The 46,424-nt window shown below is 70.0% G+C and carries 59 protein-coding genes (1 of these 59 only partly in view); 35 read left to right on the top strand and 24 right to left on the bottom strand.

Features of this window, described 5'->3' with window-relative positions; genetic code table 11:
- Nucleotides 1-1,514, bottom strand: a 1,514-nt coding sequence (locus tag ACWEOO_RS36210) for a DUF222 domain-containing protein (protein WP_452146890.1), incomplete at its 3' end; no start/stop codon positions are given.
- A 516-nt stretch (nt 1,515-2,030) separates the two neighbouring features.
- Here ACWEOO_RS36210 and ACWEOO_RS36205 point away from each other — a divergent pair.
- Complete coding sequence (locus ACWEOO_RS36205) at nt 2,031-2,855, top strand: acyltransferase domain-containing protein (RefSeq protein WP_452146889.1); 825 nt, start codon at nt 2,031-2,033, stop codon at nt 2,853-2,855.
- Here ACWEOO_RS36205 and ACWEOO_RS36200 read toward each other — a convergent pair.
- The 3 genes from ACWEOO_RS36200 to ACWEOO_RS36190 form a co-directional block, all read right to left on the bottom strand.
- A complete protein-coding gene (locus tag ACWEOO_RS36200) occupies nt 2,850-4,088 on the bottom strand; it encodes a hypothetical protein (RefSeq protein WP_452146888.1) in 1,239 nt (412 codons plus the stop codon). The genes ACWEOO_RS36205 and ACWEOO_RS36200 overlap by 6 nt on opposite strands.
- 78 nt (nt 4,089-4,166) lie before the next feature.
- Entirely contained in the window at nt 4,167-4,796 is a 630-nt protein-coding gene (locus ACWEOO_RS36195; RefSeq protein WP_359926194.1) for a DedA family protein, read from the bottom strand.
- Between the two features lie 97 nt (nt 4,797-4,893).
- On the bottom strand, nt 4,894-6,075 hold the full coding sequence (locus ACWEOO_RS36190) for a cytochrome P450 family protein (protein ID WP_452146887.1): 1,182 nt from the start codon (nt 6,073-6,075) through the stop codon (nt 4,894-4,896).
- A gap of 81 nt (nt 6,076-6,156) precedes the next feature.
- Here ACWEOO_RS36190 and ACWEOO_RS36185 point away from each other — a divergent pair, with 81 nt between their 5' ends.
- From ACWEOO_RS36185 to ACWEOO_RS36175, 3 genes are read left to right on the top strand one after another with little or no spacing between them, the layout of a single operon-like run.
- Complete coding sequence (locus tag ACWEOO_RS36185; protein WP_452146886.1) at nt 6,157-6,915, top strand: class I SAM-dependent methyltransferase; 759 nt, start codon at nt 6,157-6,159, stop codon at nt 6,913-6,915.
- A 32-nt stretch (nt 6,916-6,947) separates the two neighbouring features.
- On the top strand, nt 6,948-7,265 hold the full coding sequence (locus tag ACWEOO_RS36180) for an ArsR/SmtB family transcription factor (protein WP_363717349.1): 318 nt from the start codon (nt 6,948-6,950) through the stop codon (nt 7,263-7,265).
- Nucleotides 7,255-7,671: an SRPBCC family protein gene (locus tag ACWEOO_RS36175; protein ID WP_452146885.1), complete on the top strand. Its 417-nt coding sequence runs from the start codon at nt 7,255-7,257 to the stop codon at nt 7,669-7,671. The genes ACWEOO_RS36180 and ACWEOO_RS36175 overlap by 11 nt, the downstream gene beginning before the upstream one ends.
- A 64-nt stretch (nt 7,672-7,735) precedes the next feature.
- Here the strand turns inward: ACWEOO_RS36175 and ACWEOO_RS36170 are convergent, their stop codons facing one another.
- Nucleotides 7,736-7,912 carry a DUF5302 domain-containing protein gene (locus ACWEOO_RS36170; RefSeq protein ID WP_359926208.1) on the bottom strand — a complete coding sequence of 59 codons (177 nt, stop codon included), beginning with the start codon at nt 7,910-7,912 and terminating at the stop codon, nt 7,736-7,738.
- 145 nt (nt 7,913-8,057) lie between these two features.
- Between ACWEOO_RS36170 and ACWEOO_RS36165 the strand changes: the two genes are divergently transcribed.
- The 3 genes from ACWEOO_RS36165 to ACWEOO_RS36155 are packed head-to-tail and all read left to right on the top strand — an operon-like array spanning nt 8,058 to nt 10,339.
- The gene (locus ACWEOO_RS36165; protein ID WP_452146884.1) at nt 8,058-8,708 is read left to right on the top strand and encodes a LysE family translocator; all 651 of its coding nucleotides are present in this window, start codon (nt 8,058-8,060) and stop codon (nt 8,706-8,708) included.
- Between the two features lie 33 nt (nt 8,709-8,741).
- Nucleotides 8,742-9,407: a hypothetical protein gene (locus ACWEOO_RS36160; RefSeq protein ID WP_452146883.1), complete on the top strand. Its 666-nt coding sequence runs from the start codon at nt 8,742-8,744 to the stop codon at nt 9,405-9,407.
- Between the two features lie 44 nt (nt 9,408-9,451).
- Nucleotides 9,452-10,339, top strand: coding sequence for an aminoglycoside phosphotransferase family protein (locus ACWEOO_RS36155; RefSeq protein ID WP_452146891.1), 888 nt, complete (start codon nt 9,452-9,454; stop codon nt 10,337-10,339).
- Between the two features lie 106 nt (nt 10,340-10,445).
- On the opposite strand, the gene ACWEOO_RS36150 is transcribed toward ACWEOO_RS36155, so the two are convergent.
- The 3 genes from ACWEOO_RS36150 to ACWEOO_RS36140 are packed head-to-tail and all read right to left on the bottom strand — an operon-like array spanning nt 10,446 to nt 12,948.
- Nucleotides 10,446-11,231: an ABC transporter permease gene (locus tag ACWEOO_RS36150; RefSeq protein ID WP_452146882.1), complete on the bottom strand. Its 786-nt coding sequence runs from the start codon at nt 11,229-11,231 to the stop codon at nt 10,446-10,448.
- On the bottom strand, nt 11,228-11,983 hold the full coding sequence (locus ACWEOO_RS36145; protein WP_452146881.1) for an ABC-2 family transporter protein: 756 nt from the start codon (nt 11,981-11,983) through the stop codon (nt 11,228-11,230). The genes ACWEOO_RS36150 and ACWEOO_RS36145 overlap by 4 nt, the downstream gene beginning before the upstream one ends.
- Nucleotides 11,980-12,948, bottom strand: a complete 969-nt coding sequence (locus ACWEOO_RS36140; protein ID WP_452146880.1) for an ABC transporter ATP-binding protein — start codon at nt 12,946-12,948, stop codon at nt 11,980-11,982. The genes ACWEOO_RS36145 and ACWEOO_RS36140 overlap by 4 nt, the downstream gene beginning before the upstream one ends.
- A 62-nt stretch (nt 12,949-13,010) precedes the next feature.
- On the opposite strand from ACWEOO_RS36140, the gene ACWEOO_RS36135 reads away from it, so the two are divergent.
- Complete coding sequence (locus tag ACWEOO_RS36135) at nt 13,011-13,982, top strand: helix-turn-helix transcriptional regulator (protein WP_452146879.1); 972 nt, start codon at nt 13,011-13,013, stop codon at nt 13,980-13,982.
- Here ACWEOO_RS36135 and ACWEOO_RS36130 read toward each other — a convergent pair.
- Nucleotides 13,979-14,338 carry a hypothetical protein gene (locus ACWEOO_RS36130; protein ID WP_452146878.1) on the bottom strand — a complete coding sequence of 120 codons (360 nt, stop codon included), beginning with the start codon at nt 14,336-14,338 and terminating at the stop codon, nt 13,979-13,981. The genes ACWEOO_RS36135 and ACWEOO_RS36130 overlap by 4 nt on opposite strands.
- Entirely contained in the window at nt 14,338-15,111 is a 774-nt protein-coding gene (map, locus tag ACWEOO_RS36125; RefSeq protein WP_452146877.1) for a type I methionyl aminopeptidase, read from the bottom strand. The genes ACWEOO_RS36130 and map overlap by 1 nt, the downstream gene beginning before the upstream one ends.
- A 45-nt stretch (nt 15,112-15,156) precedes the next feature.
- On the opposite strand from map, the gene ACWEOO_RS36120 reads away from it, so the two are divergent.
- Nucleotides 15,157-15,423: a helix-turn-helix domain-containing protein gene (locus ACWEOO_RS36120; RefSeq protein WP_452146876.1), complete on the top strand. Its 267-nt coding sequence runs from the start codon at nt 15,157-15,159 to the stop codon at nt 15,421-15,423.
- 38 nt (nt 15,424-15,461) lie between these two features.
- Here the strand turns inward: ACWEOO_RS36120 and ychF are convergent, their stop codons facing one another.
- Together ychF and ACWEOO_RS36110 are read right to left on the bottom strand one after the other, a co-directional pair.
- Nucleotides 15,462-16,538, bottom strand: coding sequence for a redox-regulated ATPase YchF (gene ychF, locus ACWEOO_RS36115; protein ID WP_452146875.1), 1,077 nt, complete (start codon nt 16,536-16,538; stop codon nt 15,462-15,464).
- A 44-nt stretch (nt 16,539-16,582) separates the two neighbouring features.
- Complete coding sequence (locus ACWEOO_RS36110) at nt 16,583-17,104, bottom strand: GNAT family N-acetyltransferase (RefSeq protein ID WP_452146874.1); 522 nt, start codon at nt 17,102-17,104, stop codon at nt 16,583-16,585.
- A 67-nt stretch (nt 17,105-17,171) separates the two neighbouring features.
- Between ACWEOO_RS36110 and ACWEOO_RS36105 the strand changes: the two genes are divergently transcribed.
- The 10 genes from ACWEOO_RS36105 to ACWEOO_RS36060 all read left to right on the top strand — a co-directional run bounded on the left by ACWEOO_RS36105 (nt 17,172) and on the right by ACWEOO_RS36060 (nt 25,561).
- The gene (locus tag ACWEOO_RS36105) at nt 17,172-18,038 is read left to right on the top strand and encodes a DUF817 domain-containing protein (protein ID WP_452146873.1); all 867 of its coding nucleotides are present in this window, start codon (nt 17,172-17,174) and stop codon (nt 18,036-18,038) included.
- 75 nt (nt 18,039-18,113) lie between these two features.
- Nucleotides 18,114-18,881: a polysaccharide deacetylase family protein gene (locus ACWEOO_RS36100; RefSeq protein ID WP_359926240.1), complete on the top strand. Its 768-nt coding sequence runs from the start codon at nt 18,114-18,116 to the stop codon at nt 18,879-18,881.
- Nucleotides 18,882-18,912: 31 nt separating this feature from the next.
- Entirely contained in the window at nt 18,913-19,884 is a 972-nt protein-coding gene (locus ACWEOO_RS36095) for a methyltransferase (protein WP_452146872.1), read from the top strand.
- Nucleotides 19,885-19,977: 93 nt separating this feature from the next.
- Nucleotides 19,978-21,147 (top strand): DNA recombination protein RmuC, encoded by a 1,170-nt coding sequence (locus ACWEOO_RS36090; protein ID WP_452146871.1) that lies wholly within the window; start codon nt 19,978-19,980, stop codon nt 21,145-21,147.
- Between the two features lie 47 nt (nt 21,148-21,194).
- Nucleotides 21,195-21,752 carry a DinB family protein gene (locus ACWEOO_RS36085; RefSeq protein WP_452146870.1) on the top strand — a complete coding sequence of 186 codons (558 nt, stop codon included), beginning with the start codon at nt 21,195-21,197 and terminating at the stop codon, nt 21,750-21,752.
- Between the two features lie 195 nt (nt 21,753-21,947).
- Nucleotides 21,948-23,141, top strand: coding sequence for a glycoside hydrolase family 64 protein (locus ACWEOO_RS36080; RefSeq protein WP_452146869.1), 1,194 nt, complete (start codon nt 21,948-21,950; stop codon nt 23,139-23,141).
- A 40-nt stretch (nt 23,142-23,181) separates the two neighbouring features.
- Nucleotides 23,182-23,532 (top strand): ArsR/SmtB family transcription factor, encoded by a 351-nt coding sequence (locus ACWEOO_RS36075; RefSeq protein ID WP_359926252.1) that lies wholly within the window; start codon nt 23,182-23,184, stop codon nt 23,530-23,532.
- On the top strand, nt 23,529-23,978 hold the full coding sequence (locus tag ACWEOO_RS36070; protein ID WP_359926253.1) for an SRPBCC domain-containing protein: 450 nt from the start codon (nt 23,529-23,531) through the stop codon (nt 23,976-23,978). Before ACWEOO_RS36075 ends, ACWEOO_RS36070 begins: the two co-directional genes overlap by 4 nt.
- 14 nt (nt 23,979-23,992) lie before the next feature.
- Complete coding sequence (locus ACWEOO_RS36065) at nt 23,993-24,403, top strand: PPOX class F420-dependent oxidoreductase (RefSeq protein WP_452146868.1); 411 nt, start codon at nt 23,993-23,995, stop codon at nt 24,401-24,403.
- 36 nt (nt 24,404-24,439) lie between these two features.
- Entirely contained in the window at nt 24,440-25,561 is a 1,122-nt protein-coding gene (locus tag ACWEOO_RS36060) for an aromatic ring-hydroxylating oxygenase subunit alpha (protein ID WP_452146867.1), read from the top strand.
- An 82-nt stretch (nt 25,562-25,643) separates the two neighbouring features.
- On the opposite strand, the gene ACWEOO_RS36055 is transcribed toward ACWEOO_RS36060, so the two are convergent.
- Nucleotides 25,644-26,252: an NAD(P)-dependent oxidoreductase gene (locus ACWEOO_RS36055; protein WP_452146866.1), complete on the bottom strand. Its 609-nt coding sequence runs from the start codon at nt 26,250-26,252 to the stop codon at nt 25,644-25,646.
- A gap of 77 nt (nt 26,253-26,329) precedes the next feature.
- On the opposite strand from ACWEOO_RS36055, the gene ACWEOO_RS36050 reads away from it, so the two are divergent.
- The 3 genes from ACWEOO_RS36050 (at nt 26,330) to ACWEOO_RS36040 (ending at nt 28,123) form a co-directional block, all read left to right on the top strand.
- Nucleotides 26,330-26,692: a winged helix-turn-helix transcriptional regulator gene (locus tag ACWEOO_RS36050; RefSeq protein WP_452146865.1), complete on the top strand. Its 363-nt coding sequence runs from the start codon at nt 26,330-26,332 to the stop codon at nt 26,690-26,692.
- 81 nt (nt 26,693-26,773) lie between these two features.
- Nucleotides 26,774-27,292, top strand: a complete 519-nt coding sequence (locus ACWEOO_RS36045; RefSeq protein WP_452146864.1) for a SigE family RNA polymerase sigma factor — start codon at nt 26,774-26,776, stop codon at nt 27,290-27,292.
- Between the two features lie 3 nt (nt 27,293-27,295).
- On the top strand, nt 27,296-28,123 hold the full coding sequence (locus ACWEOO_RS36040) for a hypothetical protein (protein WP_452146863.1): 828 nt from the start codon (nt 27,296-27,298) through the stop codon (nt 28,121-28,123).
- 1 nt (nt 28,124) lies between these two features.
- Here ACWEOO_RS36040 and ACWEOO_RS36035 read toward each other — a convergent pair whose 3' ends face one another.
- Together ACWEOO_RS36035 and ACWEOO_RS36030 are read right to left on the bottom strand one after the other, a co-directional pair.
- A complete protein-coding gene (locus ACWEOO_RS36035; protein WP_363717375.1) occupies nt 28,125-29,165 on the bottom strand; it encodes a 4-hydroxy-3-methylbut-2-enyl diphosphate reductase in 1,041 nt (346 codons plus the stop codon).
- Between the two features lie 102 nt (nt 29,166-29,267).
- Complete coding sequence (locus tag ACWEOO_RS36030) at nt 29,268-29,777, bottom strand: HAD domain-containing protein (protein WP_452146862.1); 510 nt, start codon at nt 29,775-29,777, stop codon at nt 29,268-29,270.
- Nucleotides 29,778-29,822: 45 nt separating this feature from the next.
- Between ACWEOO_RS36030 and xseA the strand changes: the two genes are divergently transcribed.
- From xseA to ACWEOO_RS36015, 3 genes are all read left to right on the top strand, one after another.
- Nucleotides 29,823-31,037 carry an exodeoxyribonuclease VII large subunit gene (gene xseA / locus ACWEOO_RS36025; RefSeq protein WP_355700482.1) on the top strand — a complete coding sequence of 405 codons (1,215 nt, stop codon included), beginning with the start codon at nt 29,823-29,825 and terminating at the stop codon, nt 31,035-31,037.
- 17 nt (nt 31,038-31,054) lie between these two features.
- Nucleotides 31,055-31,249: an exodeoxyribonuclease VII small subunit gene (locus ACWEOO_RS36020; protein ID WP_363717445.1), complete on the top strand. Its 195-nt coding sequence runs from the start codon at nt 31,055-31,057 to the stop codon at nt 31,247-31,249.
- Between the two features lie 62 nt (nt 31,250-31,311).
- A complete protein-coding gene (locus ACWEOO_RS36015; RefSeq protein WP_452146861.1) occupies nt 31,312-31,755 on the top strand; it encodes an N-acetyltransferase family protein in 444 nt (147 codons plus the stop codon).
- Here the strand turns inward: ACWEOO_RS36015 and ACWEOO_RS36010 are convergent.
- Nucleotides 31,733-32,308 (bottom strand): TetR/AcrR family transcriptional regulator, encoded by a 576-nt coding sequence (locus ACWEOO_RS36010; protein WP_452146860.1) that lies wholly within the window; start codon nt 32,306-32,308, stop codon nt 31,733-31,735. The two genes, ACWEOO_RS36015 and ACWEOO_RS36010, sit on opposite strands and share 23 nt — an antisense overlap.
- 93 nt (nt 32,309-32,401) lie before the next feature.
- On the opposite strand from ACWEOO_RS36010, the gene ACWEOO_RS36005 reads away from it, so the two are divergent.
- Nucleotides 32,402-33,001, top strand: a complete 600-nt coding sequence (locus ACWEOO_RS36005; RefSeq protein ID WP_363717378.1) for a flavodoxin family protein — start codon at nt 32,402-32,404, stop codon at nt 32,999-33,001.
- Nucleotides 33,001-33,321, top strand: a complete 321-nt coding sequence (locus ACWEOO_RS36000; protein WP_359926282.1) for a DMT family transporter — start codon at nt 33,001-33,003, stop codon at nt 33,319-33,321. Before ACWEOO_RS36005 ends, ACWEOO_RS36000 begins: the two co-directional genes overlap by 1 nt.
- Nucleotides 33,322-33,432: 111 nt before the next feature.
- On the opposite strand, the gene ACWEOO_RS35995 is transcribed toward ACWEOO_RS36000, so the two are convergent.
- Together ACWEOO_RS35995 and ACWEOO_RS35990 are read right to left on the bottom strand one after the other, a co-directional pair.
- Nucleotides 33,433-34,089, bottom strand: coding sequence for a nucleotidyltransferase family protein (locus tag ACWEOO_RS35995; RefSeq protein ID WP_452146859.1), 657 nt, complete (start codon nt 34,087-34,089; stop codon nt 33,433-33,435).
- A 185-nt stretch (nt 34,090-34,274) separates the two neighbouring features.
- Nucleotides 34,275-34,901: a DUF4245 domain-containing protein gene (locus tag ACWEOO_RS35990; RefSeq protein WP_452146858.1), complete on the bottom strand. Its 627-nt coding sequence runs from the start codon at nt 34,899-34,901 to the stop codon at nt 34,275-34,277.
- A 69-nt stretch (nt 34,902-34,970) separates the two neighbouring features.
- On the opposite strand from ACWEOO_RS35990, the gene glpX reads away from it, so the two are divergent.
- From glpX to ACWEOO_RS35975, 3 genes are read left to right on the top strand one after another with little or no spacing between them, the layout of a single operon-like run.
- Nucleotides 34,971-36,005 carry a class II fructose-bisphosphatase gene (glpX, locus tag ACWEOO_RS35985; RefSeq protein WP_363717381.1) on the top strand — a complete coding sequence of 345 codons (1,035 nt, stop codon included), beginning with the start codon at nt 34,971-34,973 and terminating at the stop codon, nt 36,003-36,005.
- Nucleotides 36,002-36,946 (top strand): carbohydrate kinase family protein, encoded by a 945-nt coding sequence (locus tag ACWEOO_RS35980; protein WP_452146857.1) that lies wholly within the window; start codon nt 36,002-36,004, stop codon nt 36,944-36,946. The genes glpX and ACWEOO_RS35980 overlap by 4 nt, the downstream gene beginning before the upstream one ends.
- A gap of 2 nt (nt 36,947-36,948) precedes the next feature.
- A complete protein-coding gene (locus tag ACWEOO_RS35975; protein WP_452146856.1) occupies nt 36,949-37,419 on the top strand; it encodes a hypothetical protein in 471 nt (156 codons plus the stop codon).
- Here the strand turns inward: ACWEOO_RS35975 and ACWEOO_RS35970 are convergent.
- Nucleotides 37,416-38,084, bottom strand: coding sequence for a FadR/GntR family transcriptional regulator (locus ACWEOO_RS35970; RefSeq protein WP_452146855.1), 669 nt, complete (start codon nt 38,082-38,084; stop codon nt 37,416-37,418). The genes ACWEOO_RS35975 and ACWEOO_RS35970 overlap by 4 nt on opposite strands.
- Before the next feature lie 188 nt (nt 38,085-38,272).
- On the opposite strand from ACWEOO_RS35970, the gene ACWEOO_RS35965 reads away from it, so the two are divergent.
- Nucleotides 38,273-39,601 (top strand): 2-isopropylmalate synthase, encoded by a 1,329-nt coding sequence (locus ACWEOO_RS35965; RefSeq protein ID WP_452146854.1) that lies wholly within the window; start codon nt 38,273-38,275, stop codon nt 39,599-39,601.
- On the top strand, nt 39,589-40,377 hold the full coding sequence (locus ACWEOO_RS35960; protein WP_452146853.1) for an ABC transporter ATP-binding protein: 789 nt from the start codon (nt 39,589-39,591) through the stop codon (nt 40,375-40,377). Before ACWEOO_RS35965 ends, ACWEOO_RS35960 begins: the two co-directional genes overlap by 13 nt.
- Here ACWEOO_RS35960 and ACWEOO_RS35955 read toward each other — a convergent pair.
- Nucleotides 40,319-41,128 (bottom strand): hypothetical protein, encoded by an 810-nt coding sequence (locus ACWEOO_RS35955; protein WP_452146852.1) that lies wholly within the window; start codon nt 41,126-41,128, stop codon nt 40,319-40,321. The two genes, ACWEOO_RS35960 and ACWEOO_RS35955, sit on opposite strands and share 59 nt — an antisense overlap.
- Nucleotides 41,129-41,203: 75 nt before the next feature.
- Between ACWEOO_RS35955 and ACWEOO_RS35950 the strand changes: the two genes are divergently transcribed.
- Nucleotides 41,204-41,686, top strand: a complete 483-nt coding sequence (locus ACWEOO_RS35950; protein WP_452146851.1) for a hypothetical protein — start codon at nt 41,204-41,206, stop codon at nt 41,684-41,686.
- Nucleotides 41,687-41,696: 10 nt separating this feature from the next.
- Here ACWEOO_RS35950 and ACWEOO_RS35945 read toward each other — a convergent pair whose 3' ends face one another.
- A complete protein-coding gene (locus tag ACWEOO_RS35945) occupies nt 41,697-42,386 on the bottom strand; it encodes a DUF1707 SHOCT-like domain-containing protein (RefSeq protein WP_452146850.1) in 690 nt (229 codons plus the stop codon).
- A gap of 74 nt (nt 42,387-42,460) precedes the next feature.
- On the opposite strand from ACWEOO_RS35945, the gene ACWEOO_RS35940 reads away from it, so the two are divergent.
- Together ACWEOO_RS35940 and ACWEOO_RS35935 are read left to right on the top strand one after the other, a co-directional pair.
- Complete coding sequence (locus ACWEOO_RS35940; RefSeq protein WP_452146849.1) at nt 42,461-44,179, top strand: fumarate hydratase; 1,719 nt, start codon at nt 42,461-42,463, stop codon at nt 44,177-44,179.
- 52 nt (nt 44,180-44,231) lie between these two features.
- Nucleotides 44,232-44,660 carry a nitroreductase/quinone reductase family protein gene (locus ACWEOO_RS35935; RefSeq protein WP_452146848.1) on the top strand — a complete coding sequence of 143 codons (429 nt, stop codon included), beginning with the start codon at nt 44,232-44,234 and terminating at the stop codon, nt 44,658-44,660.
- Between the two features lie 7 nt (nt 44,661-44,667).
- On the opposite strand, the gene ACWEOO_RS35930 is transcribed toward ACWEOO_RS35935, so the two are convergent.
- The 3 genes in view from ACWEOO_RS35930 to ACWEOO_RS35920 are tightly spaced (at most 55 nt apart) and all read right to left on the bottom strand, a layout consistent with a single transcriptional unit that may run on beyond the window.
- Nucleotides 44,668-44,826: a hypothetical protein gene (locus ACWEOO_RS35930; RefSeq protein ID WP_355476938.1), complete on the bottom strand. Its 159-nt coding sequence runs from the start codon at nt 44,824-44,826 to the stop codon at nt 44,668-44,670.
- 55 nt (nt 44,827-44,881) lie between these two features.
- Nucleotides 44,882-45,547 carry a DUF402 domain-containing protein gene (locus ACWEOO_RS35925; RefSeq protein ID WP_452146847.1) on the bottom strand — a complete coding sequence of 222 codons (666 nt, stop codon included), beginning with the start codon at nt 45,545-45,547 and terminating at the stop codon, nt 44,882-44,884.
- Nucleotides 45,544-46,424, bottom strand: partial view of a class II fumarate hydratase gene (locus tag ACWEOO_RS35920; protein WP_452146846.1) — the 3' portion only. Its footprint extends 523 nt past the window's final position; 881 of the gene's 1,404 nt are visible here — the last part of the coding sequence; the start codon falls outside the window, past its right edge; its stop codon occupies nt 45,544-45,546. The genes ACWEOO_RS35925 and ACWEOO_RS35920 overlap by 4 nt, the downstream gene beginning before the upstream one ends.

Here is a 46,424-nt window from a genome sequence, read left to right as displayed (position 1 = left end):
GTCGCCGTACGGCGTGGCTGAGTGTCCGGTGGCGCCGTACGACGCGGCTCAGCACCCGGCCCCGCCGTACCACCCGGCACACCGCCCGGCCCTGCCGTCCCGCGTGGCTGAGCGTCCGGTGGCGCCGTACTGAGTGGCTGGGCGTCCGGCGGTCCCGATCGTCGTGCTGCGGCGGCGGCCGGTGGGGCCGTGGCCCAGGTCGGGCGGGTGACGTGGACGATGCCGTTGGCGATGCGGATCTGCCAGCGGCCTTTGTGGAGGTCGACGTGGTGACGACGGCAGAGCAACGCCAGGTTCGAGACTTTGGTGTCGCCGCCGTCGATCCAGGAGATCAGATGGTGAGCGTCGCACATGATCGGCGGCGCCCCACAGACCACACAGCCGCGATCGCGGGCGTCCAGGGCGCGGCGCATCGCCCCGGTGACGAGCCGCACGCGGCGCCCGACGTCGAGCGGTTCGGAGTTCGAGCCGAGCGCCAGCGGGATGATGTTCGCGTCGCAGGCCAGCCGCCGGATCGTGGCCGCAGAGAGCCCGCCGCTGTAGACGGTGCGCCCGATCGCGTCCGCGGTGGCGGCCTTCAGGTCGTCCAGGTCGATCGTTACGGTGATGTTCGCCTTCGCGCCATACCCGGCCACCCGACGATCCTTCCCCACGCTCCCAGCATTGCCCGCGGCGGCCGTGGGCGTCGCTGCGGGTCCGGTGGGTCCCGCGGTGTCCCATGCGGCGGCCGCGATGCCCAGGGCCCCGGACAGGGCGTCGGCCTGGCGCTTGTCGCGGGGGCGGGGGTCGTGTTCGCCGTCGACGGTCTTGTGCGGGCGGGCGCCGGCGTGCACGACCGCGCGCAGGAGTTCGGCGTTCTCGTTGGCCAAGAACCCCTTGAACTTCACCCCGTTGTCCGCAGCCGACAACGTCAGCGACTCCCGTTCATACGCCTTCAGCTCCTCGGGCTCGGGGCCGTCAGAGTCCAGCAGGTCGGCGATCTCCTTGGCCGCGGTGCGCAGCTCGCCGGGCGACAGGTGACCGGCCAGCCCGACCAACTGCTCCGCGGCCGCGTCCAAGTGCTCCACCGGCACCCGCGACCGCACCCGCTCGAGCGGGGACACGATCGCGGCCGCCTGCGCCGGCCGCAGCAGCCAGCCACCACCAGCATCGCCGCCAGCACCGTCGCCGTCCTCGGATCCGCTGTTGTCGGATCGGTTGTCGTCGGGTGCGTCGGTGGGTGCGGAGGAGGCGGTGCGTTCGAGTGCGGTCGCCACGGCCGGGTAGTGCGGGGCGGTCTGGGCGAGGCGGAGGGTGCGGCGGGCGGCCGGTGCGTCCAGGCGGTACCGGAAGCGCAGGAGTTCTGCGGTGTCGCGGGCGCCGAGCTCGGTGGCGTAGCCGGTGGACTCGATCGCGGCGACCACGCTCAGACGGTAGGCCTCCAGGCGGGCGAGCTCGGCTTCCAGCGTGTCGAGGGTGGACAGCAGTTCGCCGCCACTCATCGACCACGCCGGCCGCTCGCCCAGAAGTTCCATGGCACCGACTCTAGACGGCGCCACCGACAGTTTCCGAGCCGGAATCCCCTTATTTTGTGGGCAATTCGGGGGCCCACACCAGCAAACACCCCCCGCCGCGTAGGAGCACCCGCTCGGTCGAAAGCACGATCCACACATCGACCCAGTTCCACACCTGCGCCCAACTCTGGTCGGAGCTCGCACGGACGCCATCGAACGGACGCGCGCGCCCGACCACCCACTGCCTCGCAGCAGTCACCAACGAGGCCGGAGCTACAGGAGACTCGCTGTTCCTGTGGCAGCTGCCCGACGGCCCCGAACAGCAACCTCTGCCGACAGCCGAAGGCGGCGCCTGCAGACCCGCCCCTCCCTACTCCCCCAAACCTCACTGCCCTTGTCTTGTGTCTTTCTTCCCTGCCTTCCCCCGGCACCTCCCCACACCCTTTTGTCCTCTTCCATTCGTCCCCACCTGACCGCAGGTCGTCCGGGGGTCAGGTGGTAAGTCTCTGGCTCGGCTGGATCGGTTACCGTTGACGAGTGACGAGTGCTGAGGTGTATCGGCTGCTTGGGTTCGCCGACGTGGATCGGGAGGCGGCTGAGGCGTTCTCGCCGGATCAGGTGGCGGTGAAGGAGCTCGCGGACCAGATCCGGGGGGCGATCGGGAAGCTCGGCACTGAGCCGGAGTTCCGGATGCCCGAGGACCCGCGGAACTCGATCCAGGCGTTCCTCGAGACCGTCCCGGACATCCGCCGGTACCACGCCGAGCGCGGCATCCCGGACGACATCAGCTGGGCGACGCTCGCCGACCTCGGGCAGCAGATCAAGGTGAACCGGCGGACCCACGGCGACTACGGCCTGGAGACGCACTGGTGGATGACGATCCACTGGACCGGTCAGATCTACGCGCTCGGCCGGCTGCAGTACCTGCTGCACCAGGTCCCCGCCGACAAGCCGGTCCCCGGCACCGAGCCCGGCGAGTGGATCATCGGCGTGCACATTCCCGAGACCGGTCCGCTCACGCCCGAGCTCGTCGACGACAGCCTCCAGCAGGCGCGCGAGTTCTTCCCGCGCTACTTCCCGGAGTACCCGGTGCGGACCGCGAACCTGTGGTCCTGGCTGATCGACCCGTACCTGCTGGACCATCTCCCGCAGGACTCGAACACGGTGAAGTTCGGCCGCCGCTTCACGCCGTACGGCACCCCGAACGACAGCCAGGACAGCGCGATCTTCTTCACCTTCCGCACCCACGGCACCGACCACCTGGACGACCTCCCCCAGGACACCCGCCTACAGCGCCTCGTCGTCGAACGCATCAAGAACGGCGGCACTTGGCAAAGCGGCTACGGCTACCTCCGCCTATGACGGCAGGCGAGGGCCGCGGGGTACGCCGTACTTCGTGAGCCAGCTCGCCAGCTCGATGTTCGACACGCACCGTACGTCGGGTTGCTTGCACGTCTCCAGGACGAACGTGGTCAGCGCGTCGGAGTAGACGCTGTTGTTCCAGCGGTTGAAGTGGTTGCCGAGGAACAGGGGCGGGTTGCCGCTCGCGCGTGACTTCGCCAGCGCCTGCCGGTACGTCGCGAGCACCTGGGCCTTCAACGCCGGCGCCTGGGCGAGCGGGGCCTTGCGGGCCTGCGTCTGGGCGAACCACAGGTTGTAGTCCATCGTCAGGGTCTTCTTGCTGGTGCCGGCCAGTGTCACGGACTGCAGCGGGAAGTTCCACAGCCCGTTCGCCTTCTTCGGCCAGGCGATGTACCCGGGCGCGGACGCGTCGTACAGCATGCCGCGCTGCGCCATCGCGAGCCGGTACGCGGGCCGGTCGCCCTCCAGGCACGGTGTCCGCATGCCCTTCACCGTGGCCGGGTCGAACGGCGGCGCGACGGTCTTGCCGGCTGCCAGTGACGGCCCGGTCCGCACCATCCGGTCGAACGCGCCCAGCTCGGCGATCCACTGCGCGGTGGTCCAGCGGCCGATGCCGTTCGTGCCGCAGAAGTGCCCGTTCGCGTGAGTGCCGATCTCGTGGCCCTCGGCGATCGCCTCGCGCAGCACCTTGGTCCGCCCGAGGATGCCGGCCGTGTCACCCCAGCCGATGTCCGAGGCGCCCGGCTTCTTGTACGGCGGCATGTAGTCGCTCCGCCGATCGCCCGGGTACAGGTACGGGCCGGAGAGGAAGAAAGTCATCCGCGCGTCGACCTGCTTCGCGACGGCGCGCCAGCGCGACCAGAGCATCAGGTCGCCCGCGCCGTCGAACGAGACGACCACGAACAGTGGCGGCTTGCCGTCCGGCAGCCGGCCCGGGAAGGAACGCGTCACCGGCGCGGCGGCGAGCAGGTTCCCGGCCGGAGGCGGCGTCGACGCTGTGGCCGCCGGCGTCGACGGCTTCGGCGATGAGGGCGGCAAGCTGGGCCCAGGCGACGGCTTGCCCGTCGGCTCGGAGGACGGCTTGCCCGTCGGCTTCGACGTCGGCTTGCCAGTGGGCTCCGCGGAGCTCGGCGCACCGAGAATGGGGGCGCCTTCCAGCGGTACGTCGGCACATCCGGCCAGGACCGCCGCGACGACCACCGCAGCGGCCGCGAGGTTCGCCCCAGGCCTCACCACTGCTCTACTGACGCACGAGAGCCTTCAGAGGTTGGAGTTGAACACGCGGCCGCAGGGAAACCGGGGCCGGGATCGTTAAGCGGCCGTGATCTTCGCAGCGCGGCGCCGGACCGCGATCCGGCGCGAGGTCTCGACGACCAGACCGATCACCGCGGCGAGGCTCAGGCTGAACACGAGCCCCTTCAGCTGGTCGTGCGCGAACGCGTCACCGCCGAGATACCCGAGCAGGGCGACGTACGTGTACGCGACCGTCACGCCCGCGAACGTGAAGACGATGAACTTCTTGAACGAGTACCGCGTCGCGCCTGCCGTCAGCGTCGCGACCATCCGGGCGCCGGGGATGTAGCGCACCGTCATCAGGATCAGGCCGCCGCGCGAGTGCAGCGCGGCCGAGACCTTCTCGTAGAGCTGCTGGCGGCGCTCCTGGCGTTTCATCCACCGGTGCAGCGCCGGGCCGGAACCGCGGCCGAGGAAGTAGCAGACCGATTCGCCGATCACGGACCCGACCATCGCGACCGTGATCACGAGCAGCAGGTTCTGGTGACCGGCGGCCGCGGCCATGCCGGCCGTGATCACCATGCCTTCGCTGGGGACCACCGGGAACACCGCGTCGATCGCCGCGGCGGCGAACAGGATGAGCAGCAGCCAATGCGAGGCCATAGCGATCCCGAGCAGGTGCCGGGCGACCTCCATGAACTCTGTCACCCCGGCAGTGTGCCATCCATCGGCAAAAGAGCCGCAATCCCATCGGTGTGATTCAGCTGCGCTTCATCCGATGTTCAGGCTGCGCCACCCACTGCGGTCAGAGCAGCACGGGGAGTTCGCTGATCGCGTTCATCAGCAGACTCGGGTGCCGCGGCGGATCCTGCGCGGGTACGGCGAGCCGCAGCCGCGGGAATCGCTCGAACAGCATGCCGAGCGCGATCCGGCCCTCCAAACGAGCCAGCGGGGCGCCGAGGCAGTGGTGGATACCGTGCCCGAACGCGAGGTGTGCGGTGTCCGCCCGGGTGATGTCCAGCTCGTCCGGCCGCTCCACCTTGCGGACGTCGCGGTTGGCCGGGAGGAGCGCGAACACGATCACCTCGCCGGCCTCGATCCGGGTCCCGGCGATGTCGATCGGAGCGCTGGCGATGTACGGGATCGCGGCCTGCAGCGGGCCGTCGTACCGCAGCAGTTCCTCGACGGCCGCGGGCAGCCGCTCCGGCTCGGCCCTGAGTAGCTCGAGCTGGTCGGGGTGCCGGAGCAGAGCGTGGACTCCGTTCGTGATCAGGCTGACCGTCGTCTCGTGGCCGGCGGCGAGCAGCAGGAACACCATCGAGGTCAGCTCGTCCTCGCTGAGCCTGTCGCCGCCGTCGCGGACCGCGATCAGGCCGGACAGCAGGTCGCCGGTCGGTGCCTGCTGCTTCTGGACGATCAGCTCGTGGACGAATCCGAGCATCGACGTGATCGCGTCGACGTACTCCTCCGCGGTGTACACGGCCGCGTTCACGAACACCGACGACCAGCGGCGGAAGTCGTCGCGCCGGACCGCGGGGATGCCGATCAGCTCGCAGATCACAGTGATCGGCAGCGGGTAGCTGTACGCGTTCACCAGGTCGACCGGCCCGGTCGCCGCGGCCATCTCGTCGAGCAGACCGGCCGCGATCTCGCGGATCCGCGGCTCGAGGGCCTCGATCCGGCGCCGGGTGAACGCGGCGGTGACGAGTTTGCGCAGCCGGGTGTGGTCGGGCGGGTTGGCGCCGAGCATGTGCTGCTCGGTGCGCGCGATCAGGTCGTCCATGACGGTGTCGCGGTGCGGGCCGTCCATCGGCGAGCGCACCACGTCCGGATGCGCGAGCAGCTCGCGTGTCTCGGCGTACCCGGTGACGAGCTGGACCGGTACGCCGGTGAACAGCGTCATGCGCTGCACGGGTCCCGTGGCCGCCAGGTCCTCGAAGCCCCAGTGCCGGGCGATTCCGCTGGTTTCCGTGAACGGCTGCCGCATGCGGCCAGCCTACGGTCGGCCGAGGTGCTCGGTCAGTTCGGTGCGGGAGTGGATACCGAGCTTCGCGTAGACCTTGCGCAGGTGAACCTGCCCGGCTTCTTCCAGATCGCGCTCGGCACCGTGCAGCACACCACGGAGACGATCGAGGCGGCCCGGAGCGGCGCCGGCGTGGGCTGGCACGAGCACACCTCCGACGTACATGTCGGGTGCGAGCGGTTCTTCAGGCCGTCGTACAACGCGAACCTGCTACCCAGTTGGCTGCCCGCGCTCGACGGCGTGGTGGACAAGCTGCAGCGCGGCGCGAAGGTGGCCGACATCGGCTGCGGGCACGGCGCGTCCACGATCCTGACGGCCGAGGCGTTCCCGCGGTCCACGTTCGCCGGCTCGGACTACCACCAGGAGTCGATCGAGACGGCCAAGCAGCGCGCAGCCGAGGCCGGAGTGTCCGACCGGGCGACCTTCGAGGTCGCGGCCGCGGACCGGTTCAGCGGATCGGGGTTCGACCTGGTGACCACGTTCGACGCCCTGCACGACATGGGCGACCCGGTCGGCGCGGCCCGGCACGTTCGTGAGGCCCTCGCACCGGACGGCACCTGGATGCTGGTCGAGCCGATGGCCGGCGACCGCGTCGAGGACAACCTCAACCCGGTCGGCCGGGCGTACTACGGCTTCTCCACGCTGCTGTGCACGCCGGCCTCGCTGTCGCAGCCGGTGGGTCTGGCACTGAGTACCCAGGCCGGCCCGGCCCGGATCCAGGACGTCACCAAGGCGGCCGGGTTCAGCCGGTTCCGCACCGTCGCGCAGACGCCGTTCAACCTGGTCTTCGAGGTCCGCCCTTGACAGAACAGTTCACCAGTTGGTGAAGTAATGCGGTGCTGAGCAGAACCTTCGGAGCGCTCGCGGACCCGACCCGGCTGGCCGTCGTCGGCCGGCTGAGCCAGGGCGACGCCACGATGGGCGAGCTCGCCGAGCCGCACCGGCTCACCGCGCCGGCGATGACCAAGCACGTGGGGGTGCTGGTCGACGCGGGCCTGGTGAGCCGGCGGCGGGTCGGCCGGACCGTGGTGTGCTCGCTGCGGCCGGAGGCGTTCGCGGAGGTCGAGCAGTGGCTCGGCGACCTCACGACGTACTGGAACAGCACCGTTGACCGGCTGGAAGAGCTTCTGCGAGGGGATGGCGATGGACACTGAGATCCGGATCGAAAGAGTGCTCCCGGCAACGATCGGCAAGGTCTACGACGCCTGGACGCGGCCCGATCTGCTGGCTCGGTGGTACTGCCCGAACCCGAAGCTCGAGCTGAAGGTCGACGCCGACGTCCGGGCCGGCGGCTCGTACGTCGTGGAGATGGGCCCGCACGTGGTGCGGGGCACGTACCTCGAGGTGGATCCGCCACGCCGGCTGGTCTTCAGCTGGAAGTGGGACGGCACCGACGACGAGCCGACCCGGGTCGAGGTCGAGCTCGCTGAGGTCGCCGACGGCACCCGGATGGTGCTCAGCCACACCGGTTTCGCGACGGCCGAGGACGCCGCGAACCACCGGATGGGCTGGGACCCGGAGATCGAGCGCCTGGCCGCGGTCCTCGGCGTCCGGGTCTGACAAAGGTCGAGCCCCGGGCGGCAACCCGGGGCTCATGCGGATGGATGGACAGTTTGGCGGTTACTCAGCTGCCGGACTTGCGCCGGAACTGGCGCTTCTGCTTGTCGTTGTGCGCTTCGCCGACGCCCGAGCCCCGGACCCCGCTGCCGGGGTGCGAGTGGTTCCCGGCGTTCTTCTTCTCGAGCGCTTCCCGAAACTTCTTCTGCAGATCGTCCGCCGGCTCGCTGGACTTATCGCTCATACCGTCTCCTTCAAACCGTAGGCGTACGCACCCACGCTAACCGAGGGTGAGCGTGGGTGCGAGTGGAATACCAGTTCGCGGAAACCGACCGGGGCGGCCCGGGCGGCGCTGTTAGGTTCGGAGGACGCCGAGGGAGGGACACGAAATGCTGGTCAGTAGTGAGGCACTGCTCGGGATCGCCCTGGTCGAGCTGGGCCTGGTGATCGTGCCCGGACCGAACATGATCTACCTGATCTCCCGCTCGATCGCGCAGGGCCGCCGCGCCGGGCTGATCTCGCTGGCCGGTGTCGGGCTCGGCTTCCTCACGTACTTGCTGGCGGCAAGCGCCGGCCTCGCCACGCTGTTCGCGCTGGTTCCCGAGATCTACGTGGCGCTGAAGCTGGCCGGCGCGGCGTACCTGCTGTGGCTCGCCTGGCAGGCCTTCCGCCCGGGCGGTACGTCGGTGTTCGCGACCCAGGAGCTCGAGCCGGACCGCCCGCGCAAGCTGTTCGGCATGGGACTGCTCACCTGCCTGCTGAACCCGAAGATCGCGATCCTCTACATCTCGCTGCTGCCCCAGTTCCTCGACCCGTCCCGCGGGCACCTCGGCCTGCAGAGCCTGATCCTCGGCCTCGGCCAGCTCACCGTCGGCGTCGTGATGAACGCCGTCTTCGTGATCACCGCCGGATCGGTCGCCGTCTTCCTGTCCCGCCGTCCGACCTGGATGCGCATCCACCGCTACGTGACCGGGACCGCTCTCGCGGTCTTCGCGGTCCGGCTGGCCACCGACCGAGCTCGCCCGCTGCCGACGCACTGAAAGTGTCCGGGCCGCTCGCTAGCGTGGCCCGGGATGAACGATTTCGTTGCCTCGTCACTCGATCGCCTCGTCGCGGCCTGGAACGCGCCGCCGGTCGCCGCCCTCGTGCGCGACCGCGGCCTGCCCGCGATCACCCGCGAGTACCTGCTCGACACGTTCTCCTGGCAACGCGCCGCGGACGCGACTCGTGCGCTGACCGAGCACTTCGCCGCGGCGCGCTTCGCCGACGAGGTCGAGTACGGCGTACTGCTCGTCCCGGACCCGTCGAGGCTCGACACCCGGCGGCCGCTGCCGCGCGAACTGACCGCGCCCGACGTGTTCGACAAGCGCCTGCCCGCAGGCGTCGCGCTGCCAGATGACGGGCCGTGGCAGCTGGTCGTGAGCGTGACCGGTTCGTACGGACCGTCGCTGGGCAGCTACAACGACGTGATCGCGTCGGACGACTTCGTCGTGGACGGCCAGGACACGCGGCAATGGATGACCCGTCAGCTCTGGGGCGCGCGGGTGCTGCAGTGCGGCGCGACGCCGCCGGACTGGGAGCAGAACGAGCGGTGGACGTTCACGCTGTTCCCCGGTGAGCAGCTCGTCGACGGCCAGGCCGAGTCCGGGACCGTGCTGAAGGGAAAGGTCCGGTTCCGGCTCGGCAAACCGGACCGGGGCATCGGCTCGGCCCGGGTTGCCCCTGCAGTCCTGGTCTAAATCGTGTGCGGGCCTCGAGGGGCTCCCGGATACTTCTGGGCGTGATGCACGAGGGACAACTGGATGTGACGGTCGAGCTGGTCGAAGGGCTCGTCAAGGAGCAGTTCCCGGACTGGAGCGGCCTCGCGGTGCGCGCCGTTGTTTCGCACGGGACGGTCAACGCGGTGTTCCGGATCGGCGACGGCCTGGCGGCGCGGTTGCCGATCCAGCCCGGTGACGCGGCAGACGTCCGGCGAGAGCTCGAGGGCGAGGCCGAGGCCGCGCGGCGACTGCACGCGATGTCGCCGTACCCGACGCCCGAGCCGGTCGCGATCGGCGAACCCACCGCCGGGTACCCGCTGCCCTGGGCCGTGCAGACCTGGGTCGACGGCACCATCGCGTACGACGCCGACGTCGCCGGGTCGTCCGCCTTCGCCGAGGATCTCGCGCGGTTCGTGCTCGCGTTGCGGGCGCAGCCGACCGAGGGGCGGGTGTTCACGGGGCCGTGGCGGGGCGGGCTGCTGACGTCACAGGACGAGTGGGTCGCGGACTGCCTGGAGCGCAGTCGCGGGATGATCGACGTGGACGCGCTCACCAAGCTGTGGGCCGACCTGCGGACGACGCCCCGCACCGAACCGGACGCCTGGACGCACCGCGACCTGATGCCCGGCAACCTGCTCGCCGAGAACGGCCGGCTGGCCGGAGTCATCGACGTCGGCATGTTCACGGTCTCGGATCCGGCGATGGATCTGCAGCCCGCGTGGAACCTCTTCGATCCCACCGCCCGCGCGGCGTTCCGTACAGCACTCGGCAGCGACGAGGACGAGTGGCGCCGTGGCATGGGCTGGTCGTTCGCCCAGGCCATCGGCTGCCTCTGGTACTACGTCGACACCAACCCCGTCATGTCCCGCACCGCCCACCACACCCTGACCGCCTTGCTCGACGCTGCCTAACGCTAGAGCACTCTCGACAGGACGTACGTCTGTACGTATATCCGCCCGCACGCCTGAGCCGACGCCGGCTCACCCCCGAATCGAGGCACATGTCCTGTCGAGAGCGTCACGACGTTGCGCCGGTATAGCGTCGCAGGCCCGCTTGCCAGGTCAGGAATGCCAGCGCGCCGGTGCCGGCTGCTGCGGTGACGCCGGCGAGGATCGTTGAGGGTTGGGCAAGGTGGAGTAGTGCGGATGAGGGGACGCTCGCGATCAGCGCCATCGGGAACACGTAGGTGAGGAGGACTCGGAGCGGGCGGGCGAAGACATCCGTCGGGTAGCGGCCGAGTTGCCAGGCCGAGTGGTAGAAGACGTCCAGCTGCAGCTTCGGCGCCCAGAACGCCAGGCACGCCAGCAGTACGCTCAACGCCCACGTCACCACCGTTCCCGCCACGACAAGCACCAACCAGCTCACCACACCGCCCGCGCTCGGCGGCCGATCGGCGACTCCGATCCCCCAACTCAGCACACCGACACCAAGCACGACCTGGATCAGTTGCAGCGGCGACGACTGCGACAGGCTGGACAGGAACAGGCTCGACGCCGGCTGCAACAGATAGCCGTCCAGCTTCCCGTTGCGGATCCCGGACTCGGGGAACCACGCGAGGTTCGGGTCGATGAACGTCGTCCGTAGCCCGGTGATCAGCTGATACGTCCCGATCAGCACCAGGAACTCCGCCTTCGACCAGCCCGCCAGGGTGTCGGCCCGGGTGAAAACGATCAGCACGGCCGCGATCGCCGTACCCAGGCCGGTGAACGCCAGCAGCACGTCGAAGACGAGGTTGACGCGGAACGCCAGGCTCCGGCGCAGCGACATCGAGAAGCCTGCCGCCAGCAGACGGAGGGGTTTCACGAGCCCACCGCCGTGTACCGCCGGACGCCGGCCCGCCACAGGACCGCGACCACGCCGACCAGGAGGACCACCCACGCCAGCTGGTAGAGCAGCGATCCACCAGCTCGGGTCCCGGCGGCGATCTCCGCCGGCAGACCGGTCATCCCGTAGAACGGCAGCACCTCGGCGACCCGGCGCAACCCGTCCGGCAGCAGCGCGATCGGCGCCGCCGTACCGCCGAACAAGAACACCAACTGGCTGCCGAACCCAACCACGGCATGCACCCGATCCGTCCAGAACGCGGTCAGCGACAACAGGAACGTCCAGAGGAAAACGAGAACCGCGGCGAGCACGAGGTACGGCGTACTCCGCAGCACGGCCGACCACTCGAAGCCCACCTGCAAGGCGATCCCGGTGAGCAGCACGAGCGGCGCGCCGAGCACCGTCAGCCAGGCGCGGATCGCGAGATTCATCCCGATCACGCCGATCACCACCGGCTGCGGCCGGAGCAACTCGTGGCTGAGCGTGCCGTTGTAGATCCGTTCGGAAAACGTGTGCTGCTCGAACGACTCCGTCATCAGCGTCACCAGGATGACCGCGGTGTAGTACCGCCCGATCGCCGGATCGTCCGGAGAGACCGCCGACCAGACGAACAACCCGATCAGCGGCGCGACCACCGCCTGCACCACGAGCGTCAGCAGGAACCACCACGCGCCGGACCACTCCAGCACCTCCTGGCGGAGCCGGAACCCCAGCAGTACGGCGGTTCTCATCGCAGCCCCTCCCGGTACGCCTGGTCGATGACCTTCTCCAGCGGCGGCTCCTCCACCGCGAGATCCACCACTTCCAGCGCCTGCAGCAACCGCGCCGTCGTGCCCGCGACCTCGTCCCGCGGCACCCGCAGGACCCACTGGCCGTCGGCCTTCTCGACCACCTCCCCGAACGCCGACGGATCCGCCGCGGCGGAAATCCGGATCAGCTTGTACGGCGACAGGCGCGCCGACAGTTCCGCCAGCGGGCCGTCGTACTGGACCTGCCCGTGGTCGATCAGGATCAGCCGCGGACACAGCGACGCGACGTCGGCCATGTAGTGGCTGGTCAGCAGGACAGTCGCGCCGGTCTGCTCGACGTACTCGCGCACGAACTCGCGGATCAGGCTCGCGGCGCTGACGTCGAGGCCGATCGTCGGCTCGTCGAGGAACAGCACCTCGGGGCGATAGATCAGCGCCATCGCGAGGCCGACGCGCATCCGCTCGCCGAGGCTGAGCGCGCGGAGTTGGCGTTCCAGCAGGGGCTCCAGGTCGAGCAGCGCTTCGAGTTCGGCGAGGGTACGGCGGAACGTCGCGCGCGGCACGTCGTACAGCAGGCGCTGGTACTCCAGGGAGTCCATCACTGTCAGTTCCTGCGAGCCGCCGACCGGCTGACTGCCGCGGACGAAAGCGATCCGCTTCAGGAACGTGGAGCGGCGTTGCCAAGGGACGTGGTCGAGGACCCGGACCTCGCCGCCGGTCGGGTAGAGGATCCCGGAGAGGATCTTCATCGTTGTGGTCTTGCCGGCGCCGTTCGGCCCGATGAACCCGGCGACCTCACCCGGGGCGATCGTGAACGACACCTGATCGAGGGCCTGGACGGTCTTGTACTCGCGGCGTACCAGCGATCCGAGGGCCGCGCGGAGCCCGCCTTTGCGCACCGGGGCCTTGTAGGACATCGAGAGGTTCTCCACCTCGACTGCACTCATGGGCCCGACCGTAGGAACCAAAGACGACAGCTGATGGCTTGTTTTCCTGAGATAGTCGGAGGATGCGCGCCGAGCGGCTCCTCCGACTGCTGCTGCACCTGCAGACACGCGGCCGGTCGACGGTCGCGCAACTGGCCGCAGCGCTCGAGGTTTCACCACGGACGGTCCAGCGCGACCTGGACGCGCTCAGCCTCGCCGGGGTGCCGGTGTACTCGATCCGCGGCCGGGGTGGCGGGTGGACGATGCTGCCGGACTACCGCAGCCGGCTGACCGGGCTGACGCCGTCGGAGGTCATGTCGGTGTTCGTCGGCGCGACCGCACACGTCCTCGCCGACCTCGGCCTCGACGCCTCCAGCGAACTGGCCGTGACCAAGCTGATCGCGTCCCTGCCCGACGGCACCCGACGCGAGGCCGAGTACGCCCGCCAACGTCTCCTCATCGACCACGCCGGCTGGGACGACCGCCGCGAAACCCCCCGCTGGCTGGACCTCTGCCGCCAAGCCGTCTGGGAAGAACGCCACCTGCAGATCACGTACGGCGACACCACAGCGGCAGGCGACGGCGCGATGCCCGACCGCGCAAGGCGGCGGCGGGGGCCGTTCGTCGTGGCGCCGCTCGGGTTGGTGGCGAAGGCGCGTACTTGGTACCTGGTCGCTGCCCGCACCGACGGCCGGCTGCGCACCTACCGCCTGTCGCGCCTGACCTCGGCCGAGCTCACCGACGACACCTTCACGCGGCCGGCCGATTTCGACCTGGCGACGTACTGGGCCCGGGCGCAGCGCGAGTTCCAGGCCTCACGCCCGTCGTACCCGATCGTCCTGAAGGTCCGCGACCACGCCGTCCGCCGCTTCCGCCCCCTCCAACCGATGCTCCCCGCCGACAACACCTGGTGGATCATCCACACGGACCTCGAAAACCCCCACGAAGCCTGCGCCGCCGTCCTCGCCCAAGCCGGCGCCGCCCAGGTCGTCGCACCCCCGGAACTCATCACGATGGTCCGAGAGGCCGCCCGCCTAGTGGCCGCCTCCCACTAGCCCTGCGCGCTGGCGATCATGAAGTTGTACGCGGCGAGGCGCACCACGAACGACCGCACACCCCAAGGCCGCTGCTCGATCGGCCCCGCCTCCCGATGCGCCGCGTGAACCTTCTCGATCGCTTCGGCCGGCACTTCGACGTAAAACTGCACGCCCGCTCCGCGAAGGTCCCGGGCCGCAACCGGCAGGAACTGCTCCGAGTCCACACCGAGCATGACCTGCCCACCGTGCAACTCCACCACTGCGAGCGGGTCCCCGGACTCCCTTGGCGTCGCGTACGCAAGCGTCCAGCCGTTGGCGACGAACTCGTCCGCGGCTGAGTACGGGTCGGGCGTCGCGAGGATCGGCGTGAGCATCAGGCACTCGGCTTCGTGAGGATCTCCGGCCCATCAGGCGTGATGGCGATGGTGTGCTCGGTGTGGGCGGTGCGGCAGCCGGTCACGCTGCGGAGGGTCCAGCCGTCCTCGTCGGTGACGAGCTCGGCGGTGTCCTGCATGACCCACGGCTCGAGGGCGAGCAGCAGACCAGGACGAAGTTTGTAGCCGCGCCCAGGACGACCCGTGTTCGAGACGTGCGGGTCCTGGTGCATCGTCGACCCGATGCCGTGACCGCCGAAGTCGGTGTTGATCGGATACCCGGCCTTGCTCAGCACGTCCCCGATCGCCCGCGAGATGTCGCCGATCCGGGCGTCGGGCACGGCGGCGGCGATCCCCGCGGCGAGGGCGCGCTCGGTCGCGTCGATCATCGCCAGATCCTCCGGCGCCTTGGACTCGCCCACCACGAAGCTGATCGCCGCGTCCGCCGCCACGCCACCCAGGAGCACAGCCAGATCGAGCGTCAGCAGGTCACCGTCGGCGAGCTGGTAGTCGGACGGTTTCCCGTGCAGCACGGCGTCGTTGACCGCCGTACAGATGTAGTGACCGAACGGCCCGCGCCCGAACGACGCCTCGTAGTCGACGTAGCAGGACTGCGCGCCGGCGTCCGCGATCAGGCCCTTCGTCCACTGGTCGATGTCCAGCAGATTCGTCCCGACGGCGGTCCGGCTCTTCAACGTCTGCAGGATGCCGCCGACCAGCGCGCCGGTCTCCTTCGCCTGCGCCAACTGTCGGCTGTCCAAGATCTCGATCATGCAATAACTATACCGGCCAAACTATCCCGGTACTATCATCGGACCATGGTCAGGCTGCCGCTCACCCCCGCAGAAGTCGAGCGCGGCGAACGCCTCGGCGCGCTGCTCCGCCGCGCCCGCGGCACCCGCTCGATGCTCCAGACCGCCCTCGACGCCGGCGTCTCCCCCGAAACCCTCCGCAAGATCGAGTCCGGCCGCGTCGCCACCCCAGCCTTCCCAACCATCGCCGCCATCGCCGACGTCCTCGGCCTATCCCTCGACACCCTCTGGTCCGAAGTCAACCAGCCCGAACCGAACCGGCTCGTCTCCTAGGCGTCGAAGCGGTTCCGGGTTCATCCGGCCCTTCCGCCTCAGACGTTGAAGCGGAACTCCACGACGTCGCCGTCCTGCATGATGTAGTCCTTGCCTTCCATGCGGACCTTGCCGGCGGAGCGGGCGGCGGTCATGGAGCCGGCGTCCATGAGGTCGTCGTACGAGACGATCTCGGCCTTGATGAAGCCGCGCTGGAAGTCGGTGTGGATGACGCCGGCGGCTTCGGGGGCGGTGGCGCCGCGCTTGATCGTCCAGGCGCGGGACTCCTTCGGGCCCGCGGTCAGGTAGGTCTGCAGGCCGAGGGTGTCGAACCCGACCCGGGCGAGGACGTCGAGACCGGGCTCGTCGATGCCCATCTCGGACAGCATCTCGCGGGCCTCGTCCTCGTCGCCGAGCTCGACCAGCTCGGCCTCGAACTTGGCGTCCAGGAAGATCGCCTCGGCGGGCGCGACCAGGTCCCGCATCTTCTGCTTGAGGTCGGCGTCGGCGAGCTCGTCGGAGTCGCAGTTGAAGACGTACAGGTACGGCTTCGCGGTCATCAGCATCAGCTCGCGGATCGCGTCGCGGTCCACGTCGGTGGCGATGATCGGCGTCCCGGCCTCGAGGTGCTTCTGCGCCTCCCGGACCGCCTCCAGGACGACGGCGCTCTCCTTCTTCAGCCGGGCTTCCTTCTCCAGCCGCGGGATCGCCTTCTCGACGGTCTGCAGGTCGGCGAGGATCAGCTCGGTCTGGATGGTGGAGATGTCGTCGGCCGGCGACACCTTGCCGTCGACGTGCGTGACGTCGTCGTCGCGGAACACCCGGGTGACCTGGCAGATCGCGTCCGACTCGCGGATGTGGCTGAGGAACTTGTTGCCCAGCCCCTCGCCCTCCGACGCGCCGCGGACGATGCCGGCGATGTCGACGAACTGCACGGTGGCGGGAATCACCTTCTGCGAACTGAACAGCTCGGCGAGCTTGGCCAGCCGCGGGTCCGGGACGCCGACCACGCCGACGTTGGGCTCGATGGTCGCGAACGGGTAGTTCGCGGCGAGCACGTCGTTCTTGGTCAGTGCGTTGAACAGGGTGGACTTGCCCGCGTTCGGGAGCCCGACGATTCCGATGGTGAGTGCCACGGGCGTCAAGGTTACGCGGGGGAACCCCAACTACCCCAATCCGGCTAGATGAGGAAGGCCTCCAGCGCGGCGCCGTACCAGCGGTGCGTGCGGCCGATCGGGCGCATGCCGAGCCGGTTGCAGACCGCCAGCGAGGCGACGTTGTCCGGCCGGACGACCGCGTAGATCTGGCCGATCCCCGCGGTGAACCCGTGCTCGATCGCGCCCCGCGCCGACTCGGTCGCCAGGCCGCGGCCCCACGCGTCCGGGTGGAAGTGCCAGCCGACCTCGACCTCGCCGCGGCCCGCGGTCCCGTCCGTCGGCTCGGGCAGCGGCGCCAGCAGGACGGTCCCCGCGATCGTCCCGGTGGCCCGCTCCTCGACCGCCCAGACGCCGTACGGCGCCTCGCGGCTGCGCTCGTTCCACCGCTGGATGGCCTTCGACGCGGCCCCGCGGTCGCTCATCACCCGCGGCTCGGCGCCCAGCCACCGGGACACCTCCCAGCGCCGGTAGATGTCGAACACGCGGTCGCCGTCGGCCTCCGACCAGTCGCGCACCAGCACCCGGTCCGTCTCGAACACCACCATCCCCGCCACCTCCCAAGGCTGTTCATATTCGGCCCAACCAGGCGATCGCAAGGAACGTCTCCAGTCTGTGACCACATGGACCGACCGGATCGGACTGCCCTCACGCTTCGTGTTCGGATGCCTGCAATTCCTGCGGTTCGGGTGGCTGGAGGTGGTGTCGTGCCTGTTCCCGGCGTTCCTGTTCGCGGGGCTGGCGATCTCGAAGTACGTCGACCTGCCGATCGCCCGGTACGACGCCCTGCTGATCTACTGCCTCGGCCTGACGCTGCTGTTCTGGCTGATCCGGCTGGAGACGTGGCGCGAGGTGGCGGTGATCTTCGGCTTCCACCTGGTCGGGCTCGGGCTGGAGCTGTTCAAGGTCCGGGTCGGCTCGTGGCAGTACCCGGGCGACGCGGTGACGAAGTTCGCCGGGGTGCCGCTGTTCGCCGGGTTCATGTACGCAGCGGTCGGCAGCTACATCTGCCAGGCGTGGCGGCGCTTCGACCTGCGGGTCAGCAACTACCGCCCGGTGCTCACCACGATCGGCGCGGTGCTGATCTACGCGAACTTCTTCACCCATCACTGGATCCCCGACCTGCGGATCCCGATCACGCTCGCGCTGCTCGTCGTGCTGCGCCGTACCTGGGTCTTCTTCACCGTCGGCGTCCGGCGGTACCGGATGCCGCTGGCGTTGTCGTTCGCGCTGATCGGGTTCTTCCTGTGGATCGCGGAGAACTTCGGCACCTTCCTCGACGCGTGGAACTATCCGGACCAGGTGAGCGTGTGGCGGCTCGTGCATCCGGCGAAGTTCGGCGCCTGGTCGTTGCTGGTCAGCATGAGCTTCGTGCTGGTCGCCAGCGTGAAGTCGCTGGAGGGCCGGCTGTACCACCGCGGCGGCGCCGCGACAGTCGAGATCTCACCGCAACACAGCAGCGCCAACCAGCCTGAAGGGTAAGGCGTCTTCCCTTGTGTGAGGGCGCCTGAGGGGGCGCAGCTGGGGAAGATCCGCCTGATCTGCAAGGGGAAAGTCATGTCCCGGAAGTTCGCAGCATTCGTCGCGACCGGAGTGGCGCTGGTCGTCGTCGCCGGTTCGTTGCTGGTCCTGGCACTCGGGCACGAAGAGCAACCACGACCGGCTGCCGCCACCACGCAGACCACAACGACCCCGGTCCCGACGCCGACCGAGACGCCGACGCTGAACGCGCCGCCGTCGAAGCCGCGCAAGCCGGCGCCGGACCCGACCGCAGCGCTTGCCACCGGCAACAAGAAGGTCCTGTTCTTCAGTTTCGACGACGGGCCGGATCCGGTCTGGACCCCGAAGGTCCTGCAGGTCCTGGCCAAGCACGGGGCGCACGCGACGTTCTTCGAGCTCGGCTCGATGCAGACCGCGCACCCCGGGTTGCGTGAGCAGGTGCTTGCTGCCGGCAACACGATCGGCAGCCACTCGATCACGCACGCCCAGCTGACCGCGGTCTCGCCCGCGAAGCGGCACCACGAGATCTTCGACGGGCCGGAGTCGACCTGCTTCCGACCGCCGTACGGCGCGTCGAACCCGAAGGTCCGCGCCGACATCTTGGCGGCCGGCATGGTCCAGGTGCTGTGGGACGTCGACCCGCGCGACTGGGCCCGGCCGGGGACGAACGCGATCGTGCACAACATCCTCACCCACGCGCACAACCACAACATCATCCTGATGCACGACGGCGGCGGAAACCGCGCGCAGACCGTCGCCGCCCTGGACAAGGTCCTCCCGCTGCTCAAGGCGCAGGGCTACTCGTTCCCCGCGATGAACTGCTGACCGGCCGGCCCTCCCGGGTGCACCATGGGCCATGGACGCTTCCCGGGAGTTGCTCCGCCTGATCGGCGGGTACCAGGTGTCGCAGGCGATCTCGGTCGCCGCCCGGCTGGGGATCAGCGACGTGCTCGCCACCAGCCCGCAGACCTTGTCCGAGCTCGCCCAGTCGACCGGCGCCGACGTACCGTCGCTGGGCCGGCTGATGCGCGCATTGACCGCGCTCGGCCTCTACACGGACGACGGCGGCACGTTCGCGAACACCGAGCTCGGCGCGGCGCTGCGGGTCGACGCGCCACGCTCGGTCGCCGGGTGGGCGCGGTTCATCGGGACGGGCTCCTACTGGCAGACGCAAGCCGCCCTGGAGCAGAGCGTTCGCTCCGGCGAGACGGCATTCTCGATCGTGCACGGCGAGCCGGTGTGGGAGTACCGCGCCAGGCATCCAGAGGAACAGGACGCGTTCGACGCGGCGATGACGTCGATGGCCGACGCGGTGACCGAGGCGGTCGTCGCGGCGTATGACTTCGGCCGCTACGGCACCGTGGTGGACATCGGCGGCGGGCACGGCCGGTTGCTGCTCGGGATCCTCGAGCGGTACCCGGCGGTCAAGGGCGTGCTCTTCGACCAGCCCGAGGTCGTGGCGGGGGCGTCGACCGACCGGTTCCAGGTGGCCGGCGGCGACTTCTTCGACAGCGTTCCGGCCGGGGACGCGTTGGTGCTGAAGTCGGTGATCCACGACTGGGCGGACGCCGAGTCGATCGCGATCCTGCGCAACTGCCGCGAGGCGCTGCCTTCCGACGGGCGGGTGCTGCTCGTCGAGCAGTTGCTGGACCGCTCGCCGGATCCGGTGCGGACGGCGTTCTCCGACCTGAACATGCTGATCATGACCGGCGGCCGCGAGCGTACGACGGACGAGTACGCCGCGCTGCTCGCGGCCGCCGGCCTGGACCTGGTCGGCACCGTCGCCACCGCGAGCACGACGTTCGTCATCGAGGCCGCCGCTCGCTGATCCGGAACCGAACCGGACTTCTTCCGGTACCTTCCCGGAACTCCGGGCCCGATCTACCCAAAACTGTCGGCGGGGTTCGGCACTATCTGTGACATGACGGGTACGACGGTGTTGCTGATCCTGCTCTTCCTCGTGGTGGGGCTGCTGCTGGGTGCTGTGTTCGGCGTGCTGTGGGTGCGCGGGCGGGACGGCGCCGCGCTGGCGCGGATCACCGCCGAGCGTGACGCGGCCGAGGACCGGGTCGTCGAGCTGACCCGGGAGCGGACCAGCGTCGGGCAGCAGATGGGCGGGCAGGCCGTCGTCAAGGAAGCTCTCGATCGCCTGCACGCGCAGCTGAACCAGCTCGAGCAGGGCCGCGCCGCCTGGCAGAGCCAGCTGCATCAGCAGGTGAACGAGGTGCGGATGAGCGGCGAGGCGCTGCGCCGCGAGACGGCGTCGCTGTCGACCGCGCTGCGCAAGCCGCAGGTGCGCGGCCGGTGGGGCGAGCTGCACCTGCGCCGGACCGTCGAGCTCGCCGGGATGGTTGCGCACTGCGACTTCACCGAGCAGACGACGACGTTCGGCGAGGACGGCGTGCTGCGGCCGGACCTCGTCGTGAGACTTGCCGAGGGCAAGAACCTGGTCGTCGACTCGAAGGTGCCGCTGGCGGCGTTCCTGGACGCGAGCGAGTCCGACGACGCGGCGTACCGCGAGGACCGCCTGCGGGCGCACGCCCGGCACCTGCGGACCCATGTGGACCAGCTGGCCTCGAAGGCGTACTGGACACGGCTCTCGCCGTCGCCGGAGTTCGTCATCCTGTTCGTGCCGGGCGAGTCGTTCCTGTCCGCGGCGCTCGACATCGAGCCGGCCCTGCTCGAGTATGCAGCCGAGCGCCGGGTGATCCTCGCGACGCCGACGACGCTGATCGCCACCCTGCGCGCGGCTGCGTACGCGTGGAACCAGTCGGCGCTGACCGAGTCCGCCCAGCAGGTCTTCGAGCTCGGCCGCGAGCTGTATGAGCGGCTCGGCACGATGGGCGACCATCTCGGCCGGGTCGGGCGCTCGCTGACGTCCGCGGTCGAGGCCTACAACGGGACGGTCGGCTCGTTCGAGCGCCGGGTGTTCATCACCGCGCGCAAACTCCGCGACCTGCACGTCACCGAGGCCGAGCTGACCGCGATGGAGTCGATCGAGGCGTCCGTGCGTCCGCTCACCGCACCCGAGTTCGTGGCGCTCGACGAGTCGCCGACGACACGAAGGTGGCCACCGTCCCAGACGGGCTGACCAGTTCCGGACGCCGATCGTCCGGAACCTGGGCTAGCGTGCTCGCCATGAACGACGTCACCCAGACCGAACCGCTGGCCGAGCCGCCCGTCGCCGGAAGCGAGGTCGACACGCTGCTCGGGGCGCTGGAGCGCAACCGCCGGACGTTCGCATGGAAGTGCGGCGGGCTGGACGCTGCCGGTCTGAAGAAACAGCACCCGCCGTCGACGGTGACCCTCGGCGGGCTGCTCAAGCACCTGGCGCTGGTCGAGGACGACTACTTCACCCGCCGGCTGCTCGGCAAGGAGCTCGGGGCGCCGTGGGACACGGTCGACTGGGACGCGGACCCGGACTGGGAGTGGGGCAGCGCGGCCGACGACTCCCCCGAGGACCTGATGGCGCTCTGGGAGGCATCCGTTGCCCGCTCCCGCGCCGCGGTCGCCGAGGTCCTCGCCGTCGGCGGTGTGGACCAGCTCGCCAACTGGAAGGGCCGCGGCGGCGCGTCGCCGAGCCTGCGCTACATCCTCGTCGACCTGATCGAGGAGTACGCCCGCCACACGGGCCACGCCGACCTGATCCGCGAATCCATCGACGGCCTCACCGGCGAAGGAATCCCGCAGTCCTGAGCGGATCTGCAGGCCACCACAATCGCTCCCACTCGGCGCATCTGAGCGCGGCAGCCCCGCCTACCCGGCGATTGTGATGGCCTGGCGATCCGGGCCCACCCTGTCGGAAAGCCGACAGTAGCGAGCTGTTGACAGTCGGTGGTCCCCTCACGGAACGATGAGAGCGCTCTCTCAGGCGACGTGAGGAGAAACGAGATGCGCTTCAGAAGCAGAGTGCTGGGTGTCGTCGCGGCTGCGGCGGCTGTGGCCGGGGTGCTTTCGGCGGTCCCGGACCGGCCGGCGGACGCGGCTGTGCCGGCGACGATCCCGCTGACGATCACGAACAACTCGGGTCGCGGCGACACGGTCTACATCTACAACCTGGGCACGAACCTGGCCACCGGCCAGCAGGGCTGGGCCGACGCCTCCGGCGCCTTCCACGCGTGGCCGGCCGGCGGCAACCCGCCGACCCCGGCGCCGGACGCCTCGATCCCGGGCCCGGCCAACGGTCAGTCGACGACGATCCAGATGCCGAAGTTCTCCGGCCGCGTCTATTTCTCCTACGGCCAGAAACTCGTCTTCAAACTCACCACGGGCGGCCTGGTCCAGCCCGCCGTACAGAACCCGAGCGACCCGAACCGGAACATCCTGTTCCACTGGTCGGAGTACACGCTCAACGACGGCGGCCTGTGGATCAACAGCACGCAGGTCGACATGGTCTCCGCCCCGTACGCCGTCAGCGTGAAGGGCGCCGACGGGACCACGAAGACCACCGGCCACCTCAAGCCCGGCGGCTACAACGCCGTCTACAACACGCTCCGCAACACCGCGGGCGGCTGGGGCGGCCTGATCCAGACGGCGCCCGACGGCTCGGTCCTCCGCGCGCTCTCGCCGCTGTACGGCGTCGAGACCGGGGCGCTTCCGGCGAGCACGATGGACGACTACATCAACCGCGTCTGGTCGAAGTACAGCTCGGAGACGCTGACGGTCACACCGTTCGGCGACCAGCCGAACACTAAGTACTTCGGTCGCGTGTCCGGCGGCGTCATGAACTTCACGAACAGCTCCGGCGCCGTCGTCACCTCGTTCCAGAAACCGGACTCGGCCAGCGTGTTCGGCTGCTTCAAGTTGCTCGACGCACCGAACGACCAGGTCCGCGGCCCGATCTCCCGCACCCTGTGCGCGGGCTACAACCGCTCCACCCTGCTGACGAACCCGAACCAGCCGGATCCGAGCGACGCGAACTTCTACCAGGACGCGGTCACCAACCAGTACTCGAAGATCATCCACTCCCAGATGGCCGACGGTCACGCGTACGGGTTCGCCTTCGACGACGTCGGCAACCACGAGGCGCTCGTCCACGACGGGAACCCGCAACAGGCCGGACTGATCCTGGATCCGTTCAGCTGAGGGCTTGACTCCTTCCTCGGTTAGTGGCAGCTTACCGTTCGTGGGAACTTACGGATCACTCGAAGCCGCCGGACCGGTGCTGGACGCGCTCGGCGACCCGACGCGCCGGGTGATCCTGGAGACGCTGCGCACCGGCGGGCCGTGCTCGGTCGGCGTACTGGCCGAGCGCGTGCCCGTCAGCCGGCCCGCGATCTCGCAGCACCTGAAGGTGCTCGGCGCGGTCGGTCTGGTGCAGCACGAGTCGCGCGGGACCCGGAACATCTACCGGGTCCACCAGGCCGGTCTCGACGAGCTGCGCAGCTGGCTCGACCGGTTCTGGGGCGACGCGCTGCAGGCGTACGCCGACCATGTGCAGCGGACGGTCAAGCGGACCGAGGAGGAACGGGAATGACTGTGGAACAAGACATCTCACCACTGGTGAAGACCGTCGTCGTGCCGGTCGGGGTGGACCGGGCGTTCGAGGCGTTCACCGCGGAGACGTCGGCGTGGTGGCCGCTGTTCAGCCACTCCGTCGGCGCGGCGGCGGCGAACGAGGTCCGGCTGGAAGGCGCCGTCGGCGGGCGCATCGTCGAGTACGGCGCCGACGGCGAGATCGCGACCTGGGGCACGCTGTCGCACTGGGAACCGCCGGCGTCGCTGAGCTTCAGCTGGCATCCCGGCCAGGATCCGTCGGAAGCCGGGCAGGTCACCGTGACGTTCGAGGCGACCGGTGAGGGCACGCAGGTCCAGCTCGTTCACTCGGGCTGGGAGCGCCGCGGCGACGGCGGCCGGGCCCGGCTCAGCTACGACACCGGCTGGGACTACGTACTGGGCAAGTACGTCGAACACGCACGCTAGCTAGAGTCGCCCGCGTGACCATCAAGTTGAACGACGCCGCTCACCGGCTCCTGGACGACGTGAATCCCGGCGTACTGGCCACGCTGAATCCTGACGGCAGTCCCCAGACCTCCGTCGTCTGGGTCGGCCGGGACGGTGACGACCTGCTGATCTCATCAGCAGCCGGCCGCCGCAAGGTCACCAACGTCCAGCGCGACGGCCGGGTCAGCCTGACGGTCTACGACCGCTCCAACCCGTTGCGGTACCTAGAGGTGCGCGGTACCGCGACGGTGGACGAGGATCCCGGCCGGAGGCTGGCCGTCACACTGGCCGAGCAGTACGAGGGCACTGGCTCCGGAGCCGAGTACCTGGAGCTGCCACCGGAGGTGGTGCGGATGGTCGTCCGCATCACCCCGCAGCGGCTGGTCGGCACCTTCTTCGACTGATCACTGGGCAAGCCGGTCAGGCACGCTCGATAGTTGATGGATGGCGAATCCTCCCTCGACGCACGCGCCCTGGAAGCCGCGCTGCGGCCGCATGGCGAGTCCGTCATGCTGCCGCGGGCGGCGTACGTCGATCCGGACGTGCTCGCCTGGGAACGCCGGCACTTCTTCGCCGGCACCTGGACCTGCCTCGGCCGCGTCGACGAACTCTCCGACGGTACGACGTACCGCGAGGTGACCGTCGGCGACATCGCGACCGTCGTCACGTTCGGAGACGTGCCGCGGGCGTTCGCGAACGTGTGCCGGCATCGCGGACACGAGTTGCTGGAGCGCGCGGAGTCGGGCAGCCGGCCCGCCCTGGTGTGCCCGTACCACGGCTGGTCGTACGAGCTGGACGGCTCGGTGAAGGCCGCGCCCCGGATGGGCGACGCCTTCAGTGCCGAACCGTATGGTCTGGTCGAGCTGCCGGCCGAGGTGTGGCACGGCTGGCTGTTCGTGAACGCAACCGGTACGGCGGCGTCGTTCGCGGACCATCTCGGCGGGATCACCGACCTGGTGGCGCCGTACGCGCCGGAAGCCCTGGCGCTGAGGGCGCGGCACGCGTACGACGTGGCGGCGAACTGGAAGACGATCGTGGAGAACTACCACGAGTGCTACCACTGCCCGCTGATCCATCCCGAGCTGTGCAAGGTGTCGCCGCCGACGTCGGGCGACAACTGGAACCTGCCCGGCGCGTGGGTGGGCGGGCTGATGGACCTGCGACCGGGCGCCGAGACGATGTCGCTCGACGGCCGGTCGCTCGGGGTACCGATCGACGGGGTGAACCCGCGGCAGGTCAACTACCTCGGGCTGTTCCCGAACCTGCTGATCTCACTGCACCCCGACTACGTCATGACCCATCGGCTCGAGCCGCGCACACCGGACCTGACCGCGATCGAGTGCTCGTGGTACTTCCGGCCCGAGGTGAGCGATCCGACGTACGCCGTCGAGTTCTGGGACATCACGAACCGCGAGGACTGGGCTGCCTGCGAGTCGGTTCAGCGCGGCGCGGAGTCCCCGCACTTCCGTCCCGGACCGCTGGCGCCCGCGGAGGACGCCGTCTACCAATGGGTGACGATGCTCGCCCGCGGCTACCTCGGCAAGCCCCTAAGCATCCAGTAACGATCGCGGCGGCGGCGCGTGTTCTTCCTTTGGCCTAAGCGTACAAGGAATCGACCGAGCGCACGCTCGGTTATCCACAGGCTCAGTAGCCCAGCGTGAAACGGCGCTGGTTGTGGGCCGCGGCCTCGGCCTCGTCGACCAGGGCGACGGCGTAGTCCTCGGCGGAGATGTGGTCGCCGACCGGCTCGTCCTGGCCGAGCCGGAAGACGCCGGTGCGCTCGCCCGGGGCGATCACGAACGCCGGGGAGAGCATGGTCCAGTTCACGTCGCTGGCGCGCAGGTTCTCGAGCGCCTGCGAGACGGTCAGCGACTCGCCCTTGTACTCGGCCGGGAAGTCCGGCCCGTCCACCACCCGGTTGCCGTTGACAACAAGGCTGCCCGCGCCGCCGACGACCAGCAGCCGCGTCGCCGTCCCCCGCACGGCGGCGATCAGGTTGTCGACCGCGTCCAGGTACTCCTGGTGGTCGCCGCCGGTCCGGCTCGGCCCGATCGCCGCGACCAGCACGTCCGCGTCCGCCGCCAGCTCCTTGGCCGCCGCCACGTCGTTCGCGCTCGCCTGCACCGCGCGGACGCCGTCCGGCACCTCGCCACCCGAGCGCGTCGCGCCGGCCACCTCGTGGCCCCGGCTCACCGCCTCCGCCGCCACCCGGCTGCCGACCATCCCGCTCGCGCCGAACACCGCGATCTTCATCTCTGCTCCTTGTCCGTTGACCTGCGACCGACGGTATCTATTGGTAACTGGCTACTTCAACGTGCTATAAGTACCTTGTGGTAACTAAAGGCGACGCCTTCGACCCGAACTGCCCGACCCGCGCGATCCTGGACCGGATCGGCGACAAGTGGACGGTGCTCGTGGTGCTGAGCCTGCGCGGCGGCCCGCTGCGCTTCACCGAGCTCCGCGACGGCATCGGCCGGGTCGCGCCGAAGGTCCTCACCCAGACCCTGCGCCGGATGGAGCGCGACGGCCTGATCACCCGCGCGGTCTACCCGGAGATCCCGCCGCGGGTGGTCTACACGCTGACCCCGATGGGCGCCTCCCTGACCGCACCGATCGCCGCCGTCACCGACTGGGCCGAGACGCACATGCCCGCGATCACCAAGGCCCAGCAGCGGTACGACGACTCCGCCTGAGAGGATCCAGCTCGCCACTCAACCTTTCCTTCGGGTCATGCCATCTCAAGGCTGACCGAGTTGAGTGAGATGGGGGTTGGAATGGATCCAGGACGCGACCACGAATTCGCCGAGTTCGTGGACGGGCGGTTCACCGCGCTGCAGAGGTTCGGCTACCTGCTGACCGGTGAATGGCACCTCGCCGAGGACCTGGTGCAGACCGCGCTGACCAAGGTGTGGTTCCACCGGAACTCGTTGCGCAGCAGCAGCGCTCTGGAGAGCTACACCCGGACCGTGATGGTGAACACCAGCACTCAGTGGTGGCGCCGGAAGTGGCGCGGCGAGACACCGACCGAGCAACTGCCCGAACCGCAGGCCCGGGAGGAGTACGGCTCGGTCGACGACCGGGACCTGTTGCTGCGGGCACTCGCCGGGCTCCCCCGCCGGACCCGCGCGACGCTCGTCCTGCGGTACTTCGAGGACCTGCCGGAGGCCGAGATCGCCCAGATCATGGGCTGCTCGGTCGGCACCGTGAAGTCCAACGTCTCGCGCGGACTGGCCAAACTCCGCGAACACCACCTGGTGGCCGCCATTTCCGTTCCGGCCCAGAAGGAGGGCTGACGCATGACCGATGATCTCAAGCAGCAGTTCGAACGCCTCGTCGCCGACCCGCCGCCGCTCGGCGCGCGGCCGAGCGAATCCGTGTTCGCCCGGGTGCGTACGGCGCGCCGCCGTCGTACCGCCGGCGTCGTGACCCTGGCCGCGGCGGCCGTCGTCGCCGTCGCCGTTGCCGCGGGCAACCTCACGGACATCAACAGCAGCCCGCCGGTGACCAACACCCCGAGCGCACCGTCCACGGTCGTCACCGGGCCGCCCACCGCCACACCGACGACCACCCCGCCGAACACCCCGACGAACACGCAGACCAGCACACCGCCCGCCGCGCCGGGCAGCACCGCGACGAAACCTGCGACGTCGGGTGTGACCGGGGCCGCGCGCACGACGAACACCCCGCCGCCTGTCGCCAACCACACCTCGAACACACCTGATGCCCCGACGCTCGGAGTGCAGGTCACGCTGAAGCCGGCCGTTCAGGGGCGGACCCTGACCATGAAGGTGACCGTGTCGGGAACCGCGTTGGTGCCGACGGATCTCATCAACCACCGGCCGCTCTCGACCTCGCAGACCACCTTCCTCGACCTTCTGGGTGGAACGCAGTACTTCTTCGGCGACGGCGGCCAGAGCGGCTCCGACGCCGGCGCGGTGGACTGCCTGAGCGGCACGAAGCCGACGACCGGACGGCAGACCTACACATTGCAGGACGGGTCCACGCCGCCCAGCACCCACACGTACGCGAAGGCAGGCACCTACACGTTCAAGTACACGGTCCGGTACTGCGGCACCGACGGCTGGGTGCCGGTGACGAAGTCCACGAAGGTGACGATCAAGTAGGTCAGATGGTCCAGGCGTGGTCGGAGGTGCCGGTGGTGGGGAGGCCGGCCGCCTTCAGGTCGGTGCGGAGGTCGCGCGGGAGAGCGAACGTCAGGCTCTCCTCCGCGGTCGTGACCTCCTGGACCTCGGCGTACCCGCGCTCGGCCAGCCAGCGCAGGACGTCGCGGACGAGCACCTCCGGCACGCTCGCACCACTGCTCACGCCGACCGAGTCGACGCCCGCCAGCCAGGCTTCGTCGATCTCGTCGGCGAAGTCGACCAGGTAGCCGGCCTTCGCGCCGTGCTCGATCGCGACCTCGACCAGGCGCACCGAGTTCGACGAGTTGCGGGAGCCGACGACGAGCATCAGGTCCGCCTCGGGCGCCAGCTTCTTGACCGCGGCCTGGCGGTTCTGGGTGGCGTAGCAGATGTCGTCGCTCGGCGGGTCCTGCAGGTGCGGGAACCGCTCGCGCAGGCGCCGTACGGTCTCCATCGTCTCGTCCACGGACAGCGTGGTCTGGGACAGCCAGACGACCTTCTCGGGGTCACGGACGGTGACGTTCGGCACGTCGTCGGGGCCGTCGACGAGGTGCACGTGGTCGGGCGCCTCGCCGGAGGTGCCGATGACCTCCTCGTGGCCCTCGTGGCCGATCAGCAGGATGTCGTAGTCGGTCGCGGCGAACCGCTTCGCCTCGTGGTGCACCTTGGTGACCAGCGGGCAGGTCGCGTCGATCGTCTTCAGCTGCCGTGCGGCCGCCTCCTCGTGCACCACCGGGGCGACCCCGTGTGCGGAGAAGATCACCGTCTCGCCCTCGGGCACCTCGGCGGTTTCGTCGACGAAGATCGCGCCGCGCTTCTGCAGCGTCTGCACGACGTACTTGTTGTGCACGATCTCCTTGCGCACGTACACCGGCGGCCCGTACAGGTCGAGGGCCTTCTCCACCGCCACCACGGCCCGGTCGACGCCCGCGCAGTACCCGCGGGGGGCCGCAAGCAGCACCCGCTTGGTCTTGGTCGCGGTCGTCGTACCGGTGTCGTCAGGCTGGGAAGTCACGGTCCCCATGGTACGGGCCGCCTGGAACGGCTCCTGATGCGCGCCGGATGGACGTCGGGGAGCCGTCCGCCCTGTCCGGACGGCTCCTCCGTGGGAGGTGTTACCGATGAGTCAAGAATGCCCCGGAAACACCTTCCCCGCAAAGGATTTTCCGGCCGCCCACCCGCGCAGCGCCGCGAAGTCCGCGCCGGTGAGCCCGACCCGCGGGTCGACGGGGCAGATCAGCTGGTGCGCACCGGAAAACCGGACGTTCTCGGCCTCCCCCACCTCGTCGTCCACCCAGGCGAACGACCGATCGCCCACCCAGTCCGCGACGTACGGTGTTTTCCACGAACCGCGCCGGACCGGCGTGCGATCGGGCCACAGGATCGTCGGAAGATCCGACGGAAGCCCGAGCAACGGCGACAGCAGTCGATTCGCGCCGTGCTCCCAGCTGGTCGCCCAGACCAGGTCGAAGCTGCCGGCGAGCGCCGCCAGCTCGGCGCCGTGGCGCGGATCGATCAGCACGCGCCAGGTCTTGACGCCCTCGACGATCTCCCGCGGCTGGTAGCCCGGTGGCGCCTGCTCGGCGCGGTGCGGATTGAGAGGGCCGTCGAAATCCAGCAGCAGGAGGGGGCGCATTACTCAACGTTAGGGAATGTCGGTGCGGGGTCGTAGGGTCTGGGAGTGGCTTTGGAGACCTCGCCGGAAGCGCCGGCGGCCGTGCGCACGATCGCGAACGGGATCGCGAGCTGGATCAACCAGCTCGGTGCCGTGTGGGTCGAGGGGCAGCTGACGGACGTCTCGATCGGCCGGGGTACGACGACGGTGTTCGGCACGCTGCGCGACACCGACGCCGACATCTCGCTGCGCTTCACCTGCAACCGGCGGGTGTTCGAGACCGTCGACGTCCGGGACGGTTCGCGGGTGCTGGTGCACGCCAAGCCGAACTTCTTCGCCCGCCGCGGCACACTCGCGCTCGCGGTCAGCGAGATCCGCCACGTCGGCATCGGTGAGCTGCTGGCCCGGATCGAGCGGCTCAAGCAACTGCTCGGCGCCGAGGGCCTGTTCGAGCCGTACCGGAAGAAGAAACTGCCGTTCCTGCCGCACACGATCGGACTGATCTGCGGGCGCGACTCGGCGGCCGAGCGCGACGTGCTGGAGAACGCCAAGCGCCGCTGGCCGGCGGTCGCGTTCCGGATCGAGTATGCGTCGGTCCAGGGCCCGTCGGCGGCCGGCGAGGTGATGACCGCGCTGCGCAAGCTCGACGCGGACGAGTCGGTCGAGGTGATCGTGATCGCCCGCGGCGGCGGATCCCTGGAGGATCTGCTGCCGTTCTCCGACGAGGGCCTGATCCGCGCGGTGTCCAAGACGGGCACGCCGGTGGTGAGCGCGATCGGGCACGAGCCGGACTCACCGCTGCTCGACCTGGTCGCGGACCTGCGCGCGTCGACGCCGACCGACGCGGCGAAGCGCATCGTCCCCGACGTGCGGGAAGAGCTGGACGGCGTGCGGCTGCTGCGCGAGCGCGGCCTGCGGGCGATCCGGTCCTGGCTGGATCGCGAGTCGCACGCGCTGGCGGCGATCCGGTCACGGCCGGCGCTCGCCGCGCCCGTCACGGACCTGCAGCGGCGCGCGGACGAGATCGCGGCTCTGGTCGAGCGCAACCGGCGGACGCTCACGCATCGGCTCGATCGCGCGAGCGACGACATCGCGCACCGGTTGGCGAGTGTGCGGGCGCTGTCCCCGAAGGCGACGCTAGAGCGCGGGTATTCCGTGCTGCAGCTGGCCGACGGGACCGCCGTACGGGAAGTGGCGCAGGTGGCGCCGGGTGACCTGCTGCAGGCGCGGGTCAGTGACGGCCGCTTCGCGGTCGAAGTCAAGACGGAGGAAGACAAGTGAGCGGCGACCGACCCGAGATGACCTACGAGCAGGCCCGCGAGGAACTCGTCGACGTGGTCCGCAAGCTCGAAGCCGGCGGCACCAGCCTGGAGGAGTCGCTGGCGCTGTGGGAGCGCGGCGAGGAACTCGCCGGCACCTGCCAGCGCTGGCTCGACGGTGCCCGCGAACGCCTCACCAAGGCCCAAGCCGCACACGAGGAGAAGGCCGACTGAACAGCCGACTGACAACGCGCCCGGCCCGCCCGGGCGACCTGCTGGGCGCCGCCGAGGCGCGGGTGGCGAGTTGGCGCGGAGCCTTCACCGGCCTCGTCCCGCAGGACTTCCTCGACCGGATGGACCCGGGCTCGATCGCCGCTTCCTGGGCGGACAGCATCGCCGCCCGCCGCTCCCGGATCCAGGTGGCGGTCCTCGACAAGCGTGTGATCGGGTACGCCGGTGTCGGCCCGGAGCGTGATCAGGCAGCCCCACCGACCACGGGCGAGCTGTACGCGCTGTTCGTCCACCCCGACCACTGGGGAACAGGTGCCGGCCGCGCCCTGACCGACGCCGCGTGCGCCGACCTCCGCGCCTCGGGCTGCACAGTGGTCCAGCTGTGGGTGCTCGAGGCAAACATCCGCGCCCGCCGCTTCTACACGCGCTACGGCTTCACCGAGACAGCCGACCGGACGCACTCCTCGCTGGACAACCTGCCCGAGATCAGGCTGTCAGCAAGCCTGTAGCCACCGCCCGAAGGCCGGACTTCATCCGGTCGAGCTCGTACCCCTGCTCGCGCAGGGCGTTGTGCAGGTCGGCCGCCAGCGGCGCGAGCACCACATGCGCCGTGTAGTCCGCGTCCAGGTCCGGGCGGGCGGACTCGATCAGGTGCGACAGGTGGCGGTGCCAGAGATGGTACGAACCGATGCGGTAGCGCGCGCCGTCCGAGGCGTTCTCGCTGTCCATGAACAGCGCGACATGCCGGTCGAGCAGATCCAGGTAGGCGTCGAGGAAGGCCGTCACCCGAAGCACCGGTGACGTGCCCGGCCCGAGCGGCGGCGGGCCGCTGATGATCTTCGCCTGCAGCTCCTGCTCGCGCTCGTCGAGCAGCGCGACCGCCAGGCCCGCGCGGTCGCCGAAGCGGCGGAACACGGTTCCCTTCCCCACGCCCGCCGCCGCGGCGATCGCGTCCAGCGAGACGTTCTTCACCCCGTGCTCGGTGAACAAGCGCTCGGCGGCCTCCAGCACGCGTAGCCGGTTGCGGCGCGCGTCGGCCCGTTCCGGCCGTGGCTCCCCCACGACCGGAAGACTCCGTTGTGAAGCGGACTGCGGTCCGGTATTGTCGTTCATAAGACGGACTGTAGTCCGCTAAAGACCCTGGAGGAAGCAGACATGACCAACACGCACGCCCGGATCGCGATCGCCTACCACTCGGGCTACGGGCACACCGCGAAGCAGGCCGAGGCGGTGGCCGCCGGCGCCGCGTCGGTGCCGGGCACCGCGACCGACCTCGTGCCGCTGGACGAGCTGACCGAGCAGGTGTGGGAGCGGCTGACGGCCGCGGACGCGATCATCTTCGGCGCGCCGACGTACATGGGGAGCCCGAGCTGGGTGTTCAAGAAGTTCGCCGAGGAGAGCGTGCGGATCTGGGCGGCCGACCTCGCCTGGCGGGACAAGATCGCGGCCGGGTTCACCAACTCCAAGGCGATGTCCGGCGACAAGCTCAACAGCCTGGTCGACCTGGCCGTGTTCGCCGCGCAGCACGGGATGATCTGGGTCGGCCTGGACGTCTACCCGGGCTGGGCGGAGAGCACCGCGAGCATCGAGGACCTCAACCGGCTCGGCAGCTGGCTGGGCGCGATGGCCCAGTCCGACGCGGACCTGTCCGCCGAGAAGGCGCCGCCGGCGACCGACCTCCGGACCGCGGCCGCGCTCGGCGCGCGGGTCGCCACCGTCACCCACCGGCACCTGAGAGGAGCACTGGCGGCCTGATGGCATGGCTCATCCTGCTCGCCGCGGCGGCGTTCGAGATCGCGTTCGCGCTCAGCCTGAAACCGAGCGAGGGCTTCAGCCGCCTGTGGCCGACGCTCGGCGTGCTCGTGTTCGGCGTGATCTCGGTCGCCCTGCTGGCCAAGACCCTCGACCGTCTCCCGGTCGGCACGGCGTACGCGATCTGGACCGGGATCGGCTCCGTCGGCGTGGTGACGCTGGGCATCGTCATCTTCCACGAGCCCGTCACCCCGACCCGCCTGGCCTGCATCGCCCTGATCGTCGTCGGCATCGTCGGCCTCCGGCTGGCCGGCGCCGAGTAGGCGGACCTGCACCACTCATCAACCTGTTCGCGGCGCCGGTCCGCGGCGGGTTCTGAGCGGGCGGGCCGCCGCATCGGCGCAGTTGATGAGTGGTGGCCGTCCGGGCCGGGGTCAGCTCGGGGCGCGGCGCCGACGGCGGGTGGTGGTGGGGGCGACCGGAAGCGGATGCGTGTCGACGGGGAGCGCTTCGGGTACGGCGGAGCCGTCGAGGAGTTCGCGGTACGACGCCCAGGTGCTGGCGCGGGGCGGGATGTTGCCGATGGCATCGACTCTGGTGACCGGGTGGGTGCCGGCGGCGATCGGTCCCCACAGGTCGGCGTCGCTGCGCAGGCCGCGGAGTTCGCCGAAGAGCTCGCGGCCGAACCAGCACGGGTAGCTCTCGCCGTCGTCGTACCGGCAGACGCCGATCGGGGTGGCGGCCTCGGCGACCAGTGACCAGACGGTGGCCGAGGTGATGCCGGGCTGGTCACCGGCGAGGACGACGATCCCGTCGGCCCGCCGGTCGACCGCGTCGAGGGCCGGCACGATCGACGCGCTGCCGGTGTCGGAGTGCGGCGACTCGACCACCCGCACCCCGTCGAGGTCGACCCGGTCGTGGATCTGCTCCGACGCGCTGCCGAGCGTCACGACCAGCTGGTCGAACCCGCACTCCCGCGCGCCGTCGAGGGCGGCGCCGAACAGCGTGCCGCCGCGATAGTCCAGCAATTGCCAGGGCGCACTGAGATGCGGCGCGCTGTCGGCACCCAGCAAGAGCCCCGTGACGAACATCGGCGGGTCAACTCCCCACTCGGGACGGCGTGACCATGGAACGGCCCCTTCTGCTGTCCCCGAGCGTGCGCAAGCCGAGCTTCGATCGAACCGCTCGCCGACGGCGCGTGTCAACGTGCGTCCGGAAAGTGGTCGGAATTGCCCGAAAAATGGGCATTCCCGCGGACCCGCCGGGCGGGCCGGAATCAGCGCAGCGCGGCAGCGAACGTTTCCAGGGCCGGATATCCGGCATTTCCGGCGACGATCGTCGTCACCCCGGAACCCACCAGGATCAAGGCGTTCTCGTTCTTGCGGTCGAGCAGCACCTTGCGCTGCCAGCTGACGCCGGCGACCGTCGCGGTGCCGTCGTCCGACGTCCGGCCGAGCTTGTCGGAGACGAATTTCCCGCCGCTGACATTCGACTGCTCGAGGCCGACGTATTTCTTCTCGGTCGTCACGACCCCGAGGTGCCAGGTGATCGGCGCCTGCTGCGGCGTACGGAATTCCACGCTGGTCGCGGTCCACCCGGACGGCATCGGCTCCGGCCCGCGCACCCAGGCGGCGGCCTTGCGGGCGTCCTCCAGCTGGGCCGTGTACGAGACGGCGTTGGGCTTCTCCTCGGTCTTCGGCCGCCAGGTCACGGTGATCAGGAACGCGACCACCGCGAGGCAGATCACCAGCGCGAAGACCATGTTCCCGACGGTCTGCGACTTGCGCTTGTCCCGCCGGTACGCCTGCCGGTACTCGTTCGCCTCGGCCCGGATCTGCGCCCGCTCCCGCGCCTTCTCCAGCGCCGCGGCGTCGTCGGACGCTCCCTGACCTGTCGAACTCATGCCCACAGTGTCTCGCGACGCGCAATCCGCCCGAACACCGGCCAGGGGCGTTGGCTACGATCCGTTGACATGACCGACCCGACCACACCACCTGCCCACCTGGAGGTCGAGGCGCACGCGCCCGACCGGAACCTCGCCCTCGAACTGGTCCGGGTCACCGAGGCCGCCGCGATGGCGGCCGGGCGCTGGGTCGGCCGCGGCGACAAGAACGGCGCCGACGGCGCGGCGGTGAACGCGATGCGTACGCTGATCGGCACTGTCGGTATGAACGGCGTCGTGGTGATCGGCGAGGGCGAGAAGGACAACGCCCCGATGCTCTACAACGGCGAGCAGGTCGGCTCCGGTGAAGGCCCGGAGTGCGACGTGGCGGTGGACCCGGTCGACGGTACGACGCTGGTGGCGAAGGGCATGGCCAACGGCATCGCGGTGATGGCGGTCTCGCCGCGGAACTCGATGTACGACCCGTCCGCGGTCTTCTACATGGAGAAGCTCGTGGTCGGTCCGGAGGCGGCCGAGGTGGTCGACATCCGGCTGCCGGTCGCGGAGAACATCCGCCGGGTCGCGAAGGCGAAGGGCAGCACGGTCGACGACGTCACGGTCGTCCTGCTCGACCGGCCGCGGCACGAGCAACTGGCGACGCAGATCCGGGCCACCGGCGCGCGGATCAAGTTCATCTCCGACGGCGACGTGGCCGGCGCGGTCGAGGCGGCCCGGCCGGACACCGGTCTGGACATGCTGCTCGGTATCGGCGGTACGCCGGAAGGCATCATCGCCGCCTGCGCGATGAAGTGCCTCGGCGGGAAGATCCAGGGCAAGCTCTGGCCGCGCGACGACGCCGAGCGGCAGAAGGCGCTGGACGCCGGCCACGACCTGGACCGGGTGCTCGACACCGACGACCTGGTCAGCGGCGACGACTGCTTCTTCGTCGCGACCGGGATCACCGACGGCGAACTGCTCCGCGGCGTCCGCTACGGACGCTCCACCGCGCGCACCCACTCGCTCGTGATGCGCTCGCGCAGCGGCACGATCCGCAGCATCGAGAGCGTCCACCAGCTGGAGAAGCTGCGCGCCTACTCCGCCATCGACTTCGAGCACGCCCGATGAGCACACCCGTCCTCGTCATCGGCGAGGCTCTCGTGGACATCGTCGGCACCGCCGGAAAGTTCCGCAACGGCAACGGCAAGCCGAAGGCGATCCCCGGCGGGTTCGCCGCGAACGTCGCCGTCGGGCTGGCCCGGATGGGCGTGCCGACCGAGCTCGTGGCCCGCTTCGGCACCGATCCGTACGGCGACCTGCTCGGCGCGCACCTGTTCGGCAACGGCGTCCAGCTCGCGCCCGGGACGGTCGATCCCGGCGTCCGGACGAGCACCGCGACCGCGACCCTGGACGCCGACGGGGTGGCGAGCTACAAGTTCGACATGACCTGGGATCCGCCGGCGCTGTCGCTGACCCGCGGCTGCCCGGCGATCCACACCGGGTCGATCGCGATGATGCTCGAGCCCGGGGCGACCGCGATCCGCGACTTCCTGAAGACGGTGGCCGACCAGCCCGTGACGGTCACGCTGGACCCGAACGCACGGCCGGCGATCACTCCCGACCCGGTGCCGGCCTGGGCCGCCGTCCGGGAGCTCGCGGCCCTGTCCGACCTGGTGAAGCTGAGCGACGAGGACTGCGCGTTCTTCCGTCCCGGTGTCTCGCTCGACGACATCGCGGCGGAGCTGCTGACGGCCGAGCGGACGCAGTGCGTGGTGATCACCCGCGGCGGCAGCGGCGCGCTGGGCGTCGGCCGGGGTCTGCGGGTCGAGGTTCCCGCGCCGCCGATCGAGGTGGTCGACACCGTCGGCGCCGGCGACTCGCTGATGGCGGCCCTGATCACCGGGCTGCTCACCCGCGGGCTGCTCGGCGGGCGACGGCTGGCCGGGATGACCGCCGAGGAGCTGCGGGAGGTCGTGGACTACGCGGTGAAGGCGGCGGCGATCACCTGCACCCGCCACGGCGCCGACCCGCCGACCGCGGCCGAGCACACGGAGAAGTGGGGTTCCTGAGGGTGTCCGCCGAAGCGTGGACCTCCGAACTGGAGTCCAACGGCAGTGTGGATTTCCGGCCGCGCCGCGGCCGGCTGGCGGTGCGCCTGGCCGCGTTCGGCCTGCTGATGGTGCTGTCGGCGTGGACGAACATCGACCATCTGCGCGCGGACGGCGTCTCGGGCGCACTCGGCGTCCTGCGGCTGACCGCGCTCGCGGCGTTCGTGTACGGCACCGGCCTGACCGCGTGGCAGCTGATCACGAACCGCCCGGTCATCACGGTCGACGCCGAGGGCATCACCAGGGGCCGTAGCCTGCGGTGGTCGGGCATCACGAGCATCGACGAGCCCGCCGGCTGGCCGTTGGCGCGCGCAATCCAGGTCAACCCGGCTGACCGGCGTACCCGGCCGATCTCGATCCCGCAGGACAACGTCGAGGACCTGGAAGCCCTCACCCCCTGGCTGCGCGCACTCCACGAGCAGCACCGCGACTAGTTCACCGAGCTGCGGACGGCGGCGAGGTGTTCGCGGGAGCGGGCCGCCGCCAGGTCCGGGTCCTTGACGCGGATCGCGTCGGCGATCGCCTCGTGGGCGGCCTGGTCGTGCCGGTGCCGGTGTTCCTCGTCGAGTTTGAGCATGTCGATCATCGCCCGCCGGATCCGCGGCACGAACGTGTCGAAGAGCTCGGTCAGTACGGCGTTGTGCGCGGCCGTCACGACCGCGCGGTGGAACGCGAGGTCGGCCTCGATGTACCAGTCGTCGGGCGCGTTCACGGCCGCCCGTTTGCGGTCCGCGAGCGTGTAGCGGAAGTTCTTCAGGTCCGCCGGCGTCCGGCGGGACGCGGCCAGCCGGGCGGCCTCGGTCTCGATCGCGAGCCGGCCCTCGAGGACGTCGGTGATGTCCGCCTTGCGCAGGACCTTGTCCCAGTCCTCGGCGGCCTGCAGCGCGATCACGAACACGCCCGCGCCCTGGCGGCTCTCCAGCACCCGGCGGCCGGCCAGCTCCCGCACCGCCTCGCGGATCGTGGACCGGCCGACGCCGAGCTGGGCGGCCAGTGTGGTCTCACCGGGAAGCTTGGCGCCGAGCGCCCACTCACCGCTCCCGATCCGGCGCAACAGCTCCTCGGCAGCCTGCTCGGCGAGCGGGTGACGGCGAATCATGCGGGCCAGTCTAGAGGGATCTGAGTTGTCAGCTTGTCTGAGGAGTTGATAGCGTGCTCGGCATGCGCTCGCTTCCGCGTCTCGTCCTCCTCCTCGGCCGCCACGGCGGGAGCTGATTCGACCGGCGCTCCCTCCGTGGAGTGCAGTCGTCCGCCGGTCCTCCCCGGACTCGTTGGAAGGACCCACGCATGAACCGTCAGCAACCCTCCCCCATGCCCAGCCACCGGTACCGCGACATCTTCGCCAGGGTCCCGGTCGCGCCGGTCGACCGCACCTGGCCCGACCGCCGGATCACGCAGGCGCCGCTCTGGGTGCCGGTCGACCTGCGGGACGGCAACCAGGCCCTGGCCGACCCGATGGACCCCGAGCGCAAGCGCCGGTTCTTCGAGCTGATGGTTGCCATCGGCTACAAGGAGATCGAGGTCGGTTACCCGTCGGCCTCGCAGACCGACTTCGACTTCGTCCGGCTGCTCGCGGAGTCGGATCTCGTCCCGCCGGACGTCACGATCGTCGTCTTCACCCCGGCCCGCAAGGATCTGATCGAGCGGACCGTCGAGTCGGTCGCGGGAATGCGCGGCGACGTCGTCATCCACCTGTACGCCGCCACCGCGCCGGTGTGGCGCGACGTCGTCCTGCGGAAGTCGCGCGACGAGCTGGCGTCGATGATCTACGCCGGCTCGGAGGAGATCCTGCGGCTGGCCGGGGACTCGGTGCGGTTCCAGTTCTCGCCCGAGGTGTACAACCTGACCGAGCCGGACTATGTGCTCGAGCTGGCGGACCACCTCACCAAGCAGTGGGACGCGACACCGCAGCGGCCGGTGATCCTGAACCTGCCCGCCACGGTCGAGGCCGCGACGCCGAACGTGTACGCCGATCAGATCGAGTACATGCACAAGAACCTGCCGCGTCGCGACGGCGTCATCCTGTCGGTGCATCCGCACAACGACCGCGGCACCGGGATCGCGTGCGCGGAGCTGGCGGTGCTGGCCGGGGCGGAACGCGTCGAGGGCTGCGTCTTCGGCAACGGGGAACGCACCGGGAACGTCGACATCGCCACACTCGCGCTCAACCTGCACGCCCAGGGCGTCGACCCGATGATCGACTTCTCCGACATCGACGGGATCCGCTCGGTGGTGGAGTACTGCACGCGGATGCCGATCCACCCGCGGCACCCGTACGTCGGGGAGCTCGTCTACACGGCCTTCTCCGGGACCCATCAGGACGCGATCCGGAAGGGGTTCGCCGTCCAGGGACCGGGAGCGTGGGAGGTGCCGTACCTGCCGATCGATCCGGCGGACGTCGGGCGTGGGTACGAGGCCGTCGTCCGGGTGAACAGCCAGTCCGGCAAGGGCGGGATCGCCCACGTGCTGGAGTCTGTGTACGGCATCCGCCTGTCGCCGGAGCAGGAGCGGGAGTTCGCGCGGCACGTGCAGCGGCACACCGACGCGACCGGGCGGGAAGCGAGTGCGGCGGAGTTGAAGGCGTTGTACGAGGAGGTCTACGGGTGCTCGAACTGAAGGACGTCGACTTCGTCCGGGACGGCAAGCTGTTGCTGTCCGGGGTGTCGCTGACCGCGGGCGAAGGTGAGCGGTGGGCGCTGCTCGGGCCGAACGGCGCGGGCAAGAGCACGCTGCTCGGCCTGTGCGGCGCGGTCACGCACCCGACCCGCGGCACGGTCGAGATCCTCGGACGCCGGCTCGGTACGGTCGACATCCGTACCCTGCGCGAGTCCATCGGGCACGTGAATCCACGGCATCTGCTGCGGTCGCCGTCGAGCATCCGGGACGTCGTCCTGACCGGGCTCACCGGCACGATCGAGCGGATGCCGCGGTGGGAGCCGACTCCCGCGCAGGAAGCCCGCGCTCTGGAGCTGATCGACCTGCTCGGGATCGGCGCGCTGGCCGGTTCGTCGTGGACCACGCTGTCGCAGGGTGAGCGTGGCCGGGCGCTGATCGCCCGCGCGCTGATCTCGGATCCGCGGTTGCTGCTGCTGGACGAGCCGTCGACCGGCCTGGACGTCGCCGCGCGCGAGCAGTTACTGGAGACCCTCGACCAGATCCACCTCAGCCACCCGCACCTGGCGTGGGTCCTGGTCACCCATCACCTCGAGGAGCTTCCGACCTGTACGACGCATGCCGCGCTGCTCCGCGACGGCCGGGTCCTGTCCGCGGGGCCGGCTGACGACGTACTCACGACGGATCGCATCTCGCAGACGTTCGACCATCCGATCGAGATCAACCGCCACGACGGGCGCTGGACCGCCACCGCCCGACGAGGTACCCGGCACCACTGATCAGGCCGAGCGCGGCGCAGATCCCGGCGAGCCACAGCCAGAACACCGTGTCCTCGCGCGCCGACTCGACCGCCCAGACGGCGCGGCCCTTCGCCGGCTCGGCGACGACGTACTCGACGGGTACGAGGTCGCCGAGCCGGAAGGTGTGGTCGCCGGCATCCCGGTCCGTCTCGAACGTGTGGTCGGCCCCGGCGACGGAGTACCGGATGTCCACCGTGCCCGAACTCTTGTCCAGCAACCCCGGCTCATGGATCACCACTACGGTCCCGTTGGTGATCGCGGTTGGCTGCTCCGCAGGACGGCCCGCGCTCCGGGCGTGCAGGCCCAAGGACCCGAACGGCACCGCGACGATCAGGAAGAACAGCACCAGGCTGCCTGGCACGAGCGGCTCGCCACGCCGCCGCCATCCGTAGGCAGCCGCGGCGTGTCGCCCGGCCGGTTTCTCGCCGGTCGCCGTCTCGGTCGGGCTGACGCCTCTGATCCAGAGGACGCCGACGACGACCAGCATCAGTACCAGGTATGCGGTCACCGTGCCGAGGCCGATCATCCCGCCGACGAACGCCGCGTCGTCCACCGGCCGGCCGGTCACGAGTGCGACGAGAGCACCGATACCGGCGCCGAGCGCGGCGACCAGCGCCATGGCCAGCACGGCGCCGATGCCGAACAGCGACGAGCCGGAGTCGGCCAGCGCGTACGCCGCCGCCGGACCACGGACGAACGCCCAGCTCAGCGCCCCGCGAAGTCGCCGCATGCCGCCAAGTGTGGTGCATTACAGTTGGTTCTGCTCCAGGGGTGGAGTTGTGAGGGCGGGGGCGAGATGAGCGTCATGGGTGAACGCCTGCCTGAGGCGTGGATGGTCGAGTGGCACCGGAACGGCCGGGTCGAGTTCCCGCTGCGCCGCTGGGGGTTCTCGATGTTCCCGGTCCTGTACCTGGCGGCGTTCGCGCTCTTCACGGCGGGCCGGCTGCCGGACATGCTCGACGACGGGGCCTGGCGGTATCTGGCCTACCTGTTGATCGCGGGGTACGTCGGTATCGCGGTGATGATCGTCTGGCAGCTCGTCACCCAGCGCCCGGTCGTCGTCGTCGACCACCGGGGGATCCACGTCGGACACCGGCGGTTCATGGCGTGGAGCGAGGTCGGATCGATCGGTTTCGTGGCCGGGCCGAAACTGGCGCGGCAACTGCCGGTGCAGCCGAAGAACGTCTGGGCGAAGAACCTCGTCCTCACCCAGCAGCACGTCAACGACCTCTCAGCGTTCCGCCTGTGGCTCGGCGAACTGCTGGAGGAGCAGCGCCCGACTCCCTAGCCGGCGCCGGTCAGGTCAGGCCGAGGCGCTTGCTCAGGCGGGGGCCGCGCTTGATCTTGATCTCGCCGAGGATCGCCGTGCCGCGGATGTGGAAGCGTTTCGGCTCGGCCGGCCGGCTGTTCGGGTCCGGGACCGCCTTCAGTCCGGCTTCCTGTTCGGAGACGGAGCCGAGGATCGGGTTGCTGTCCAGCAGGACGATCGCGTTCTGCGGTACGCGGATCTTCACGTCGGCGAGGATCGACTTCACGTCGATGTGAACCTCGTTGAACGGGATCTGCGCCTCGGTGTAGTCGAGGGTGACGTCCCCGAGCACAGCGTTGATCTCCTGGCGCTGCGGGACCAGCCAGCTCCCGGTCCGCTTGGACTCGGACATGAACACGTTGATCACGGGCCCGGACTCCACCAGCGCACCGCCGTACTGCGGGGTGGTGGCCGGCGTGGTCTGCGCGCGAGGCCCGTTGGGCAGGTCGGCGGTCAGCTCGACGAGCTCGCCGTACGTCTTGGAGGCGTACAGCGTCTCGAGGCGGTCCTCGAGCTCGGTGTAGGACAGCCGGCCCTCGCCCGCGGCGTCGCGGAGGATGTCGGCGACCTCCTCACGCTCGAGATCGGACACCCGCCGCCGCAGCACCGGATCGTCACCGGCCTGCGCGGGCACGACATCCTGCGGTCGGTTCTCCTGGGGAACATCATCCTGAGCCACGCCTGAACCATACGCGCGCCCACCCCCGCCCGCAGACCCGTTTCCTCCCCGATTCACCCCTGATCCGGCCCCTGATGGTGAGCGGTAGCCTTTGGGCGTCCAGTCCAGTCTGTGTGGAGGTATGCCCGGTGTCTGCCGACTTCAACTACTCCGACCTGTTGCCGTTGGGTGCCGACGAGACGGAGTACCGGCTGCTGACGACGGAGGGTGTCAGCACGTTCACCGCAGGCGACCGGACGTTCCTGCAGGTGCAGCCCGAGGTCTTGCAGGCGCTGACCGCGGAGGCGATGCACGACATCTCGCACTACCTGCGGACCGCGCACCTCGCGCAGCTGCGGCGGATCATCGACGACCCGGAGGCGTCCGGGAACGACCGGTTCGTCGCGCTCGACCTGCTGAAGAACGCGAACATCTCGGCCGGCGGCGTGCTGCCGATGTGCCAGGACACCGGCACCGCGATCGTGATGGGCAAGAAGTCCGAGGGCGTGCTCACCGGCGCGGTCGACGAGGAGTGGATCAGCCGCGGCGTGTACGACGCCTACACCAAGCTGAACCTGCGCTACTCGCAGATGGCCCCGCTGACGATGTGGGACGAGAAGAACACCGGCTCCAACCTGCCGGCCCAGATCGAGCTCTACTCGACACCGGCCGGCTCCGGCGACCCGGCGTACAAGTTCCTCTTCATGGCCAAGGGCGGCGGCTCGGCGAACAAGTCGTTCCTCTACCAGGAGACCAAGGCGGTGCTGAACCCGTCGCGGATGATGGAGTTCCTGGACGAGAAGATCCGCTCCCTCGGTACGGCGGCCTGCCCGCCGTACCACCTGGCCGTCGTGGTCGGCGGGACCTCGGCCGAGTACGCGCTGAAGACCGCGAAGTACGCCTCCGCGCACTACCTGGACACCCTGCCGACGAGCGGATCGCCGCTCGGGCACGGGTTCCGGGACGTGGAGCTGGAGGAGGAGGTCTTCAAGCTCACGCAGGAGTTCGGGATCGGCGCGCAGTTCGGCGGGAAGTACTTCTGCCACGACGTCCGGGTGATCCGGCTGCCGCGGCACGGCGCGTCCTGCCCGGTCGCGATCGCGGTGTCCTGCTCGGCGGACCGGCAGGCGCTGGCCAAGATCACGCCGGAGGGCGTGTTCCTCGAGCAGCTGGAGCGGGAACCGGCCCGGTTCCTGCCGGACACGACCGACGAGCACCTCGACGACGCCGAGGTCGTCCGGGTCGACCTGAACCGGCCGATGAGCGAGATCCGCGCCGAGCTGTCCAAGCTGCCGGTGAAGACCCGGCTGTCGCTGACCGGCCCGCTCGTGGTGGCGCGCGACATCGCGCACGCGAAGATCAAGGAGCGGCTGGACGCGGGCGAGCCGATGCCGCAGTACCTGCGTGACCACGCCGTGTACTACGCAGGTCCGGCGAAGACCCCAGAGGGTTACGCGTCCGGCTCCTTCGGGCCGACGACCGCGGGCCGGATGGACGCCTACGTCGACCAGTTCCAGGCGGCCGGCGGCTCGTTCGTCATGCTTGCCAAGGGCAACCGGTCGGCGAAGGTGACGGCAGCGTGCAAGGAGCACGGCGGGTTCTACCTGGGCTCGATCGGCGGGCCGGCGGCGCGGCTGGCGCAGGACTGCATCAAGTCCGTCGACGTGATCGAGTACCCGGAGCTCGGCATGGAGGCGATCTGGAAGATCCAGGTCGAGGACTTCCCCGCGTTCATCGTGGTCGACGACAAGGGCAACGACTTCTTCACCGACACCCGCAAGCCGGTCCCGCTCACGGTCCGTCCGCGCAGCTGAACCGTTGACCTGGTGAGCCGATCGCCCCACCCTCGGAACCGGGGGTGGGGCGATGGGGCGGCGGATGCTGCGGATGGGGAACCGGGTCGGCGTGTGGATGTACCGGACGCTGGACGGGCGGCTGGCGAGCGGCAGCAAGGACGTGCACGTCCTGATGCTCACCACGCCCGGCCGGCGGACCGGCGTACCGAGGTCGACCTGCGTGCGGTACCTGGAGACGGCGGACGGGCTCGTGGTCTGGGGCACCGGGTCGGGCTCGCCCCAGGACCCGGACTGGTTCCGGAACCTGCGGGCGGCGGACAGCACCGACGTACAGATCGGCGCCGAGCACCGGCGGATGCACGCGCGGGAACTGACCGAGCCCGAGCGGAGCACGGTGTGGACCGACGTCATCCTCCGCGAGGACCCGCGGATCGGCCGGTTCGCGACGAAGGCAGGGCGGACGATCCCCGTCGCCGTCCTGGAGCCCGCCCCGGACTGACCCCCGCTCAGCCGGCCTTGGTCTCGATCTCCTCCGGGAGCTTCATCAGCAGGGCTCTGGCCGCTTTGACCAGGTCTGCCTCGTTGTGCCCGAACGCCTGGAGGTAGCACCCAAGGGCCGAGCGCAGCATCTGAAGCTCGTCGGCCTGCAGCTCGATGGTGTACATACTTCCAAGCTAAGACCAATCCCGCCGGTGACAAGCGCTCGTGACCTACCTGTTGTCAGCGGCTGTGCAGCTCCTCGGCGATCCAGGTCGGCTGATGCGTCGTCGGCGCGACGGGCAGCCGCCAGGCCGGCGGCGCCGACCAGGACTCCCAGCCGTCGGAGAACGGCGCGGTCCAGGCCTCGATGTCGCGGATCGCCAGGTGCGCGTCGGCGACGATCCGCTCGGCCTCGGCCGCGCTGAAACGTCCGGCGCTGACCGCTCCCTCGAGCTCGTCCTCGTCCTTCCACTCGATCGTGCGGTCCGGGTTGATCCACAGGTCAAGCACATGATCGACCGTGCTCGTACGACGTGCCGCCCGGTCGCGGACGTGTTCGCGCTCGAGGTTCACGTACCACCCGCGGAACGTCGCGTCGGCGTCCCAGAAGTACCAGACCGACCACGGCTTGCCGGGCGGCGACACCTTGAGGATCCCGGTCCCGCGCCAGACGTCGAGCTTCAGCACCCGCTCCGCGGTGAACATCGCGACCGGACCGGCGTGCCGGATCTCGCGCCCGTCGACGAGGACCGGTTTGAGCAACGGCGTCCCGGGTGCGAGCCAGGCGACCAGCCCGTCCGCGTCGTCCCGCACCACCGTCATCGGCCGCACGAGCGGCTTGTCGGCGTGCTGTCCGGGGACCTCGTACACCCATTCGATCGTCGTGCCGGGCTCCCAGAACGTCACGACTGCGCCGGCCGGGTCATGGACAGGACGTCGAGGGCCGCGTCCAGCTGCTCCTCGGTGAGGTCGCCCTTCTCGACGTGCCCGTTCTCGATCACGACCTCGCGGATCGTCTTGCCTTGTTTCAGGGCGCTCTTGGCGACCGCGGCGGCGTTCTCGTACCCGATGTAGCGGTTCAGGGGCGTCACGATCGACGGGGACGACTCGGCCAGCGCGCGGGCGTGGCCGACGTTCGCCGTGATGCCGTCGACGCAGCGGTCGGCGAGCAGCCGGGAGCTGTTGGCCAGTAGGCTGATCGACTCGAGCAGGTTGCGCGCGATCACCGGGAGCATCACGTTCAGCTCGAAGTTGCCGCCGGCACCGGCCACGGTGATCGTGGTGTCGTTGCCGATCACCTGCGCGGCGACCATCAGCGTCGCCTCGCAGATCACCGGGTTCACCTTGCCGGGCATGATGCTCGACCCGGGCTGCAGGTCCGGCAGCGCGATCTCGCCGAGCCCGGCGCGCGGCCCGGAGCCCATCCAGCGCAGGTCGTTGCAGATCTTCGTCAGGCTGACCGCGACCGTCTTCAGCTGCCCGGACAGCTCGACCAGTCCGTCGCGCGCCCCCTGGGCCTCGAAGTGGTCCTCGGCCTCGGTCAGCTCCAGCCCGGTGCGGCGGTTCAGCTCGGTGATGACGGCTGCCGCGAACCCGGGCGGTGTGTTGATCCCGGTGCCGACCGCCGTCCCGCCCAGCGGCAGCTCGGCGACCCGGGGCAGCGTGGCCCGGACGCGCGCGGCGCCGCGGCGGATCTGCTGGGCATACCCGTCGAACTCCTGCCCGAGCGTCACCGGCGTCGCGTCCATCAGGTGCGTGCGCCCGGACTTCACCACCTCGGCGA

The organism is Kribbella sp. NPDC004138 (assembly GCF_053603655.1).
This window is presented reverse-complemented; position numbering and strand designations above follow the sequence as displayed.

Coding starts and splice junctions, on each gene's coding strand:
- ACWEOO_RS36005 (WP_363717378.1), top strand. CDS start 32,402: ATGACCAACACGCACGCCCGGATCGCGATCGCCTACCACTCGGGCTAC.
- glpX (WP_363717381.1), top strand. CDS start 34,971: ATGACCGACCCGACCACACCACCTGCCCACCTGGAGGTCGAGGCGCAC.
- ACWEOO_RS35990 (WP_452146858.1), bottom strand. CDS start 34,901: ATGAGTTCGACAGGTCAGGGAGCGTCCGACGACGCCGCGGCGCTGGAG.
- ACWEOO_RS36155 (WP_452146891.1), top strand. CDS start 9,452: ATGCACGAGGGACAACTGGATGTGACGGTCGAGCTGGTCGAAGGGCTC.
- ACWEOO_RS36070 (WP_359926253.1), top strand. CDS start 23,529: ATGACTGTGGAACAAGACATCTCACCACTGGTGAAGACCGTCGTCGTG.
- ACWEOO_RS35935 (WP_452146848.1), top strand. CDS start 44,232: ATGGGGCGGCGGATGCTGCGGATGGGGAACCGGGTCGGCGTGTGGATG.
- ACWEOO_RS36190 (WP_452146887.1), bottom strand. CDS start 6,075: ATGCGGCAGCCGTTCACGGAAACCAGCGGAATCGCCCGGCACTGGGGC.
- ACWEOO_RS36055 (WP_452146866.1), bottom strand. CDS start 26,252: ATGAAGATCGCGGTGTTCGGCGCGAGCGGGATGGTCGGCAGCCGGGTG.
- ACWEOO_RS36085 (WP_452146870.1), top strand. CDS start 21,195: ATGAACGACGTCACCCAGACCGAACCGCTGGCCGAGCCGCCCGTCGCC.
- ACWEOO_RS36100 (WP_359926240.1), top strand. CDS start 18,114: ATGTCCCGGAAGTTCGCAGCATTCGTCGCGACCGGAGTGGCGCTGGTC.
- ACWEOO_RS36080 (WP_452146869.1), top strand. CDS start 21,948: ATGCGCTTCAGAAGCAGAGTGCTGGGTGTCGTCGCGGCTGCGGCGGCT.
- ACWEOO_RS36160 (WP_452146883.1), top strand. CDS start 8,742: ATGAACGATTTCGTTGCCTCGTCACTCGATCGCCTCGTCGCGGCCTGG.
- ACWEOO_RS36145 (WP_452146881.1), bottom strand. CDS start 11,983: ATGAGAACCGCCGTACTGCTGGGGTTCCGGCTCCGCCAGGAGGTGCTG.
- ACWEOO_RS36095 (WP_452146872.1), top strand. CDS start 18,913: ATGGACGCTTCCCGGGAGTTGCTCCGCCTGATCGGCGGGTACCAGGTG.
- ACWEOO_RS36035 (WP_363717375.1), bottom strand. CDS start 29,165: ATGGGGACCGTGACTTCCCAGCCTGACGACACCGGTACGACGACCGCG.
- ACWEOO_RS36040 (WP_452146863.1), top strand. CDS start 27,296: ATGACCGATGATCTCAAGCAGCAGTTCGAACGCCTCGTCGCCGACCCG.
- ACWEOO_RS35980 (WP_452146857.1), top strand. CDS start 36,002: ATGAGCACACCCGTCCTCGTCATCGGCGAGGCTCTCGTGGACATCGTC.
- ACWEOO_RS35995 (WP_452146859.1), bottom strand. CDS start 34,089: ATGTTCGTCACGGGGCTCTTGCTGGGTGCCGACAGCGCGCCGCATCTC.
- ACWEOO_RS35970 (WP_452146855.1), bottom strand. CDS start 38,084: ATGATTCGCCGTCACCCGCTCGCCGAGCAGGCTGCCGAGGAGCTGTTG.
- ACWEOO_RS36120 (WP_452146876.1), top strand. CDS start 15,157: ATGGTCAGGCTGCCGCTCACCCCCGCAGAAGTCGAGCGCGGCGAACGC.
- ACWEOO_RS36110 (WP_452146874.1), bottom strand. CDS start 17,104: ATGGTGGTGTTCGAGACGGACCGGGTGCTGGTGCGCGACTGGTCGGAG.
- map (WP_452146877.1), bottom strand. CDS start 15,111: ATGATCGAGATCTTGGACAGCCGACAGTTGGCGCAGGCGAAGGAGACC.
- ACWEOO_RS35940 (WP_452146849.1), top strand. CDS start 42,461: ATGGTGAGCGGTAGCCTTTGGGCGTCCAGTCCAGTCTGTGTGGAGGTA.
- ACWEOO_RS36000 (WP_359926282.1), top strand. CDS start 33,001: ATGGCATGGCTCATCCTGCTCGCCGCGGCGGCGTTCGAGATCGCGTTC.
- ACWEOO_RS35950 (WP_452146851.1), top strand. CDS start 41,204: ATGGGTGAACGCCTGCCTGAGGCGTGGATGGTCGAGTGGCACCGGAAC.
- ACWEOO_RS36130 (WP_452146878.1), bottom strand. CDS start 14,338: ATGCTCACGCCGATCCTCGCGACGCCCGACCCGTACTCAGCCGCGGAC.
- ACWEOO_RS36020 (WP_363717445.1), top strand. CDS start 31,055: ATGACCTACGAGCAGGCCCGCGAGGAACTCGTCGACGTGGTCCGCAAG.
- ACWEOO_RS36090 (WP_452146871.1), top strand. CDS start 19,978: ATGACGGGTACGACGGTGTTGCTGATCCTGCTCTTCCTCGTGGTGGGG.
- ACWEOO_RS35930 (WP_355476938.1), bottom strand. CDS start 44,826: ATGTACACCATCGAGCTGCAGGCCGACGAGCTTCAGATGCTGCGCTCG.
- ACWEOO_RS36170 (WP_359926208.1), bottom strand. CDS start 7,912: ATGAGCGATAAGTCCAGCGAGCCGGCGGACGATCTGCAGAAGAAGTTT.
- ACWEOO_RS36140 (WP_452146880.1), bottom strand. CDS start 12,948: ATGAGTGCAGTCGAGGTGGAGAACCTCTCGATGTCCTACAAGGCCCCG.
- ACWEOO_RS36165 (WP_452146884.1), top strand. CDS start 8,058: ATGCTGGTCAGTAGTGAGGCACTGCTCGGGATCGCCCTGGTCGAGCTG.
- ACWEOO_RS35955 (WP_452146852.1), bottom strand. CDS start 41,128: ATGCGGCGACTTCGCGGGGCGCTGAGCTGGGCGTTCGTCCGTGGTCCG.
- ACWEOO_RS36045 (WP_452146864.1), top strand. CDS start 26,774: ATGGATCCAGGACGCGACCACGAATTCGCCGAGTTCGTGGACGGGCGG.
- ACWEOO_RS36060 (WP_452146867.1), top strand. CDS start 24,440: ATGGATGGCGAATCCTCCCTCGACGCACGCGCCCTGGAAGCCGCGCTG.
- ACWEOO_RS35965 (WP_452146854.1), top strand. CDS start 38,273: ATGAACCGTCAGCAACCCTCCCCCATGCCCAGCCACCGGTACCGCGAC.
- ACWEOO_RS36030 (WP_452146862.1), bottom strand. CDS start 29,777: ATGCGCCCCCTCCTGCTGCTGGATTTCGACGGCCCTCTCAATCCGCAC.
- ACWEOO_RS36135 (WP_452146879.1), top strand. CDS start 13,011: ATGCGCGCCGAGCGGCTCCTCCGACTGCTGCTGCACCTGCAGACACGC.
- ACWEOO_RS36175 (WP_452146885.1), top strand. CDS start 7,255: ATGGACACTGAGATCCGGATCGAAAGAGTGCTCCCGGCAACGATCGGC.